The sequence below is a fragment of the Acinetobacter colistiniresistens genome, from assembly GCF_024582815.1.
Lineage (GTDB): Bacteria > Pseudomonadota > Gammaproteobacteria > Pseudomonadales > Moraxellaceae > Acinetobacter.
In genome coordinates, this window is the sequence record NZ_CP102099.1 from 2,133,236 (window position 1) to 2,190,906 (window position 57,671).

Consider the following 57,671-nt stretch of genomic DNA (forward strand, 5'->3'; position numbering starts at 1 on the left):
AAGAAAGCATCATTCTTATTCCTTATGGTAGTGGTAACAACGGTAAATCTACCATTTTTAAAAGTATTGCGCTGGCTTTGGGAGATTATGCCAAGGCGGCCAATGCTGATACTTTTCTTGGAGATAGCCGAAGTAATAGTGGTGGTGCGCGTGAAGACATTCTACGTTTACGCGGGTCCCGCTTTGTTTACTCTACTGAACCAGATGAGGGCAAGGAGCTTAAAGAGGGATTGATCAAAGCTATGACAGGTGGAGAATCGCTACCTGCACGGGGGTTGTATGCCCGCCATACCGTTGAAGTGCAGCCGACTTGGACGGTGGTTATGCCGACGAACCATAAGCCTATTATTAAAGGTGATGATTATGGTATCTGGCGTCGTATTATGCTGGTTCCTTTTACCCGTAACTACGATGATGACCCGACAATTAAAAAGGATGTAAATCGTCCTGCAAAACTTCTAAGGGAGTTGCCTGGTATTCTCCGCTGGATTATTGCAGGTGCTTTGGCCTATTTACAGGATGGTATAAACCCACCTAAAGGCGTGGTTCTGGCTAAAGAGGAATATCGCGATGAGATGGACTTAATCAGCGAGTGGTTAAATGGTTACTGTGTCCTTTCACTTAATCATGAAACCACGACAGAGGATCTGTTTCAAAGCTGGAAAGGGTATGCGGAAAGAAATGGTTGCTTGAGATTAATCCCATCTAAAAATCATCTTTCAAGACGTTTGGATTCGAGATTCAAGAAAAGAAATGTTGGAGAGCGGAAATTAAAGGGTTTTGTAGGGATAGGTCTAAAAAGCGATTTTGAGGAGGTTCGTGATGTTTAGCCGAAGTCCTACCGACCTTTTACTACTTAAATGCTGCCTAGCGATATTGCGTACGATTTTTTGCATATTGCGAACCGATGAACACTATTTATTTGCGATTTATTGCAAATTGGAAAAATATTTTATTTCTGTGCAAGGTATTGATTTTAAATATAAAGAGCGGATAAGAGCGGATAATGTTCATTTTTACAAACCTCCTTACGTGCGTGCGTATAGAGAGTTTGTGAAAAAACGGTTTTATCCGCTCTTATCCGCACAAATATTTGATTTTAAATATTATTTTATTTTTGTGAGCAACAGCTTCTGTTGGAAGGAGTGAGTATGCCTGTTTTAGCTTTCCTTCCTCAATTTATAGTCAAAGACAAAGTGAAAAGAAGTTCTTTACCTAAGGTTACGGAGGAGGATGTAAAGACAATCCGTGAATTGTATAAAGCAGGTTTGTCATATCGTCAGTTAGGCCACAAGTACGATATATCGCACGAAATGGTTAGAAGAATTTGTACGAAGTATTGTTATAAGGAAGTCATCTAATGGCACTAAGTAAAAGACAAAATTTATTTGCACTTGAATACATAATTGATCTAAACGCAACGCAAGCCGCGATTCGCGCTGGGTACTCAGAGAAAACAGCATATTCACATGGTCAAAGGCTGTTGAAAAATGTTGAGATTGAAAGACTGATTGAAGACGCTCAGCAGGAACGAATTAAGAGACTTAAGGTGGATGCAGATTATGTATTACATCGGCTTGTTGAAATTGATCAAATGGATGTGCTCGATATTATGAACAACGATCTTTCATTAAAACCTATCAGTGAGTGGCCTAAGATATGGAGACAATACGTATCTAGTATCGATAGCTTTGAAGAGTTTGATGGCCGTGGGGAAGATAAAACATTCATCGGCTTCTTACGTAAGATTAAGTGGCCAGATAAAGTTAGAAACTTAGAGCTATTGGGTAAACATATCACGATTGGTGCATTCAAAGATAAAGTTGAATTGGGGAATGATCCAGATAATCCTTTAACAGATATTAAATCTGCTGCCGTGAAATTATCTGCTTTAGCTAAGTTAAAAAAAGCAAAGGAGAAAATGAGTTAATTCTCGGTGGTAACAAGAATTTAGCTGTTGCCACCATCGCTATTTAGCTACTTAATCAGCATTAAAAAATCTTGCATTCTATAGGGTACTTATGAGGAGACATTCCTGAATCTAACCATCCCAAATAGGTAGCCTTAGCAATGCGTGTACCAGTATTTAATCAGCAGATTAATGAAGCCCAAACACCATCTGTACAAATTAATGGAGGACTTACTCCTGGACAAGCAGTAGGTGTAGTTTCAAATCAGTTGGATGGTTTGACAGAATTAGTTGGTACGGGAGCGCAGATATATAACCAATATCAAGATACGGCGAATAAAGCTCGTGTCTCTCAGGTGACAGCGGACTATCAGAATAGAGTTAATAATTATTTATACAATCCCAAAGACGGATTACTCACCATAAAAGGTGAAAATGCGCTTAATAGAGACTCCGGGAAAAACTTAGTTAATGAGGCATTTGAATGGTTCGATTCCAACGCTAGAGAGCAAGAAAGTAGCCTTTCAAATGGTACTCAGCGTCAAATGTTCAATAAAAATATGGCGACTTTGAAAGGGCAATTAGGACGCATTGCATCGCAGCATCTTTTTAATGAATCCCAGAAATTTCAGAAACAGGCCTTTGAGTCTGAGATCGATGCCAACATTAGTTCAGTCAGTATGAACTACTCCGATATTCCAACCACTACTATGTCATTGGAGAAGATACGTAATACTTCACAAGAGTATGGTAAGGATTTAGGCTGGAATGGACAACAAATAGAACAATACGCTAAAGGGCAGCAAGATAAAGCCGTTCTAGATGCTATTAATCTCATGCAATCAAATGGCGATGGATCAAAGATTCCTGCCTATTTTGCTCTGACAAAAGATTTTCTTTCCGCAAAGAATCAGGCACGTGTCGGTAAGCTTATACAAGACAATAATGCAGATACGTTTATTTCTGAGATCCTTAAGTACAAAGATGATCCAGATGAGTTAGATAAATACATTGGTGCATTAGCAGATTCTGAAAGTCCATTCGCTAAACAAATAGGCGCACATAACATTCCTAATGTGTTAGGTCGAGCTATTAGTTATAGAGATAGATATGATCGAAATGTCCAAGCTGCTGCAAATAAAAGAGAGAAAGATGCTACTGCAGCTTTAAATGATTTTAAAGCAGATGTGAAAAGGGGACTGTTCTAAATTTTGTGTAAGTACTTAATTTTCATTTATCCTTCAGAGGATAATTACAAAAGGTACTTCACATGGATGAAGCAACAATCAAAAGTATGGCTGCCGAATTGGCTAAAGGTCTAAAAACACCAGAAGACTTAAACCAAATGACAGCAGTCTTTAAAAAATTCATGATTGAAACTGCACTCAATACTGAACTTTCAGACCATCTCGGTTATGAAAAGCATCAGTCCAGGAAAGGCTCAAATAGCCGTAATGGGTTTAGTTCTAAAACCATTACAACTCAAGATGGACAACTGGCTTTAGATATTCCCCGTGATCGAGAAGGTTCATTTGAGCCACAAATTATCAAAAAGCACCAAACACGCATCACCAGTATGGATGACCAAATCCTCTCACTGTATGCAAAAGGAATGACTAATAGGGAAATTGTAGCCTTCTTCAAAGAAATGTACGATGCCGATGTCTCAGCATCTCTCATCAGCAAAGTTACCGATGCTGTGATTGAGCAAGTGACTGAGTGGCAAAATAGAGCCTTAGATAGCCTTTATCCTGTTGTCTATCTTGACTGTATTGTTGTCAAAGTCCGTCAGCACTCCAATGTGATTAACAAGTCCGTATACCTTGCTTTAGGCATCAATATGGATGGACAAAAAGAATTACTGGGTATGTGGATTGCTCAGACAGAAGGTGCCAAATTCTGGCTGTCAGTCATGACAGAGCTAAAAATCGAGGAGTACAGGATATTCTTGTTGCCTGTGTAGATGGATTAAAAGGCTTTCCTGACGCGATAGCCTCCGTTTACCCTCATACTGATATTCAACTGTGTATCGTGCATGTTGTACGCAATAGCCTGAGATTTGTAAGCTGGAAAGACTACAAGGCTGTTACCTCGGGTCTGAAAGCGATTTATCAGGCAAGTACAGAGGAAAATGCTTTAAAGTCCCTAGACATCTTCTGTGATCAATGGAATCACCAGTATCCCAAAATTGGAGAATCCTGGCGGGCCAATTGGGAAAATATCCGAACGATCTTTAGCTATCCAGCCGAAATACGTCATGCAATTTATACAACAAATGCGATTGAGTCGTTGAATAGCGTAATACGCCATTCAACGAAGAAGAGGAAAATCTTTTCATCTGATGACTCAGTAAAGAAGGTCATTTACTTAGCAACATCAAATGCTGCGAAGAAATGGACGATGCCAATTCAAAATTGGCGTTTAGCAATGAATTGGTTTACGATTCAGTTCGATGATCGATTAAAAGATCATTTATAAAAAATGGAACTTACACAAAATAATTTACAGGCTCATGAAAAGTGGCATCCCATTTACATCACAACGCTTCAATGAGTTATCTGCCAAAGTTGTTGGCTCTACTTCCGAAGCTGAATTTCAACGGCTTAATAACAATCTCCCATTATTTCAGAAATTGTACTCAATGCCTCCTGACGCACGTGAATCATTAATTAATGCTTATGAGGCAAATGTCAAAACACAAGGTGTAGATAAGCCTCAAGAAACAAAGCTGATTGTGGATCAGATGCAATCAATCCATACGGTGATGCTGGATAAAGAAAAGAACGATCCATCATTTGCTTATTCGCTAAAAACGGGGAGTTTATTACCGCAGGTGCCAACGACTTTAATTATTCAAGGCCAACCAGATGCTTTGAAAGCGATAAGTGAAAATATCAAAAATATGGAGTCTGTGAATGCAGCGAGCGGTTCTTTAACAGGAGCCACGAATCCTTTATCTAAACAAAATATTGATGAGATGGTCAGTATCTGGAAGAGTGCATCCCCTGTAAACAGGCTTCAGATTGTGACTAATTTATTTAAAGCGGCTAAAGATAGTCCTAATGCAGCAAGAGATATGATCCAAGCCGTTGCTGGTAAGAACAATTCATATCGTTGGGCTGCCTCATTAAATAACCGAGGGTTGACTGATATTGCAGGTCAAATTGCCACGGGGCAAGATTTGTTGGATAAAGGGGATGTGAAAGTCAGTGATTTTGCCCTTAACCTGAAAACAGGTGAATATCTTAAGGGGATTGTTTCTGTTGGTAGTCCAGCTTACAGCGTTTACTTTGATTCTATTCGAGCGAACTATGCTTACTTGGCTCAAAAATCTGAAAAGCTACTCGACAAAACTGGGAAAGTTGATAATAAGAACATTGATGTAGAACTTTTTGATAAAGCAGCTTTGAACGTCACTGGTGGTAGATTTACAACGGGCGGAATGTTTGGTGCTAAACAGGCTGTTTTAAGACCTCATACTGAACCGTACCGGGTTTGTCGGAGACTCAATATTCTGAGAGACTATTCCGATGAAAAAACCAAACTATACCCCCGAAATTAGAGAAAGAGCGGTTCAATTACTAATTGAATCTGAAAAAGATTATCCATCGAATTGGGCAGCAGTTTCCGCAATTGCTCCTAAAATTGGCTGTACTCCTGAAACACTTCGTGTTTGGTATCAAAAATACTTAGATCAACAAAATCCCGCCAAAGTACAACAGGTATCTGACCAAGAAAAAATGAAGCAAATGGAACGTGAAATTAAAGAATTAAAACGTGCCAATGAAATTCTACGTAAAGCAGCCGCTTTTTTCGCCCAGGCGGAGCTCGACCGCCCACACAAATAATGGTGGATTTTATCCATAACAATAAGGCGTTATATGGTGTTGAAGCGATTTGTAGAATTTTACCGATTGCAGCTTCGACCTATTATCGGGCTTTAGATTTCGTTGATAACCCAGAACATCGAGCGAAACGTGCTCTGCATGATTTACATCATGCAGAGCAAATCAAACGTATTTGGAAAGAAAGTTCAGGTCGATATGGTGTACGTAAAGTTTGGCAAAAATTGAAACGTGAGGGTTATGTTATTGCACGTTGTACAGTTGCTCGATTGATGCAAAAGCTAGGTATACAAGGTGTTTGGCGTGGTAAGAATAAACAAACCACCCGTAGCCGAGATGATCAAAAACGAGCAGATGATTTAGTGAAACGGAATTTTAGTGCTGATCGACCTGACCAATTATGGGTCAGTGACTTTACGTATATTCAAACACATTCAGGCTGGGTCTATACCGCCTTTATTATTGATGTGTTCTCACGAGCAATTGTTGGATGGAAAGTATCTACACGGATGAATACAGATATGGTGCTCGATGCATTGGAGCAAGCATTGCACGATCGAGGCATGCCAAAGAATGTGATTCATCATTCCGATAGAGGTGTTCAATATCTTTCTATTCGCTATACCAATCGTTTAGATGCTGCAAATTTACGAGCATCAGTCGGTACGACAGGTGATTCATACGATAATGCTCTGGCTGAAACGGTGAATGGCTTATACAAAACAGAGGTGATTGAATATTTAAAAGCAGATTGGCAAGGTTTAGCAGATGTACAACTTGCGACACTAAACTGGGTAGATTGGTTCAATAAAAAGCGTGTACACAGTGCACTGGGTTATGTATCGCCTTTTGAGTTTGAAGCAATGTACTATGATAAGATTAACCCGTTAGGTCAGGTGGCCTAACTTAAATAAAAAAGTCTCCGACAAACCCGGTACGGTTCATTTTAAAAGAACGGAGGAATTCTCGGCGGAGGAATTGAGTTTATGAAGTCCTCTTGATCATTTACGATCAAGTAATTCAATAACCGGAAAAATCCAATGACTAACGAAGTAAATTTTGTTCTTTCCTACGTTAGTAGATATTACTAAGGAAAAAATAGCTTATTGGAAAAGCAGATCCCAATCAACAAATAATTTGTTTATGAAGGTACGATACAATGGGTTGGTTCTAGTTTTTGATAAAATTGTAAATAATAAATTTGATATTCAGCAATTATATTCATATATAGATTTACTTATTGAAATAAGTAAAGTGGAAGAAAATAAGTGGCTTTATTCAATAAAATATGCTTTAAGAGCTTTTGAATTATCTAAGAAATACAAATCTAAGTCTCATATTAGTATTAGTATTCAAAATTTAATTGATCTTGAGAATAAGATTGTTGATTTTAATTATGCAGCATCTTGGGGGTTTTGTTTTGAAGAACTTATTTTAAGGAAAGAGTCAAATTTGACTGAATCACAGAAAGAAGAAATAATTACCAGTTTTACCGATAGATATAGTACTTATTTTGATAAAGTCATAGAACATTATTCATTAGAAGGTTTTTTAAATCTTCTACTAAAATATTATCGATCTATTGATGATTTTGCGAAGGTTAATGAACTTTTAATAAATTATTCAGAAAAAATGATAGAAAATGTATCGCAAAAAGGCCAATTGTTGCTGTAGCAGATTTGAAGTCGCTTCATGAACTTTTAATCGAGAATCAAATGCATCAAAAGGCTGAAGAAATATTAGTCTTAATAAAAAGTTACTCAACTAAAATTATTGGTGATTTAACAATGTCTGAAACAAGTTATCAAATCACAAATGAACAGTTGAAATTAATGATTGATGAAAATACGGAAGGAGATTTCGAACCTACGCTTTTAAGGCTTATTCTTAAAAATGTTATATCTAAAAGATTTGTTTTAGATGAAAGAGCAAAGCTTATAAGTCAGTTTCCATTAACGGCAATTTTTGGATCTACAATAGTTGATACTAGTGGCAGACCAACAGCAAAAATTGAAAATGATGATGAAGAAGGAATTGCTTTTACTGAAATGAAAAAAATTATAATTTTGGGTAGTGGTCTTTTTGATTTGTTTTTAAAGGAACTTTTAAGGAAAAATAATAAATCTAGCCAAGACGTTGTTGATTACATACATAAATCTCCTTTGTTTATTCCTGAAAATAAAGAAATTTTATTTAAAGGAATAGATGCTTATTTAAAAGAAGATCATATAACTTCTGTACATTTACTTGTGCCGCAAATAGAGTCTGCTTTCAGAAATGCAGTTGAATATTCTGGCGGAAATGTTTTGCGCGAAAATAGATTTGATGGCTTTAACTACCAAACACTAGATGGTCTAATAAATAATGATAATATAAAGGAATTATTTCATGATGATTCTGAAACTATATTTTATTTTCGCTCGGTATTATCAGAGCCGAGAGGTTTAAATATTAGGAATGATGTTTGTCATGGGATTTTACGAGCAGATGATATAAATTTTTCACATTCTTTACTTGTTGTACACGTAATTCTATTGTTGGCTCAAATAAAATATTAATTTCTGTTATTATTTCTAAATTAAGATTTTGAAAAATAAAAGATTAAGAATCTTCTTAATCTTTTATTTCAATGAAATTCATTTACCCATTTCTTTTAAATATGCAAACAGCAAAAACTCTTTCTTTTTTATACCCCCTGTAAGGCTAACGCCATCATCTCCAAATCCTTGAAACTTTCCTCATGTTGAGCAATCAGCAGCTAAGCGCTAAAAAATTCTAGCCATTCGCCTTAGCGGTCACAGCGATAAGTGATAGGAACGACATGAGCATTACAGCGTAAATGGTGGTAAAGAGTAGGTATGGACTCATACCGTAAGTTTGAATAATTTGTACACCTACTTGTACACTTTTATTTTAAATAAAATATAAATTTATATAAATCAATAAATTATAATTTAATTTGGTATTGGATATACCTACCAAGATTTTTAAGTTTATAGCTTCGAATGAAGTGAAGAAAACTCCAAAGCCCTGAGTCGAAAAGATTTGGGGCTTTTTTTATTATAGCCTAATCTTTAGAGAATAATGCTACTTGACCCAACCCACTGTTGGTGCTAATTTAAACAATAAGGAAGTCATATACTATTTGGGATTTAAGAGAAATCTTGCCTAAATGAACAAAGATATGATGACCTGAATACACAGCTAACAACGAACGAAACGGTTTAAATCGTTTTTAAAAATGTTCAAGGTTGTAGAAAAGCCCGTTAATCGGGCTTTTTTAATGCCGATTATTCTTGGATAAAATTAAGCTATAGTGTGAAATAAAGATTGGGTCACAATAGGGGATAGTGATGCTGATGTTTATTCTTTTAGTTATTTTGATTGGTCTCGTTTTATTGTTTTTCTTTGCAAAGAACACTGGCACTACACCAGATTCTTCTGATTATAACCATTGAACCGTACCGGGTTTGTCGGAGACTTTTTTATTTAAGTTAGGCCACCTGACCTAACGGGTTAATCTTATCATAGTACATTGCTTCAAACTCAAAAGGCGATACATAACCCAGTGCACTGTGTACACGCTTTTTATTGAACCAATCTACCCAGTTTAGTGTCGCAAGTTGTACATCTGCTAAACCTTGCCAATCTGCTTTTAAATATTCAATCACCTCTGTTTTGTATAAGCCATTCACCGTTTCAGCCAGAGCATTATCGTATGAATCACCTGTCGTACCGACTGATGCTCGTAAATTTGCAGCATCTAAACGATTGGTATAGCGAATAGAAAGATATTGAACACCTCTATCGGAATGATGAATCACATTCTTTGGCATGCCTCGATCGTGCAATGCTTGCTCCAATGCATCGAGCACCATATCTGTATTCATCCGTGTAGATACTTTCCATCCAACAATTGCTCGTGAGAACACATCAATAATAAAGGCGGTATAGACCCAGCCTGAATGTGTTTGAATATACGTAAAGTCACTGACCCATAATTGGTCAGGTCGATCAGCACTAAAATTCCGTTTCACTAAATCATCTGCTCGTTTTTGATCATCTCGGCTACGGGTGGTTTGTTTATTCTTACCACGCCAAACACCTTGTATACCTAGCTTTTGCATCAATCGAGCAACTGTACAACGTGCAATAACATAACCCTCACGTTTCAATTTTTGCCAAACTTTACGTACACCATATCGACCTGAACTTTCTTTCCAAATACGTTTGATTTGCTCTGCATGATGTAAATCATGCAGAGCACGTTTCGCTCGATGTTCTGGGTTATCAACGAAATCTAAAGCCCGATAATAGGTCGAAGCTGCAATCGGTAAAATTCTACAAATCGCTTCAACACCATATAACGCCTTATTGTTATGGATAAAATCCACCATTATTTGTGTGGGCGGTCGAGCTCCGCCTGGGCGAAAAAAGCGGCTGCTTTACGTAGAATTTCATTGGCACGTTTTAATTCTTTAATTTCACGTTCCATTTGCTTCATTTTTTCTTGGTCAGATACCTGTTGTACTTTGGCGGGATTTTGTTGATCTAAGTATTTTTGATACCAAACACGAAGTGTTTCAGGAGTACAGCCAATTTTAGGAGCAATTGCGGAAACTGCTGCCCAATTCGATGGATAATCTTTTTCAGATTCAATTAGTAATTGAACCGCTCTTTCTCTAATTTCGGGGGTATAGTTTGGTTTTTTCATCGGAATAGTCTCTCAGAATATTGAGTCTCCGACAAACCCGGTACGGTTCACATTCATATTCTTCGACCACATCTAGCGGCGACTCATTTTAAGATAATGATGATAGACGCATGGATAATTGTAGTTTTAATACTGAATCAAATTCAGATTCAAACAGTTGTGATAGTAGTAATGATTAAAAAGCTTGTACCCCTTGAGGTTAAGAGGTACAAGTTAAACCGAGTTTAAGGAAGGTCAAACCAAATCATTTGACTGTCTTGCAATGCAGTAATGGTTGCAGTCTCATGAGCCTGTAAATTATTTTGTGTAAGTTCCATTTTTTATAAATGATCTTTTAATCGATCATCGAACTGAATCGTAAACCAATTCATTGCTAAACGCCAATTTTGAATTGGCATCGTCCATTTCTTCGCAGCATTTGATGTTGCTAAGTAAATGACCTTCTTTACTGAGTCATCAGATGAAAAGATTTTCCTCTTCTTCGTTGAATGGCGTATTACGCTATTCAACGACTCAATCGCATTTGTTGTATAAATTGCATGACGTATTTCGGCTGGATAGCTAAAGATCGTTCGGATATTTTCCCAATTGGCCCGCCAGGATTCTCCAATTTTGGGATACTGGTGATTCCATTGATCACAGAAGATGTCTAGGGACTTTAAAGCATTTTCCTCTGTACTTGCCTGATAAATCGCTTTCAGACCCGAGGTAACAGCCTTGTAGTCTTTCCAGCTTACAAATCTCAGGCTATTGCGTACAACATGCACGATACACAGTTGAATATCAGTATGAGGGTAAACGGAGGCTATCGCGTCAGGAAAGCCTTTTAATCCATCTACACAGGCAACAAGAATATCCTGTACTCCTCGATTTTTTAGCTCTGTCATGACTGACAGCCAGAATTTGGCACCTTCTGTCTGAGCAATCCACATACCCAGTAATTCTTTTTGTCCATCCATATTGATGCCTAAAGCAAGGTATACGGACTTGTTAATCACATTGGAGTGCTGACGGACTTTGACAACAATACAGTCAAGATAGACAACAGGATAAAGGCTATCTAAGGCTCTATTTTGCCACTCAGTCACTTGCTCAATCACAGCATCGGTAACTTTGCTGATGAGAGATGCTGAGACATCGGCATCGTACATTTCTTTGAAGAAGGCTACAATTTCCTATTAGTCATTCCTTTTGCATACAGTGAGAGGATTTGGTCATCCATACTGGTGATGCGTGTTTGGTGCTTTTTGATAATTTGTGGCTCAAATGAACCTTCTCGATCACGGGGAATATCTAAAGCCAGTTGTCCATCTTGAGTTGTAATGGTTTTAGAACTAAACCCATTACGGCTATTTGAGCCTTTCCTGGACTGATGCTTTTCATAACCGAGATGGTCTGAAAGTTCAGTATTGAGTGCAGTTTCAATCATGAATTTTTTAAAGACTGCTGTCATTTGGTTTAAGTCTTCTGGTGTTTTTAGACCTTTAGCCAATTCGGCAGCCATACTTTTGATTGTTGCTTCATCCATGTGAAGTACCTTTTGTAATTATCCTCTGAAGGATAAATGAAAATTAAGTACTTACACAAAATTTAGAACAGTCCCCAGTCTCATCAAACAATAATGCATCACCTGCTTTTACCAAATGATCGGCAATCATCACTTCACCTGAAATCACATGCACATAGTTGACTTTTTTCCGTGCTGTAATCTCTAAATGCAGATCTTTCTCAATCACTGCAGTTTTCACTTCAGCATTTTGGCGAATCGACATCGGTGCAGATTCATCACCTGCGATCAAGTGCCATTGGTTTGGATGATCTTTCGGATTGAGTTGAATTTGCTGATAGGTTGGTTCGGCATCTTGCACATTGGGTTGAATCCAAATTTGTAACAGATGCACCGCTTTATCATGCTTGTTCATTTCACTGTGGGTGACCCCAGTTCCAGCGCTCATCAACTGCCATTCACCGGCATTGATCTGGCCTTCATTGCCCATGCTGTCTTTATGTGAAATGGTGCCATCAAGTACACAGGTCAAGATTTCCATATTGTCATGGGGATGGGTACCGAAACCATTATGTGCAGCAACCGTATCATCGTTGATCACACGTAGCGCACTGACACCCATATATTTCGGGTTGTACCAGCTACCAAATGAAAAGCTATGATAGGTATCTAACCAACCTGCTTTGACATGACCACGGTTTTCACTACGATGTAGATAAGCATGCATCTTTCATCTCCCAAATTATTATGTATTGCTTAATGCTTATATTATCGATTCATAATAGGGATAAATAGTCTTTTAATGCGACGTATTGTTCTATAAATGCGATGATTCAATCATCTCTATTTTCTTTGATAAAATAAAAAGGCTGAATAAAAATATTCAGCCTTTTCAAAATAGTAAACAAATTTACTAATCTTTTATTTTGATTTGTTTTCGAGCTGTGGAATTGCAGAACCTTGGCCAATTGCAAGCAAACCTGTTTCAGTATAGATACCGAGTTTTGCACGGGTATCAGTAATGTCGAGGTTACGCATAGTTAACTGACCGATACGATCCATTGGCGTAAACATCGAGTCACCTTTCTCCATGGTTAAACGCTCAGCTTCATACGTGAGGTTAGGAGATTCAGTATTCATGATGGTGTAGTCATTACCACGACGTAATTCTAAAGTCACAGTACCTGTAATCGCTTTAGCAACCCAACGTTGTGACGTTTCACGAAGCATGAGCGCTTGTGAGTCGAACCAGCGGCCTTGGTAAAGTAGGCGACCTAAACGTAAACCGTTAATGCGATATTGTTCAATGGTATCTTCGTTATGAATACCCGTCACCAAACGCTCATAAGCGATATGTAACAAAGCCATACCCGGTGCTTCATAGATACCACGAGATTTCGCTTCGATGATACGGTTTTCAATTTGGTCAGACATCCCTAGACCATGACGCCCACCAATACGGTTCGCTTCAAGAATGAATTCAACAGGATCTTCGATACGTTGGCCATTCAGCGCAACTGGCATACCTTGTTCAAAAGTAATGCTCACTTCTTCTGGTTGGATTTCAACGTCATCTTTCCAGAATGCAACACCCATGATTGGGTCTACGATTTTAATACCAGCATTTAAGTATTCTAAATCTTTGGCTTCGTGCGTTGCACCCAACATATTTGAGTCAGTTGAATACGCCTTTTCTTTTGACATTTTATAGTCAAAACCATTGTCGATTAAGAATTGCGACATTTCGGCACGGCCGCCTAACTCATCAATAAAGGTTTGGTCTAACCAAGGCTTATAGATTTTAAGCGCAGGATTAGTCAATAAACCGTAACGATAGAAACGTTCAATATCGTTGCCTTTATAAGTTGAACCGTCGCCCCAAATGTTGACGTCATCTTCTTTCATCGCGGTAACAAGCATGGTACCTGTTACTGCACGACCTAAAGGTGTGGTATTGAAGTAAGGTACACCACCAGTGCTGATATGGAATGCACCACATTGAATTGCAGCAATCCCTTCAAGTGCAAGTTGTAAACGACAATCGATTAATCGAGCTTTGACTGCGCCGTACTGTTCAGCTTTCTTTGGAATAGCATCATAGTCATCTTCATCAGGCTGGCCCAGATTTGCAGTATATGCATAAGGCTCTGCGCCTTTCTGTTTCATCCATAATAAAGCTGCTGAAGTGTCTAAACCACCAGAGAAGGCAATCCCAACTTTTTTACCTACTGGTACATGCTGCAAGATCGTTGCATTATCAGTCATTGCTAGTCCTAACTATTTCGAAATAGGCACCCTAATACATCGGTGACCAAAGAGAATTTATACGCTCAGTACTATATCACTTTTCAAATCAATTTTTTTCTGTTGGGAAAGGAATTCTTTTTTTCATTTGAAAAATAGATTAACATCAGAAAAATATAAAGTTTTACGATAAGATGATAGAAAAGGGTAAATAAAAATATGGTGGTTGATCAAAATCAAACTCTTTCAACGTTACATAAAATGGTGGCAATTGCCGTAATCGCGCTTCTCATCTATAAAGTTGTTTATCGTTTTTATGAGAATATTCCTCAATATTCGATTGGGAGTTTCTTGGGGGTATTTGCTTTAGTTTTTGTTCATTTTGTATGTGCAAGAAGTGTGAAAACTGGGAGTACAAGCAGCCAGTTTGGATCAATCTTTATGACCGTATTTATGCTCAATAACTTTCCAGTAGGAACCGTTCTTGGGGTGCTGATGTTATATTTCTCTATATTTAAGTGGGAGAAACAGCCTATATTTAAAGTCCCTGTGATTGATTAGCATTGTTCATTTTGTAAAGCCGAACTTGTATCAAAGTGAATCATTTAAGCCAATAAACTGCTTCTCAATCGGGGTAAACACATGATCATGGCGTGTAATCAGATAGAGCCCGATATCCCGATACTGCTCAGGCGTTTCCCGATAATATTGAATGTTATATTTTTCGATCAATGATTTGGCAATCATCGAGATGCCCATACCCAATTGGGTAAAATGAATTAAGGCTTCATGATCATAAATATGAGTGAGTTCACCTTTTTTAAGCTTATAGTCTGTGTAGATACTCTCTAAGGTTGTGGCATAGCAGCATTGTTCAGACGCCAGCAAGATATTTTGATGATTCAGACATTCCTCCATACTATCATGGTTGATCATGTTTTTACCGATAATGACCAGTTGATCTTCTGCCTTTTGAATATATTGTAGATTTCTATGTTTAGGATGTCCCAGGGCATAGGCAATATCCAGATTGCCCGCTAAAATCTCATCTTCAATATAACCTGTTGGACCTGTCTTCATGGTAATCGAAAGGTCAGGATAGGCTTCATAGAGCTGGCTAAAAGAGGGGTAAAAACGCATACCGCCTAGACTGGTATTGGTGCCAAAGCGCAGTACATTTTCTTGTTGATAGATTTTATTTTCAGTTTCTTCCCACGTAAAAATCATTTTTTTGTATTGAGCATACAAATTCATGCCTGATTCAGTCAGTTCTACACCTTTGGGTTTGCGAATGAATAATTGGCGTTTATAGTGATTTTCAATCTTTTTTATTTTGGCAGTCATATTAGACTGTAAATAATTGAGCTTATTTGCCGCAGCGGTAATGCTTTTTAGTTCGGCCACAGTCACAAAAGATCGGATATCGCTAATATCAATATTCACGGCAAGTCCTCAATATCTCAGCCATTCAAGAAAAGCATACAAAACCAGATAGGCATCAAAAAAAATGATGTATCTATTAAAACATAACATTATTCATGATGTCATTTGTTTTATACACTAAGCAGACTTTCTAGCGGTTGAGTACCAGATGTGAATATTCGAGTCGTCAGTGCAATTGCATTACTGTGTTTGGTCTGGGGTTCGTTATGGGGCTTGGTCAAGCATAGTTTACAAGTTTTCCCAGCATTCTTATTTATCTCTACGCGATTGATTTTAGCGGCATTGACCCTGATGCTAATACAACGGATTTTAAAAAAATCTATTTTGCCACAGCCCGCTGAGTGGAAGCCTTTGATCATTTTAAGCCTGTTAATCTGTTTTGGTTTCTATGCCACCCAGACTTTTGCCATGCAATTTGTAGATTCAGGTTTATCTGCAGTACTGGTCTTTACCATGCCAATTTTTATTGGGGTATTGGCACATTACTTCTTAAATGAACGGTTGAATCAGCAGAAAGTTATTGGACTGGTTCTTGGAGCATTGGGATTGATCGCAATTCTCTGGCCGCAACTGCATCATGTGCATCTGAATATGTCATTGCTAGGACAAGTATTATTGATTGGTTCAGGGTTCTTTTGGGCATTATCGACCGTTTTTATCAAAAAGAATTTTGCGAGTTATGACAAAATCAAGTTGACCATTTGGCAGCTTTTGCTGGGTGGTAGTCTCATGTTCATGATGGCTTTATGCTTTGAACCTGTTGATGCTCAAGTTTGGTTGAATCCTTTAAATGAATCAGCACTGTTTTATATTGCAGTGATTGGAACTGGTTTTGCATTTGTGCTTTGGAACTGGATTGTCAGTCAGGTGGATACCTTTGTGGCTTCGATCTCAATTATGTGTATTCCAATTTTGAGTCTGTTTTTTGGCTCTTTGATCTGGCATGAGCCTTTAAGCTTAAACATCTTGATCGGTGCGGTGTTGATCTGTTTGGGAATCGTGATGAGTTCTTTAAAAATGAAAGTACAAAAAGATCCTCTTGCTTATTCAGGTCATCAGCAGCATTGATTTGCTTTTATATTAGTATTTGATTGGAGAAATAGTCATTTTATTCCTTAAGTGAGACTGGAATGATTTAAGTTTGCACCTCAAAGCAGCCATAGCAATATGGCTGCTTTTTTATGTTTGGTTTTATTAGATTGCAATGCTTAATAGACAGCATGAAGATGCTTGTTGTCGCTGTTGAAGCTGAATTGACACTTTCAACCATTAAATTTTTATCTAGGGTCATCCCAAATCAACAAAAAAGTATTAAAGTACTATGCAACAAGTTGCAAAGCCAAAATTAAGAAGGAATATCATGACTAGCTATGCAAATATCTTAAAACCATTACATTTAGGTTTTACCACCATTAAAAACCGCGTGGTAATGGGTTCAATGCACTCAGGTTTAGAAGATCGTTTCTTTAACTATCCAAAGCTCGCTGCTTATTTTGGTGAACGGGCGAAGGGCGGGGTTGGCTTAATTATTACTGGAGGTATTTCTCCAAATCGTCAAGGTTGGTTACTCCCTGCTGGCGGAACCATGAATAGCTTGGCAGATATTCCTCATCATCGTCTTGTGACTCACGCAGTGCATAAGCATGGTGCAAAAATCTTGATGCAAATCCTGCATTCTGGCCGCTATGGTTATCATCCATTTTCAGTGTCATCATCCCCAATTCAGGCGCCGATCAACCCCTTTAAACCGCGTCAGATGTCGGATTCTCAAATTTTGGCAACCGTTGAGGATTATGCCCGTTGTGCAAGCTTGGCAAAAAAAGCAGGCTACGATGGCGTAGAAATCATGGGTTCAGAAGGTTATTTAATTAACCAGTTCCTCAGCAGCCATGTCAACAAACGTACTGACCGTTGGGGTGGCGATATTGAAAATCGTATGCGCTTCCCTGTAGAGATTGTCAAAGCGATCCGGGCCAAAGTCGGTGAAAAATTCATTATCGCATTCCGTCTCTCTTTGCTTGATCTGGTGCATGACGGCAATACCATGCAAGAAGTGATCGTGGTAGCTAAAGCATTAGAGAAAGCAGGGATTACGTTGCTTAATACAGGGATTGGCTGGCATGAAGCCCGTGTCCCTACGATTGTGACTTCAGTGCCACGTGCCGCATTCGTCGACTATACCGCAGCGGTAAAACAGCATGTATCAGTTCCTGTGATTGCATCCAACCGTATCAATATGCCTGATGTGGCAGAAGAGATTATTGCTTCTGGCAAGGCAGATATGGTGCAAATGGCACGTCCATTCTTGGCGGATGCTTATTGGGTGAATAAGACGGCTACCAATCGTGTGGATGAAATCAATACCTGTATCGCATGTAACCAAGCCTGTCTGGATCATGCATTTAAGAATGAACGTGTCAGCTGTTTGGTCAATCCACAGGCTTGTCATGAAACAGAACTGGTTTATATCAAAACTAAAAAACCAAAACGTATTGCCGTTGTCGGCGGTGGTGTCGCCGGGATGTCAGCTGCAACTGTGGCTGCAAGCCGTGGTCACGCCGTAACGCTGTTTGAAGCCAATCATGATGTCGGCGGTCAGTTTAATTTAGCCAAGGTCGTTCCAGGGAAAGAAGAATTCCATGAAACGATTCGTTATTTTAAAGTACAGTTGAAACAGACAGGTGTAGATGTCCGTTTAAATACGCGTGTAAGTCGCGAGCAGTTAGAACGTGAAGGCTTTGACGAAGTGGTTGTTGCAACAGGTGTTGTACCGCGCGCATTAAAAATTCAAGGTAGTGCCGCACCTCAAGTGTTGTCATATGCAGAAGTATTACGTGGTGCAGAAGTAGGGCATAAGGTTGCTGTGATCGGTGCAGGCGGGATTGGCTTTGACGTATCAGAGTTCCTGTTAAAACCACCACATCAACCTCAGCCACAACCTTTAGCTGAATGGCAACGTGAGTGGGGGGTTGATCCAGATCCTAACTATATCTCTGAAGGTGGGATGCAGCGTCCAGAAGTTGAAATTCCAGTGCGTCAGATCTATTTATTGCAGCGTAAAACCACACCACTTGGGATTGGTCTGGGTAAGACCTCGGGTTGGGTACACCGTGCGCAGTTGAAAAAACATGCGGTGCGTATGCTGCGTGGCGTGCAGTATAAAGCCGTGACCGATGAGGGTTTATGGGTTGAACATAATGGTCATGATCAATTATTGCGTGTAGATACCATTGTTGTATGTGCAGGGCAAGAGTCGGTGAAAGATCTCATGCCTAAAGACGGTGAAAATACTTCAGCGAACTACCATATTATTGGTGGTGCTAAGCTCGCTGCTGAGCTCGACGCCAAGCGTGCGATCCGAGATGGTGCTGAATTAGCCGCAAAACTCTAAAATTGATGAAACATTATGCATTTGAATACATTGCAGTTAAATTTCTCTTGTATAAAGAGGGCAAGCTTTGTATTCTTACGCACATGGAAGCGTGGCAGAGCGGTTTAATGCACCGGTCTTGAAAACCGACGAGGGTGTGAGTCCTCCGTGAGTTCGAATCTCACCGCTTCCGCCAAATTCAAGTTTCTGACACTGTTTAACACGATATAAGTTTATGATTTATAAGGTTAAAGTTGGAAATTTACAATATGACAAGCCGTGACGCACTACGCCAATCGGGTGTTATAAAGTAGTAAAAAATGCAGTAAGATTATATCTTACTGCATTTTTTTATTTCTGAACTATGGCAACTCGTGGAATCAATAAGCTTAGTGCTTTACAAGTTAAAAAAGCTAAACCTGATCCTGACAAGATGTATAAGCTGTCAGATGGTGGAAATCTTTATCTACGTATTGATCAAAGTGGTAGCAAGTACTGGATATTCAATTACACACGTCCGTTCCTAGGCAAGCGTAATGATTTATCTTTAGGTACTTACCCTGAAGTTTCCTTGGATGATGCCCGTACGATTCGTGATGAATATAAAAAACTCATCAAGCAGGGTATTGATCCAGCAATGGAGCGGATTGAAACCAAGTCTCAGAAACAGAAAGAAGCAGAAAACACCTTTCGTATCGTCGCTGAAGCATGGTTGTATAAACGTGAGCTAGAGCAAAAACAGGATGAAGAGACGATCCGTCGTTTAAAGCATGATGCTTATCCCTACATTGGTGATTTAACCTTTCCACAGCTTACCTTAGAAATTCTTGAGATTAAGGTATTTAAGCGCATTATCGAGCGTGGTGCATTGTCTGTTGCCAAACGCCTTAAGTCGGACCTCAATCAGATATTTAAATCAGCACGTAAGAAAAAGCTGATCCAGTATAATCCCATTGAAGATATTGAACTGCCAAAACCACAGGGTGGAAACTTTGCAGCCGTGACAGAAGAGCAAGACCTAGCTCCAATGTTAAATAAAATTTGGAACTACTCCAAACTTTATACACGCTGTTTGCTGACCACGCAGGTGGCGTTAAAAATCTCTGTGCTGACATTTCAGCGACCTGGGGAGATCCGCAAGCTGAAAAAAGAGTATTTCTATCGTGATGAGAGATGCTTTAAATTTACAGCCAGTAAAACTAAGCAACTTCATATTGTGCCATTGTCAGATCAAGCCTTTGGCTTGATAGAGTCAATTATTGATCTGCATCCATACAGCGAATACATCTTTGTGGGGCGGGATGGTAAAACCTTTATTTCTGACAATACCATCAACTCCGCTTTAAAACGCTTGGGTTATGGTGGTGAACAAACAGCACATGGCTTTAGGGCAACTGCACGTACCATGTTGGATGAGATTCTAGAGCAGCGTGTGGACTTTATTGAACACCAGTTAGCCCATAAGGTAAAAGACAATAATGGTACAGCTTACAACCGAACCAAGTTTTTGAATAAACGCCAAGAGATGATGCAAGAATGGGCTGATTATTTAGATTCTTTAATCAACTGTAAATAAGAGGTATATGTGAGCTTTTCTTTAAAAAAATTAAACGAAGAAATGTATTCGAAGTGCCTATGTCGTGGGGATTATATTATTGGTTGTATATGCCTTATTTCATAGGCTGATTTATTCGGAAATACTTCTTTTACTTGGGGTTCTAGTTATTGAGGTCGGTTTTGTTTCATGGGCTGTTCAGTTTTATGTAAACAAAATAAAAGGTAAGCCTTTTATACTTTTTCTTTTGGTATTGTAAATCTTTTTATTCTATGGTTTTCAAATGTTTATGCACATGAGTTGATTGTAAAGAGCTTGGGCTTACCAGCAGAGGATTTTACTCTTACACTTCATTTATTAGTGCTTATTTGTTATATCCCATCAGCAATAGTTTTTACAATTCTAGCATTTTTCTTGGTTTACTTTTTAATTGCAATATTACTAATGTTTAAAATGTTAATTGAGCTATTGAATAGCTTCATTCATCCTTTTTAGTAATATTTGGCTTGAAGGAAGTTAATTTTATTGCAAAGAAAGATCATAAGCTTATTTTACATTTTTTTGCTTGGGGAATTACTAGTTTATTCTTGATTGGAATATTTGAATTTATTGTTAAAAATCAATCATTAACTTATCCTATTATTAGATATATTGCTTATCTAGCAGATTATCAACAGCTTCATAATTATCCTCAAGTTGATAAAGATATGAAAATTAAATTACATGAAAATGGCTTTGTTTCAACTATGGAAGGAAGTGGTCAGAATCTTAAAGTTATTGTAAAAAAATGGATGATTAAGAGCCTTATAAAAGTATTATTGTGAATAAAAAATAGCCTGTTATGAGACAAGCTATTTCAATTTATGCAGCTTTAGATATTTTCTGTTCAAGCCAAGCATTGATCTGGTTTTCCGTCCACGTTGGCATACTGGCGGTTAAGTATGTCGGTTCAGGAAAATCACCACGACGAATCATCTTCCAGAAAGTCGATTCCGCAACATTGAGTAAGCCTTTGGTTGCAGGCTTATGAGACAGCCGACGTCTGCGACCACTACGATCCACATAGTCCTTTGCTGGACGTTCAGGATAGTTGACCAAATCTCTAACACGATAACGATGCTCTAGCATAGTATATGATTCCAGTAATAAATTGACATTTAAGTTATGAATCTAATTGGCTAGATCCTTTCTAACTTGCTATGCCGCAATCATATCGATCCATGTCCATGATTTTAATAATTCTAGTTAAGTAAAGATTTACTGTACTATAGTGATATAAAATATATATGATAAATAAAGAATAATTGAAATGGAGGTTTTATGGCTTATGTAAATAGAAATGAATTATTTGTATTTGTTTTTGAGGTATACCAAGGGTTTCTTAACTACTGTACGAAATCTACATATGAGCATGATGTCGAAGCACCTAACAGAGATGATTTGAATCTAGCTTATTTGCAAGATATCCGGAGAAATTTTAACGAAGAAGAATCACAACGAATTGTTGAGCTTATGGAACAGCCTATTTCTGTCAAAAGAAATGGTAAAATGTATTCAAGTCACGACTTCCTAGAAGTTTTAAGGCTCATTTTAGAACTGATAGAACAGTTTGATGAGCTCTCAGATAAAGAGATAAAAAAAGCGTATAAAGAAATAATTAGTCAGTATGCTGAGATGGATGTAGATATTCTTTTTAGCAAGAAAATTCATACTAGAATAAGAGGAGTGCGTGGAGCAAATAAACGGTATCAAAAGAGCCTATATAAAAAGCATCAAGTGATTTTTGACTTTATGCTGAATAAAGCTCAAACCCAAGGCAAATGGGATAATCTGAATACAGCTGTAGACAGTGTCTTACCAGAATTAGACCTTGTACTTAAGCAATTTGATAAAAAATGGATAGAAACCCAATTAGAAGAAAAAATGAAATTGTTAGCAGAACTTCAACGAGAGTTCGAAAAGTATAAGGTAAATCCACCAAGCAATAAAATAGGCTCAGGTATCATAATCACAGCGACTCGAGAGCAGACCTTTATCAATAAAATTAGAGAACTTCAGGTTACATGTCGAGAGCTTCAAAATGCCTTGCAGATGGATGACCCATCAATTTTGCTGAAGAAGAAACTTCCATTTAATACAGCTTATCAGCCAGAAGTCATCAAAAACCTATTACGAAGGCATGAAGATTTGCTCTCTCAAATCATTGGGCCAGAGTAAAAAATTGAATAAATTTCATTTTAAAGTAGAGAAATTGGGCTCTGATAGGGGACAAAAATGCACATATTTGTGCATTTTTTTGTGTTTTTAAGAAGAAAAATCGGTGCAAAATAAAGTTTTATTAAGTGATTTTTACTGTATATTATGATATTTTTATAAATACAATAGGTGATTAATGTGAAATTATAAAATTTAGAATTATATTTCTATGTATTGCTATATAAAGATCTAAGCAGAGTTTAGTATGAATTTACCTTTCGAAATTTCGAATGAAGATTTTTTAAATTACTAAAACATAAAGTTCACAGCTCATATTCAATGCGCTATGTAGATGGGTTGGCTGAGAAAGTAGCTTTTAAAGAAACAATTGATACTTTGAAGCGGATAGATAATTTTGCACAAGAAGTCAGCGATGATATCTGGGATGCCGAAGTACTTATTTCGAAGTTCAGCAATAAAAAGGATCAGAATCAGCTTGAGGAGTTCTGTAATTTTTTTAATGGAATACGTTTGCAAAAAGGTTTAATTCCACATCCTGAAATGTTTGTTCATCTCTTTTTTAGGAGTGTGTATGAGACATTTAAGCTGCTTGACCAAAACTTAGGATTTGAAATAAGGGCGAAAGATGGTAATAGTGTGTACTTACCATTCCCTAAAGAGAAAAATGATGAATATGCTAAAAATGCATTCATTCTTGATAGTCACCAACAATTAACGCAATGGAGAATCGGAGGAATCCCTTATCAGCGCATAGCTCAACTGATAACTCAAGTCCGAGATCAGATTGATCGTGGTATAAATGAACATCGTAAGCAGGAAATAAATACATTTGATAAGTTAAATCAACAAGCTAAAGGGTTTGATCATTTACTACAAATTCACTCCACCATTTATGTATTCGCAATAGATATTCAGATACAAGATTTTTTAAAACCACGTTCTGACTTATTGGCTCAAGTTGGAATTATTCCAGTCAGCCCATTGGCTGATATTAATCTTATATTAGCTAGTTTCCCACATCTTCTCAGTGCAATCACCAAGGTTGAAACTTATAGTACTAAAGATGATTTAAACTTACATTGTATTTTGACGTTGAAACCATCTAAAAACTTTTCTGAGAAAAACTCAATTTCCATGCTACAACAACAAATTCAGAAAGCAGTGGGGGATATATACCATGTTAGGATTCGCAATTGGAATGAGGTCATTAGAAGAAATTACTCAAAGATTGCTGTAGGTTTAATTAAAAGTTCACAACCTAAAAATATTGAAGCATTTAAATATTGGATACTTAGCTTTTTCTTTAGGCTAGATTTATATATCCAGCCTGTTTTATCAAATCTTTTTAAAACTAATTTAAGTGTAAATCACAATTTAAGTGGAGAAATAGCCCGGGTAAGAAGCAATCCGCCAGAGGCTTTTAATAATTATGATGGCTATGTTAAAGATTCTAATTCTATGGAAAAAGTGCTAGAGGCAGCAAATAAAGCATGTCAGCCCTTTTTGTGTGAAAAGGAGCTTAAATCGGTTTGGACGATGCGTAACCTTCCTAAAACTAGCCAAGCCTACATTGAAGCGGTGATACATTATTTTCGTGAGATTGAATCTGATCCCAAAAAAGTTCAATCCATGATGCATATTGAAATATTTATTGAAACATTAATTACAACAAAATTAAATGCATTTGAGCTCAGTGTATCGGGTGATCACGAACTGCTGTCAAGGTCGATTTTACGTAAGGCAGTTACAAGCCTTGGCCGACAATTTATTTTGTTAGGTGAAAGTGAATTAGAGAATCAAGCCATACGAACAATACAAGATTTCCAATTACATGAGAATGGGCTATTTGAAAAAAGCAAAGAGACGTCAAAAATGCTCACAAGTTTATTTACCTCTAAAACATCGATTATGCATATTAATCGCTATATTTTTGCTTTACGGAATATATTCACTGAAATACCTCTTGGTAATAACGGTAAATCAATTAAAGAGATTAGAATAAATGCTTATAGAAAATATAAAAAACGTTTAGAAGTAGCTACTAATTTATTTCAATATTTGTTGAAACAGGATTGTTTAGTATTTAGACTAACTGTTGAGTTGATTCCAAAGTTTGGCTCTATACCTCAAGAAAAACTAGCAGTTTTATGGACTGCATTTTTACATCAGGCACAAAGGGCAAAACCTTTATCATGGAAAACAGGTTACTTTGGATTATGGAGTCAAAATGAAGAAGGGCATTTCTATGCCGATGTCTTTATTACATTTGACCATCGAGTATTCACTGATCCAACATCTATAATTCAATTGTTAAATATGAGATGGCGTAAATTTGTAAAAGAAAAAGCACTGTCAGAGTTGGAACTGGTTGATTTATCTGAGCTTAAAAGTTTTAAAATACAGGGAAAACCAATAATGCAGTCTGATGAAGAATATTCATTAGATCGATTGGTTATTGAGTCAACCAATAAACATAGGAAATCTGATTTTTACAAAAAATTATTCCAACATTCTTAAGTCACAGTATTTTTATAGAAAATTCGATTAAGAGAAGAAGATTTGAATATCAGAACCCCGATGCTAAGTTGCTGATTAAAAGTAGCATTGCTGTTGTTGGAAGAAAGAAAGTTGTGCCAAAGAAGCTAAATAAGAAGAAAATCTCCAGTTCACCATTAGCTGCTCATAAGGATGCAGATGAACCATAACGTAACTTAAGCTTGTAAGATTTATTATAGACTTCTGTGATATGTGGGAATGCATATAGTTTAAGTGCCCGTGTATTACAGTCTTTTAATTTATAAGGGTTACTGGGTTATTAATATAATAAATACATCTTTTTAATAAATATATTTATTAAATCTATTTAATAATTAATATATCTTTAATATCTTAAGTAGTATTGCTCTATCTATATCAATTCATAATTATCTATATCTAAGTAACTCATTACAGAGACTTTGAACAAAGCTTGTGACCATACGCAAAGAAAGACGAAATAAAGATTTGATCATTAAAAAGTATTGTATGGCTGCGTCTGAATAAGTTTGATTTCGATCATGTTTACCTTTAGGGTAAGCGTACCATTGAGTCTCAGAATCAAACCAAATTGTTAAATTGCCAAGATTGATCAAAGCTCGATAGTAGGATGACGAATTCGTTGTACGATAGATTTTGAGCGTAGGCTTATTCATTTGGAAATTATATTGCTGAATAAGCCGTAATGAAAAGGTTTGTGCAAAAAAGCCTATTTATGATATTTACTCTTCGTTTAACTATATCCGAAAAGTTAGGTGAATAACTAACCAATTTGAATATGCGTATTGGGGTGCTTTATACGACTCTTTTTGGGGGTCGCAATGAGATACGCAATTGTTAAAGCACCTAAACGACCTGCAAACATCAATAGTATTAGAACTAGCAAACTTCCTTCATGCAATGAACCTGTTGTGTTTCGAGATAGACCTACAGTACTAATTGCTGATATAGCTTCGAACATCAAATCCAAGAAATTTAATTTTGGTTCTGAGATAAGTAAAATAAAAAAACTCAGGATTACAAAAAGTCCTGTAATCAGACTAACTGCTAGAGCTTTGAAAATATTATCTTGAGAAACGGAATAGTTAAATATCGTTACTTCATCATTCCTCCGTAGAAATGAAATAACACTGAGAATTAATATTATAAATGTGCCTATTTTTATACCGCTAGCTGTACTCAATGATCCACCACCAATAAACATTAAGATCATAATTATCAGGGTGGTAGAATCTTTAAGAGAGGCCGTATCTAGTGTATTGAAACCAGCTGTTCTAGGAGTTGTGGCTTGAAACCATGCATTTAAAAGTTGATCACTTGTTTGCATAGGGGAAAGAGTTAGGGGATTGTTAGCTTCAAGTAGCCAAATTAAAACAAAGGCTATGATATTGAGATACATAGTAGTTAAAATAACAATTTTACTATTAGCTGTTAGTTTTTTCCATTTTCTATTTTTTTTATATCCATCAATACTATAAACCCTAAACCACCCAATATATATAAGAAACTAATTGAAATACAAATAAGATAATTGCTTTGAAAACTCATTAAGCTATCAGGAAATATAGAAAATCCTGCATTGTTAAATGCGGAAATACTAAAAAAATAGAAGTATAAATACCTTTTACGATTCCAAATTCGGGTATAAAACAAAAAGATAGTATAATAGCACCAATCAATTCAAAAATTATTGAATAAATGACAACGCCTTTAGCAACAAATGTTACTTTAGATAAGCTAGTTTGATCTAAGCTATCTTGGGCCATAATTTGTTGTTTAAGTCCTATTTTTGGCGAGAGACTTAATGCTGCTAGAATAGCAAAAGTCATAAATCCAAGACCACCTAATTGAATTAGACAAAGAATAATAAATTGTCCAAAATGACTGAAAGCAGTACCTGTATCAATAACTGAAAGCCCAGTTACTGTCACAGCAGACGTAGCTGTAAATAATGCTTGAAGCCATGTTATTTCAATGTTGTGAGCCACTGGTAATTTTAATAAGAAAGTTCCAAAAACAATAAAACTTAGAAAGCCAAGAGCCAAAATAGTAGGAGGATTTAAGTGAATAGGTTTGATTTTGTTTATTTTTTTCATGTTAAGTCACTTTAAATCATTAATTCACAAATTATTTTAAGTTTAGCGAGTGGCCCTTCTAGAATAAGAGTGTCTCCCTCAGCTAATGGGAAGTCTCGATCTATAGTATAGAATACATCTTTAAATCGTTTAACTAATAAAATTTTAACTTCTGGAAATCTATAAATGTTTTTAATTATATTATCTTGAAAAAGTTTTCTTGAATAGGAATTTGAACAATAAAGTGATCATCACTCAAAGACATATATCGACTTACCATAGGATAATTTAAAGATTGTGCGATTCGAATCCCCATATCTTCTTCTGGGTGGATAATTTTTTCGATATTTAAATGAGATAGAATTGTATGGTGAGATTTTGTCTTAGCTTTAGCCCAAATTTTTGTAACACCTAAGTTTTTTAAATTCAAAACACATAAAATACTCGCTTCGATATCTTCACCTATAGCTACAATTACAGCTTCACAATTTTGAATATTTAATTCTTCTAGCACGTGTTCATCAGTTGCATCAGCTATCACAGCATGTGTAATCTTATTTGAAATATTCTCAACATATTTTTTTCTGTATCTATACCAATCACATCATGATCTAGCCTCATCAATTCTGTAGCTATGGTAGTACCGAAACTTCCTAATCCAATAATTGCAAATAAGGCCATTTCTTCAAGTCTTAATTGTTTTGATTGCCAAAGTCTACAGTACAATCTGGCAAGGTTAAAAGTTCATTACATTAAATTTAGTCTTTTGATTAATTTTTTACAGAAAATTTACGCTGTTTGCCATTTTAGATATAGAGAATTTACGCAGTCATTTTCCATACTAGTACTGACTTATTTTTTTAAATGGCATGTGCTATGTGGGAATTTATTTCCGTATTTATCCTTGCATTGGTTTTAGCTTATCCATTAGGACGCTATCTTGCAGATGTGATGCAAGCTCAACCAATGAAAAGCGATCGTTTCTTTAAATGGATCGAACAACCAATTTACGCTATTTTGAATGTGAAACAAGTAGGTATGAATTGGCGTCAATATTTTGGGGCTTTTGTGCTCAGTAATATCTTACTGGTGGTGGCGAGTGTTGCCGTCTTTATGACTCAAGCGTGGTTGCCATTCAATCCTGACAACATTCCAAACATGAAATGGGACTTGGCTGTGCATACAGCGATTTCTTTCTTAACCAATACCAATCAGCAGCATTATTCAGGGCAAGCACAACTGTCTTATTTTGCACAAATGACAGCCATTGTGGGATTGCAATATTTGTCGCCAATTATTGGGCTGGCATTGCTTGCTGCGATGTTAAGGGCTTTATTCCTGCAATCAGGCAGAGAAGAAGGTGCAGATAAGAAAGATTGGAATACGATTAATCTAGGTAATTATTGGATGGATATTATCCGACCATTATTTAGATTTTTTATTCCATTAAGTTTAATTTTTTCTTTACTGCTTACATTTCAAGGTGTCCCTGCAACACTCTCGGCGGGTCCAACAGCACAAGTCTTGGATCAAAGCACGGAAGTCAAAACTCAACATATTCCATTGGGTCCAGTTGCACCGATGGTGGCGATCAAGCAATTAGGCAGTAATGGCGGTGGTTGGTATGGTCCAAACAGTAGTGTGCCTTTAGAAAATCCAACGCCATTATCCAATGTGCTGGAGATGCTTGCGATCTTACTAATCCCAATGTCGGTTGTATTTATGCTTGGTCGCTTTGTCCAACGCAAAAAATTAATGTGGATGATTTTGGGTACGATGTTGTTGATGTCATTGGCTTCCACTGTATTCACATTATGGACTGAAAAATCTTCATTGGTTCCAAATACGGCGCTAATGGAAGGTAAAGAAGTTCGTTTTGGAGCTGAAGCCTCTGCATTATGGGGAAGTTTAACTACACAGGTGAATAATGGTTCGGTCAATATGATGCATGACTCAGCTTCGCCATTAACGGGTTTGGTTGAGTTATGCAATATGCTAATCAATGCCATTTGGGGTGGGATTGGTTGTGGTCTATTACAATTTTTTATCTATCTATTTTTAGCCGTATTTATCGCGGGTTTGATGACAGGTCGTACGCCTGAGTTATTTGGACGAAAAATTGAAGTCACTGAAATTAAGTTATTGGCACTCGTCATTCTCTTACAACCAGTGGTGATTCTTGGTTTGACGGCGATCGCCATCGCTTTCCCATCTTTAACAGGAAATTCAAATCCTGCATCGCATGGTATTAGCCAAGTGTTTTATGAATATGTGTCTGCGTTTGCCAATAATGGTTCTGGTTTTGAAGGCTTAGCCGACAACACTATATGGTGGAATCTCAGTGCCAGTGTGGCCTTATTGGCAGGTCGTTATAGCGTCCTCATCATTCCAGTTTTAATCGCAGTGAGTTTGGCAACCAAACCACAAGCAGCGGAAACTAAAGGCTCTTTACATATCGAGTCCCCAACCTTTGCGTTGACCTTGATTGGGATCGTGTTGATTTTGACCTTATTGCAATTCATGCCAGTGTTGGTCATTGGACCAATTGCCGATTATTTATCTGTGCTATCTGTGAAAGTTTAAGCGTGGAGCGACAACAATGAAACATTCAAATGCGACACAACAAATGGATATTTTGAATAAAGAAATTATTCAGCAAACTTTCCATAAATTATTGCCACAGTACGCTTTTAAAAATCCAGTCATGGCATGTGTTTGGATTGGAACGGTGTTAACCATCGCGGCAACTGTGATGGGGAGCACCAGTTTTGGATTTGGTATTTTACTCAGCTTGATCTTATTGGTAACCGTTTTGTTTGCCAATTATGCAGAAGCAGTAGCAGAAGCCAAAGGACGTGGACAGGCATCTTCTTTACGCCAAGCTCGTGAAAACTTAACGGCAAATAAAATTGCTGATCTAAATGCTACTCCAATGGTGATTTCTGCAAATTTATTAAAAAAAGATGATTTGGTGATCATCAAAGCTGGTGAAATCGTGCCTGCAGATGGTGAAATCATTCAAGGTTTTGCCACCATTAATGAGTCGGCGGTGACAGGTGAGTCTGCACCTGTATTACGTGAAGCCAATACGGATCGGTCAGGTGTGATTGGGGGTACCAAAGTTTTATCAGATCAAATTATTGTTCGTGTCAGTAATGAGGCAGGCAATAGTTTTTTAGATCGCATGATTGCTTTGGTTGAGGGTGCAAATCGTCAAAAAACACCGAATGAAATTGCGCTGAGTATTTTACTGAACATCATGACCATTACTTTTATTGTTGTGGTTGCAACATTACCGTTTATTGGTTCTATGGTTGGGATCAAAATCAGTCTGGTAATGTTGATTGCGTTATTGGTCTGTCTCATTCCAACAACAATTGGTGGTTTGTTGCCTGCGATTGGGATTGCAGGGATGAACAGAGCCTTAAAAGCCAATGTATTGGCGAAGTCAGGTAAGGCAGTTGAGGTTGCTGGTGATATTGATGTATTGCTGTTGGATAAAACAGGCACAATAACCTATGGTGATCGCCAAGCAACCGCTTTTTACCCATTGGCTGGTGTGAGTCCAAGTGAATTACGCCAAGCAGCAATGCTCACGTCTTTTGCTGACCCAACGCCTGAAGGTAAATCTGTCGTGAGTTTAGGTAAAGAAATGGGTGAAAGTATCCGTGAACCTAAAGACGCAGAATTTATTCAGTTTAGTGCTTCAACACGGTTATCTGGGGTTGATTTAGCGACAGGGCAAAAAATTCGCAAAGGCGCAGTGGATGCGATTCTAAAATTTACCCAGCAAGAGATTAAAGACAATATTGAGCTGAAAGCCCGTGTAGAACAAGTCGCGTCTAAAGGCGCAACACCATTGGTTGTTGCATCGAATCATACAATTTTAGGTGTGATTGAACTTTCAGATGTGATTAAGCAAGGGATTAAAGAGCGCTTTGCATTGTTGAGAGAGATGGGGATTAAAACCATCATGGTAACAGGGGATAATCCTTTGACCGCAGCCGCAATTGCCGCTGAAGCAGGCGTGGATGATTATATTGCTGAAGCTCGACCTGAAGATAAATTAGCTTGTATTCGTAAAGAGCAAGCCGCAGGGAAATTGGTCGCAATGGTTGGCGATGGAACCAATGATGCACCCGCTTTGGCACAAGCAGATATTGGTTTGGCAATGAACTCTGGCACGCAAGCTGCAAAAGAAGCGGGAAATATGGTTGATCTAGATTCTGATCCAACCAAACTGCTTGATGTGGTAGAAATTGGCAAGCAGCAATTGATTACCCGCGGTGCATTGACCACATTTTCTTTAGCCAACGATGTGTCTAAATACTTTGTGATTTTGCCTGCACTGTTCGCCGTTGCGATTCCTCAGCTTGATGTCTTGAATATTTTGCAGTTGGGTAGTCCAAGCAGTGCGGTGATTTCTGCATTGATTTTTAATGCACTGATCATTCCGATGTTGATTCCTTTAGCGCTTAAAGGAGTGCAATTTAAACCTGCCAGTGCGTTGCAATTGTTACGTCGTAATATGCTGATCTATGGCGTAGGGGGTGTGGTTTTTCCGTTTATTGCCATCAAATTGATTGACCTTGTTGTGTCGTTGTGGATTTAGGAGTACATCATGAATACATTAGAAAATTTCCCGCTATCTTCTGAGCCACAATCACTCTTTCGGTCTAGCCTAGGTTTAGTGTTGGTTGGGTTCTTGATTGCAGGCGTATTGTATTGCAGTGTGAGTGTATCTTTGGCTCAATTGTTATTTCCAAAACAGGCTAATGGTAGTGTTATCGAGTTAAATGGAAAAATTGTCGGGTCAAGCTTGGTTGGACAGGACTTTGCGAGTGATCAATACTTTCATGCTCGTCCAAGTGCCATCGCGTATGATGCGGATGCGGTTGGGGGGAGTAACTTGGCAGTGTCTAATCCTGAATTGCAAAAGGAAATTAAAGAAAGAACCTTGCAGTTTGCTCAAAACAATCAAATCCTTGAGCAACAAGTACCACCAGAGATGATCACTGCATCGGGTAGCGGGATTGATCCAGATATTTCACCTGAAAGTGCACTATTACAGGTGAAACGTGTGGCACAACAACGTGCTATATCCGAGCAGAAAGTCAGAGATTTAGTGCAACAACAGATTCAACCTGTTCAATTGGGCTTGTATGGGCAGGCACGAGTCAATGTGCTTCAGCTCAACATCGCTTTAGATCAATTATCATCAACCTCACGTTGATAGAGCTTAACCTATGCAGATCGACCGAAATAACAAAGCAGATGCATGGTTGGCACATAGCCAACGTGAACAATCTGGACGTTTAACCATTTTCTTGGGGGCGGCACCTGGCGTGGGCAAAACCTTTGCCATGTTGTCGAGAGCACATGAGTTGATGCGACAAGGTCATCATGTGCTGGTGGGCGTGGTCGAAACGCATGGTCGAGCTGATACAGAAGCTTTGATTCAAGGGCTGAATGTTGTTCCTAAAAGGACTGTTGAATATCAAGATCGATTTTTAGATGAAATGGATCTTGATCAAATTCTGAAGTTAAAACCTGAAATAGTTTTGGTCGATGAACTCGCACATCGAAATGTGCCCAATAGCCGTCATGAGTATCGTTGGCAAGATGTGAATGAGTTACTAGATGCAGGTATTGATGTGTATAGCACATTGAATATTCAGCATCTTGAAAGTCTGAATGATGTGGTCTATCAAATTACGGGCATTCGGGTGACAGAAACCGTGCCTGATGCATTATTAAAAAGATTAAAAGATATTCGGCTGGTCGATCTTCCTGTACCTGAACTATTAGAGCGTATGAATCATGGCAAAATTTATTTAGCGGATGTCGCTCCACATGCCTTGCAAGGCTTTTTTAAGCCAGCCAATCTCACAGCTTTACGAGACCTTGCAATTCAAACAGTTGCAGGACAGGTGGATATTGATTATCGGGAGAAATTTGTAGCTCAAGGACAAATTATTCCGATTCAAAATCATGTGATGTTAGCCATTGATGGAACTGAGTTTTCAGAGGATTTAGTAAGACGAGCACATCGGATTGCCGAAAGGAGAAATGCGACTTGGAGTGTGATTTCAATTCAAAAAAGCAAGATTGAAAACACGCAAACCTTTGCTGTCACTAAAGCTTTTAATTTGGCACGTAAGTTAGGTGCAGATACTTATTTATTATATAGCAATCAAATTGCAGCAACGATTTTACAGGCTGCTTATGATTATGGCGCATCTAATATTTTATTGGGCAAGAGCCCTAAAAAGTCACTCTGGCAACGTTTGTTTTCAGATCACATTGCTGATCAACTGTTAGAAAAACAGCATCCATTTGAAATCACCTTTGTTCAGCCATTAGCATCAAAACATGGCGATCATAAAGCAATGATCTATCTCTCTCATCATGCTTGGCTAGAACAGGGCTTAGCATTCAATCAACGAGAAATCATTGAAAGCATTGTGATTGTTCTGCTCGGTCTTATGGTGGCGGCAATCAGCGATCGGTTTATTGGTTATAGTGATTTAGCCTTAATTTTCATTGTGACGGTGCTGCTGGTCGCAATGCGGGCACGCATGCTGATTACGATTATGAGCGTTTTTATTTGTTTTTTACTCTATAACTACTTTTTTATCGAACCACGATTTACCTTTATGATTAGTGCTGAACGTGGTGTCATTACTATTATCACATTTATCGTTTCAGCTTTATTGGTCGGGCGTTTAGCCAATCAATTACGTGCTCAGGTGCTTAGCCTACGTGCTGCAAATTCTATTGCGCTACAATTACAAGAATTAGAGCGTAAACTTTCCAGTTGTGTGGATATTGAACAGGTCATGACAGTTGCAAAGCAACATTTGGAAAGTGCTTTAAATGCAGCCGTTTGGCTTAGAATTGGAACATTTGAATTAGGCGATGCCACTTTATTTAATGAAAAAGATCAGATCGCTGCAAATTGGACTCAGAAAAATGTGCAATCATGTGGACGTTTTACTAAAACATTAACCCAATCTGAATGGTGGTTTAATTCACTGAATCTAGTGGGTGGGTATGGTGTCATTGCCATTCGATTTAATCAAAATCCTGAAAGAATTGATTTTGAACAACAACGCCTAGTTGAGTTGATGATTGATGACATTGCTCAAACTGCTTCACGTGTACAGTTATCATTGCAGTTAGAAAACTCTCGTGTGGTGGCTGAAACGGAGAAGCTGCGTTCAGCCTTACTTTCATCCGTTTCACATGATTTGCGTTCACCGTTGGCTGCAATGATTGGCTCAGCGGACAGTTTAAAATATTATGGCGAACAGATGCTTGAAAGTGATCGCCATGAATTATTAGACACCATTCACATTGAAGGGGAACGGCTTGATCGTTATATTCAAAATCTACTTGATATGACTCGCTTAGGGCATCAGGGACTTACTTTGGCTCGAGACTGGATTGGTGTGGATGAGCTGATTGGCTCTGCAACGCAACGGCTTAAACGTTATCAGCCGAATGTCAAAATCAACGTGACTTTAGCAGATGATTTGCCTCAGCTTTATGTGCATCCTGCCTTGATTGAGCAAGCTATTTTTAATGTCTTAGAAAATGCAGCCAAATTTTCTCCAGAAAATGTGCCTATAGAAGTGAATATTCAGCAGATCGAAACCTATTTACAGATCGAGATTGAAGATCAAGGTGTTGGTATTCCTGAAGATGAACGTGAGCAGATTTTTGACATGTTCTATACCATGCAACGCGGTGATCGAGGTAAAACGGGGACAGGTTTAGGACTGGCGATTGTCAAAGCGATTATCGGGGCACACATGGGGAGTATAGAGGCTTTGGCTGGGACACATGGTCAAGGTACTTTAATTAAGATACGATTACCACTTCATCAGGATTAAAATCATCGTTTATGCTACAAACATTAAACCATCAAGTATCAATTCTTATTATTGACGATGAACCGCAAATTCGGAGATTTTTGGACATCGCCTTACGTGCACAAGGTTATCAGGTGCATGTTGCTGAAAATGGCTTAAAAGGCTTAGAAATTTTGGTGACACAGCGTATTGGCTTATTGATCTTAGATTTAGGTTTACCTGATATGGATGGGCTGGAAGTTTTAACTGAGTTGAGACAATGGTCAGATATTCCTGTGATTGTGTTATCAGCACGTCCTGATGAAAATCAAAAAATTAAATTGCTCGATGCCGGTGCTAATGACTATGTGACCAAACCCTTTAGTATTCAGGAATTATCTGCACGAGTTAGGGTGATGTTTCGGACTAAGCCGCAACAGACAGAACAAGCCGAAATTTTTGATGATGGAACATTATTTGTTGATGTGATAGAGCATGTCGTAAAATTGGCTGGGCAAGAAATTGCTTTAAGTAAAAAAGAATTCCAGCTTTTAGCGTTATTAATAAGCCATCAAGGTAAAGTGGTTACACAAAAGCAAATTTTGACAGAATTGTGGGGAAGTACCCATGAAGAAGATACTCATTATCTACGCATCTTGGTGAAAAAACTGAGAGCGAAAATAGGGGATTCTGCTGTTACGCCAAAATATATTGCAACTATAGCAGGTATAGGGTTGCGGTTTTGTACGTCATGACATTTTAAACTTTTCTTTTTAAATACTTTATAAAATTTACGATCTTTTTACGTTACATTAAGCTTGCTCTAATTTATCGTATTTATACCAAAGTTAGTAAGGTTTAAAATTATGAGTACTGCACTCATGTTAAAAAATAAAGAGAAAAGTATTAAAATTGAAATGCCATTTAATACTCAATCTTTAAATAATGTAGAAAGTGCTTTGTTTTTAGAAGAGGTGAAAAATTATCTTTGCTCTTATCCAAACACTAAACATATTGATATTTGTTTGCATGATATTAATGGTCATATACGAGGAAAGCGTATAGACATAAGTTGTTTAAATAAATTAGCTGATGGTTGTTATTTCCCATTATCTGTTTATGCAATGAGTCTGGATGGTAAAGTAATAGAAGAAACTGGTTTGGGTAAGTTTATTGGAGAGCCAGATTTTTTATGTAAGCCAATACTAGGTAGTTTAAAACCTTGTCCAACAGACCCTGAACACAATGCACAATTGTTCCTAACAATGAAAGATAATGAGTGTGATTGTCAATTTGAACCTAGAAATCTATTAAAGGGTATATTGAGCAAATTACATGAGAAAAATTATTACCCTTGTATGGCTGCTGAACTAGAATTTTACCTTTTCAATAATAATGGCTCAGAGAGTGAGATTGCGACTAATAGCCAGTGTTTTGATATCAATACACCAAGTGGTTATCAAGATGTCCTTGACGAAGTCGAACGTATAGCAGTTTTACAAGGTATTAATATTACAGGGGTGGTTGCTGAGTCATCCTCTGGGCAATATGAAATTAATATACGGCATAGTGATGATGTGCTGGAATTATGTGATCAAGTGATGTTGTTGAAACGAACAGTAAAACAGGTCGCATTAAAGCATGGCTTGAGTGCAAGTTTTTTAGCAAAACCTGATATGCATAAAGCTGGTAGTGGTATGCATTTTCATATGAGTATTTTAGATCAGAATCAACAGAATATTTTTAGCACAGAAGTAAAAGATTTATTATCACCCCAGTTGTTAAAAGTAATTAGTGGACTTATTCTATTGTTACCTTCTTCAATGGCAGTCAATGCACCCAATGTAAATTCATTTAGACGATTTAGAATTGGCAATCATGTTCCTTTAGAAGCAAATTGGGGCGTCAATAATCGTAATGTTGCGATTCGGATACCATGTTCAGATACTGCTAACCAACGCTTAGAGTATCGTGTTGCTGGAGCTGATTGTAACCCTTACTTAACAGTCGCAATGATTCTAATGGGGACATTACATGGTTTAACTCAAAACTTAGAAGTTCCTAAGCAAGCTAATCAGTTAAAACGTAAAGAAGAACATATTTTTTTAACGACAAATCAGTTAGAAGCTTTAGCACTTTTAAGGAAATAATATTATAAAAGAATATCTTGGAAAAGATTTTATTGATTTATGGTGTACGGTTAAATATGCTGAATATCAGAATATTTATAATCAAATTACAGCGATTGAACAAAATTGGGATATCTAGGAGTTTACGATGTACCATAGTCTAAGTTCCTCTAAGGATATGATTGAAAATCAGGAACTCACAAAAGATCTGTTTGCGAAGTACGATTTACAAATGATTGATACAGAAAAACTAGCACAGAAGTATTCAACGGCTTCAAAAAAGATGCAGAAATTAATTTTTGCAATTTTGAAAGAGAGAGGTTTTGATCGAAGTGAAATTGAAAGTTTGTTGAAATCTAATCAAAAAACTAATTTAAAGGTTAGAAGCCTACTTGTATTTATATGCAAATAGGCATCTAGCAAAATTTTTAATTATCTGAAACTATATTAGTGGGCTCTAAAAATATTTTGTTAAAGTAAATACAGCAGCATTTTTAACACCTTTTTATTAGTTTCTGTAAATCCACTAGTATCTATATTTGTACCAATAATGGCTAACTCTGCACTTAAATTCATTGGTTTGTAGTTGTAAGTTGTTCCAACTTTCCAATCATAAAAATTATTCTCTGATTTTCCGCCATAAATTTCTTTATTCGCTTTTGAGTAGCCTAAGTTTGCAATTGCGCCAAAGTTAGATTGAGCAAAAGGGGTCGTATATAAAATGTTAAAGTACCAATTATTTATATCCTCACCGAGATTTTTGCTCATTGCTTCCCCACCATATTTGTTTGTGTAGCTTATACTAGGAATGAAATTGTCATTTTCGCTTAATAAATTTGTAAGAAAAACTTTGATATAGTATTCATTATAATTTAAATCACTTTTGCCAACATAATTGTATCTAAGCATGCCTACATCTAGTGTTGGTTGTTTTTTACCCATATTAAATGAGGTGCTATAACCTATAAAAGGGTCTAGCTCTAGATGTGCTTCATCGCCAAAATCTACATTTGATGCAAATGCTGAAATATAGAATCCAGATGAGTGGTTTAAGAGAAAGTTTCCTTGGAAAGCAGTATCATTTTTTGTTTGCGTTTGACCACGCCAGCGATATTCACTTGCGAGTGAAGCATTCCCAGATAATTTAAAGTTTATATTTTCAGAGTTTTCTGATGCTAATGTATAACTAGATGGTAGGGCTGAGATCAAAACTAATAATTTATGAGAATTTCTCATAATATCCTCTATGAAATAATAGAAATTTGAGTGATGTATATTAAATTTTCACTCATTTATTTGTAATAAAGTTATCGTAAAATTTGCGTAAATAAAGTATAAATTATAACAAGGTTATTATTTTTAATAATTAAAGGTATTTTAATACATAAACACGTCATATTGGGTGGTCGTTCATATTTTCCATGAAATAAATTAAAAAGTATTGAAGAGCTCGTTTTTTGATTCTATGATTTGATCTAGATACTCTGAAGAGCTTGTGAGTGCTGTATCAATACTCATTTGCTTGGATTACTTAAACAATGATCAAGTTGTAGTTAAATAGATTTGCTGAAAAATTTTTGGAGGGAATGATATATTGCACTATATAGCATCCTATCTTTTGAAGACAATATTAGAATTTGAATATGATTTAATGCAGATTAGCTTCTTTGTCCCGCGTGAGAGTATTATACACAATGTGGGTGATGGTTTGGCACCTTGGCGTGAGCATTTGTTTATTTCAATGCTGCGTAATACGCCCAGTCAGTGATTTCTATCAGATCCCGTCCAATCGTGTAGCGGAGTTAGGTAGTCAGATCGAAATTTAATAAAATTACATGCTAAGATTTTTCTTCTTAAGTGGAGGCTATTTACCTCCACTTATTTATTTTGTGAGTAGTTTACCTCTAATGCCTTTAGATAAATAATAATTCTTTGGGAATCTAAAATTTTATGCAAATAATCTCAACATTTAATATTTATATAGCAATATGCATCCCAGTCAGCCATCAACCCTTTACGTATTCAAGAATGTTAGCAGCTTCAACTTCATTTGGTAGTTTATGAGTAAGTACATTTTCATAGAGTTCACTTGAGTAGTCAGTTAGTGTACCTAAAGCTATATCTGAAAATTATTGCGCTTAATGTACAATCAATAAATCATTGAAGAAAATTGAGTTCACTTAATAAAATAGCAGCAAATAATGAATTGAATTTTTGTAGTAAAAATCGTAGTAAAAAATTAAATATAAATTATTTTATATATACTTATCAATAGTATATGTTTTTAATTTGACGGCCACCGCTTCCGCCAAATATTTAAATAAGCCCTTGTTTTTACAAGGGCTTGTTTTTTATCTATGATTTTACCCCTCAACCTACCCCTCATCAAACATTGGATTAGGTGATATCTAAAGAGACATCTTTTTACTTATTTGGACATCATATTAGTTGAAAGAAAATTTCTAGTAGAATTCCAAACTGATTTTAAGGTGGGGAATTTTGCAAATATCCACTTTGGTCTTATGCTTGAATGGTCTGTTGTATTTGGTTTTTACTGTTGCTTATCTTTACTTTCATCTTGGATGAGTTTTCTTGATCTTATACATTCTGTTTATGAGATTTTATCGATTCATAATTATGGGCAGACTGTAAAAAATAAATCTACCCATATTCTTTAGATGCTTGTAAGTGATGTTAAACCCATAAATTTGATGATACTGGTATATCATACGGACTGTTAAGTTGTCTGCATCCTTACAGATTGATGATCTCATATAAATTTTCTGGTGATAAATTTTTCACCATATCATTTAGACCTTTACTTAGACTTGCTTTACTAAATGTATGTTCATAAAGTATGTCCCTCATACCACAAGTGATAAATATTGTTGCTTTTTTAGGCTTTATGGTTTTTATATCTTTATCATTTTCAAGTAATTCATAAAGCGTTTGGAACAAATCGGAAAAATAATCCATGCCTGTATGATTGATTGAGTTGCGACGATCTTGATTGATAGCATTCTCAATTATAGTTTGGTTTGCAGAGCCGTGAATGGCTATGGAAAAGGCAAGAATGAGACAACTCAACAAGGTGTCTTAAAAGCAGCTTTTGATGGTAAACATGGTTGGTTCTGGCGTAACCGTACAGAAAATCCAGTGACTGTAACTCTACTTGTAGAAGGACAGTTTAGTGAAATGAAGAAAGTCTTTTAAGCTTTAATCAATCTCCTTGGAATAGTCTTCCAAGGAGATTTAATCGTTATAGATGTCAGATTCTAAAAAGGAATCCATAAAATGCTAGAAGTACTAAAAAATACCACATATCGGCATTTGTTCTTGGCCCAAGTGATTGCACTCATTGGAACAGGGTTAATCACGATCGCCCTAGCTTTACAGGCATACGATATTGCCAAGGGAGAAGCTGCTCAAGTTCTTGGTATTGCTTTGGCAATTAAGATGATTGCTTATATCGGTGTAGCACCTATAGCATCAGCATTTGCAGAGCGCTTACCAAGAAAACAGGTATTGGTTGGATTAGATATTATCCGAGCATTAACAGCTTTGTGCCTACCATTTGTGACACAAATCTGGCAAATCTATATTCTCATTTTTATTCTGCAATCTGCATCTGCTGCATTTACGCCAACATTTCAGGCAATGATTCCAGATGTTCTGCCTGAAGAAAAAGACTATACCAATGCTTTGTCATTGTCTCGACTAGCCTATGATTTAGAAAACATTATCAGCCCAATGTTGGCAGGTTTCTTACTCACTGTCATGAGCTACCATAATCTGTTTTTAGGAACAGTATTAGGTTTTATCGGTTCTGCTTTGTTTGTGGTAAGTGCAAAATTACCAGTCGCCAAAGTGCCTGAGTTTAGAGGTGTTTATAGCCGTATAAAGCAGGGAGCTAAAATTTATTTTAATACGCCGAGACTTAAGGCGTTGCTTGCTTTAAATTTAGCTATTGCTTCGGCGAGTGCTGTTGTGATTGTAAATACTGTTGTATTGGTTCAATCGACATTTAAACTTACCGAAAATGCAACGACATGGGCATTTGGTCTTTTTGGACTTGGGTCAATGTTATCTGCTTTTGTTTTACCAAAGATATTGGATAAATTTCCTGATAGATCAGTCATGTTGACGGGAACAACAATTCTTGTCATTGGACTATTCAGTGGTTCTTTGATTGCATCTTATAATGGTTTGTTAGCACTTTGGTTTGTCCTTGGTATTGGATATTCAGTTTCACAAACACCTACAGGTCGCTTGATTCGTAAGTCTGCATCAAGTGAGAATAGAACATCATTGTTTGCCGCCCAATTTGCTTTCTCTCATGCTTGTTGGCTGATCACTTATCCATTGGTTGGATGGTTGAGTACGAATATAGGCACATTACAGACTTTTATTCCGATGGCTGTTATTGCGATTATTGCTCTCATTCTTGCATTATGCTTATGGACAACTAAAGATGAAGATTTTCTAGCACATAGCCATGATGATTTACCCGCAGACCACGAACATGTGATTCAGCATCAAATTAATGGTGTACATGTGCATGAGTATGTGATTGATGACCATCATCAAAAATGGCCTAAATAATTCTTTTCGACTAATGGCTTAGAAGTAAATCGTTTGTTTGTTGTACAATTTCAAACTTGTTTTATCGTTCAATAAAAAGGGAAACAATATGAAAAAACTAATCTTGGTATGTTTAATGGGGCTTGCGGTAACAAATGCTTTTGCTCATTCAGGTGGTACTGATTCTTCAGGATGCCACACGAATAGTAAAACAGGGGATCGTCACTGCCACTAATGGTATAAAAAAAGGAAGCTAAGCTTCCTTTTTTATTAAAAATTATAAGTTTACGCACCAATGTACAAAATCAAACCACAGAATGCCGAAGCTAAAATGACATACATGACTTTGACTTCAAAATGGAACAAGGCGATGAATGCTGCAATCGCAATAACCATTGCTTCATAGTTGAATGGATGATCGAATCCATTTGGCCATAAAACGTGGTAACTGAAGAAAAGTGCAAGATTTAAAATTACACCAACAACAGCGGCAGTGATTGCCGTCAAAGGTGCAGTAAATTTTAATTCATTGTGGGTTGATTCAATCACTGGAGCACCAGCTAGAATAAAAATGAAAGAAAACAGGAAAGTAAACCAAGTCACAATCACAGCACCCAACGCACCTGCCAAGAACAGATGATCATTGCCTAACAGAGCATGATTAAAGCCACCTAAGAATCCTACAAACGCAACAACCATGATCAGAGGACCTGGGGTGCTTTCTCCAAGGGCTAAACCATCGATCATTTGTGTTGGACTCAACCAACCATAAAAATTAACAGCACCTTGATAAACATAAGGTAATACTGCATAAGCACCACCAAATGTGAGCAAAGCAGCTTTTGTAAAGAACCAAGCCATTTGAGTATAAGCATGATCCCAACCAAGCGTTAAAACCAAACTGAAAATTGGGGCAAGCCATAGGATTGCTCCAATCAAAAGTATCTTAGCTAAATGTTTCCAACTAAATATGGCATGTTCTGGGGTAGGTGTATCATCATCAATTAATGCGGGACCATAATCTTTTTTACCTTGCTGATGTGAACCTCCGCCTGTAAAAACGCTTGGATATTTTTTACTTGCTAAATATCCAATGATCGCAGCCGTTAGAACGATTAAGGGGAATGGCAAGTTAAAGAAAAATATAGAGATGAATGCAAGCGCAGCGATTGCCCATAAAAACTTATTTTTCAACGATCGGCTACCAATCCGATATGTCGCATGAAAAACGATAGCAACAACAGCTGGTTTAATCCCATAAAAAAGACCTGCAATAATAGGAACATCACCAAATTTTACATAGACCCATGACAGACCAATCAGGATAAATAGAGAGGGTAATACAAAAAGGATTCCTGCAACTAATCCACCAACGGTTCTATGCATCAACCAACCGATATAGGTTGCTAATTGTTGTGCTTCAGGCCCAGGCAGTAACATGCAGTAGTTGAGAGCATGTAAAAAACGCTTTTCAGAAATCCAACGTTTTTGTTCAACGAGTTCTTGGTGCATAACAGCGATTTGCCCCGCTGGTCCACCAAAACTAATAAACCCCAATTTAAGCCAAAATAAGAAAGCTTGCCAAAAATGAACTGGCTGTGCTGGTTCTTCATGTACAGCGGCTTGTTCTTGTTCCATGATTATTCTCTTTATAGGTTGGCATATAAGCCATCGAAAATGTGATTTGATAAGGCAAATAGGTGGTCATCGTCACTTATCTGGCTTCTAATTCCTTGAATAACCTTTTCAATACCGATTGCTTCGGGAGGCTCAATTCCACCGACATCTAAGTAATGAACAATTTCAGCAATTTTCTTTAATGCAGGTGTTTCTAAATTAAAACTATGTAAAAGAACTTCGAAGGTCACCCAATGATTGACATGACTGAAAGTTGCACCATCAAAATCGAATCCTAATGCTGCTTCTGGGCAGTCACTTGGCATTTCTAACCAAATGAATGTTGGTGAGGTATCAATAAATGTCTTTATTAGCCATGCAGAGGCTAGACGATCAATCCAAGGTCTTTTACGTGTTGCCCAAATTCTGTTTTGATAACTAGCTTTATCTAGAAGTTGAATATGAGCTTGTATCGCTTTGAACCGTACCGGGTTTGTCGGAGACTCAATATTCTGAGAGACTATTCCGATGAAAAAACCAAACTATACCCCCGAAATTAGAGAAAGAGCGGTTCAATTACTAATTGAATCTGAAAAAGATTATCCATCGAATTGGGCAGCAGTTTCCGCAATTGCTCCTAAAATTGGCTGTACTCCTGAAACACTTCGTGTTTGGTATCAAAAATACTTAGATCAACAAAATCCCGCCAAAGTACAACAGGTATCTGACCAAGAAAAAATGAAGCAAATGGAACGTGAAATTAAAGAATTAAAACGTGCCAATGAAATTCTACGTAAAGCAGCCGCTTTTTTCGCCCAGGCGGAGCTCGACCGCCCACACAAATAATGGTGGATTTTATCCATAACAATAAGGCGTTATATGGTGTTGAAGCGATTTGTAGAATTTTACCGATTGCAGCTTCGACCTATTATCGGGCTTTAGATTTCGTTGATAACCCAGAACATCGAGCGAAACGTGCTCTGCATGATTTACATCATGCAGAGCAAATCAAACGTATTTGGAAAGAAAGTTCAGGTCGATATGGTGTACGTAAAGTTTGGCAAAAATTGAAACGTGAGGGTTATGTTATTGCACGTTGTACAGTTGCTCGATTGATGCAAAAGCTAGGTATACAAGGTGTTTGGCGTGGTAAGAATAAACAAACCACCCGTAGCCGAGATGATCAAAAACGAGCAGATGATTTAGTGAAACGGAATTTTAGTGCTGATCGACCTGACCAATTATGGGTCAGTGACTTTACGTATATTCAAACACATTCAGGCTGGGTCTATACCGCCTTTATTATTGATGTGTTCTCACGAGCAATTGTTGGATGGAAAGTATCTACACGGATGAATACAGATATGGTGCTCGATGCATTGGAGCAAGCATTGCACGATCGAGGCATGCCAAAGAATGTGATTCATCATTCCGATAGAGGTGTTCAATATCTTTCTATTCGCTATACCAATCGTTTAGATGCTGCAAATTTACGAGCATCAGTCGGTACGACAGGTGATTCATACGATAATGCTCTGGCTGAAACGGTGAATGGCTTATACAAAACAGAGGTGATTGAATATTTAAAAGCAGATTGGCAAGGTTTAGCAGATGTACAACTTGCGACACTAAACTGGGTAGATTGGTTCAATAAAAAGCGTGTACACAGTGCACTGGGTTATGTATCGCCTTTTGAGTTTGAAGCAATGTACTATGATAAGATTAACCCGTTAGGTCAGGTGGCCTAACTTAAATAAAAAAGTCTCCGACAAACCCGGTACGGTTCAGTATAACCGTAGCAAGCAAAGCAATACTTTTAGCCACATTCTCCAGATGTGGCTTTTTTTATAGAATTCATCATTGGGTACTTATTAAAAAGATCAAGCCAACAATACTTAGCTGTTAAGATGTACTAGTTTTTATACAACTGGTCATATAGTTTACGGTGATGTCTGGCGCTAACCAGAAATATTTGCCGATTGGACTATAATGTAGACCAATCGTATTCATCTGCGTTAAACCTGCAAGTTCTGAAAAGCTGCTAAGCTCATTCGGTTTAATATATCTATTAAAGTTATGCGTGCCTTTGGGCATTAATTTAAAAAGATATTCACCACCAACAATCGTGTATAAAAAAGACTTTGGGTTTCTGTTGATTGTTGAAAAAAATACTAGTCCATGAGGTTTTAATAATTGTGCACAAGACTGGATAATTGCAGCAGGGTTAGGAACATGTTCTAGAAGTTCCATACAGGTAATAATATCGTATTGTTGTGGGCTTATTTTTGCCAGTTCCTCTACAGCAACAGTGCGATACTCAAGGTTATGAATATTCTCCATAATCGCGTGATTACGGGCAACCTGAATACTTTGCTCCCCAAGGTCAAATTAGGAATAACAACACGTCACCTCTCTCGTATTTTTTCTAAGGAATTTGGGATTTCACCCGCGAAATGGCTAGAGAATATTCGTTTGGAACATGCTAAAAAGCTACTGAGAGAAGATCAATTGGCAACCAAACAAGTCGTCATGGAGTGTGGTTTGAGCAATGAACAAGTGTTAAGGCAATTATTTGTCAGAAATTTGGGAATAAGCCCAGTTGAATATAAAAAGTTATATCAATATAGGCTTTAAAAAAAAGACGATGCTAATGAGAGCAAAATTGTGTTTTTTGCGCATAGGGGATTTTACACATGAGGTTAAGTATTGAAAATGATTTAAAATTTCGAATGCATAACTCTCGTCTATTTCATCAAGGGATAGATCTCATACTCAAATTTTATAACAATCAAGTTCGTTGTATAGGCCAAGTAAATATTTAGCAGATCAGCAGCAGTCTATACTCACCCTCTTTTTCAGCAGGTGCTCTATGCACGCAGGGCAAGGCTTGTTGTGTGGGATGGTCTACCGCCAAACGCCAAAGATATCCTGAGCCTAAATTCACAGGTTGGGCATCCGGTTTGGGTTGATAATGTAGATCAAAGAAATAATCTTCCAAGAAATGTTCAAATTCTGCTTCTGGTCCGTCATACAGGTTTTTGAGTTTGTTTCTGATGTCTGGAATCAGAATCTTTTGTTCAACCTGATCATTCGGCAAAATATCGCTTGCTACGCCGTAATAGGTACATAAAAAAGTATCCGTTGCGATGGGAGAACGATCAATATGGTAAGAATAGACGTCTGTTGAGATGAAATCGAATTCTTGGTCACGTTCGTAACTTTCAAGAAGATTCAGAGAAGGTGACGCCCCGAAATCAGAGAGAAGTTGCATATCGCTTAAGATTATTTCTCTTGCCAGATTGCCTTTTTCTGAAAGTTTCAGTGCTATAAGATCCTCAATGGAAACTTCGGTAATCTTCTCTTTTAATTCAAGTTTAGTCACAATTTCTTTAAAGTCACCCATCAAATTTCTAGACCAGCAAATGGCATTCATCTCTCCTTGAAAATGAGTATTTACCAGTTCAGAAAAACTAGAAACTACTTTAATTTGATCACTGTCAGAAAATGTCTTGCTCATATAGAAATTAAATAAATCATTTACTCTGGTTAATAATATACACCCAGTTCCTATAGAAATATTGCTTTTCAAGCGATTCGATAGATTTAATCGGCTTTGATGGGCAATTTACATTCAGCGCAGTAAATCAGTATTTTCTTGGTTATTCACCTCTGTTTAGCATGGTGATTTGTTATACATATATGTTTGTTTTTGTGATGCATTGTTGAATTTTTCGTGTGTGTATGAAGAATATGCAAGGTTATTGGTTAATGATAGCTTTCTCCAATTGTAGATTGATAGCAAAATCGCATCTGCCTTTCCAAAGGAAAGATGCTTTGGAGCAGCTTTAATATTTAAAAATCATTTTAATGAGACAAAATGATGGTGAGGATAAGAGAACGAATGAAGAATTTAATTTTAACTAGTGTGTTTGCAGTAGCGGCGGTATTTTCAACACAAACGATGGCCAACGATTTTGTCGAAGGCAAAGATTATAAAGTTGTCTCAAATCCAGTAAAAACCTCAGCACCGGCCAATCAAATTGAAGTACGGGAATTCTTTTGGTACGGGTGTACTTATTGTTTTAAATTAGAGCCTTATATGCAGGCCTGGCTAAAGAAAATTCCAAGTGATGTGTATTTCCTTCGTACTCCGGCAGCAATGAATCCGATGTGGGAGCAGGGAGCGCGTGCCTACTACGTGAGTGAAGCTTTGGGTGTACGTAAGCGTACTCATTTACCGCTATTTCATATTAATAATGTAGGAAATCAAAAAGTTCTGCAGAAGGATGCCTTTGCCAAATTCTTTGTGAAGTATGGTGTTCCTGAAGCAAAATTTAATAGTATGTATGATTCTTTTGCAATCACCGCAAAAATTTCAGAATCAAACCAGTTGGCACAAAAATATCAATTGACTGGTGTTCCTGCTGTTGTTGTAAATGGAAAATATATTGTGCAAGGGGGAGATGATAAGGTGGTTAAAGTGGTCGAATATCTTGTCAATAAAGAGCGTAAAGCGAAGTAAATTTTTAAAATTACAATTGCTTGTCATTGAGTTAGCTGAATACCTTGTTGAACCCTTCTGAATTTCCTGATTTGGTATCTGTCAGAAAAATTGAAGGGTTCTTTCTTTTTCTATCAAATCAATTTGATTATTCTACACAAAACCAAATATTAAAATGTGATTTAGTTCAAATATTCATGCTTATATCGTATTTTCTGTTTGGTTTGCTTTTTTGATATTAGTTTTAATTGCTAAATAGATTTTATCTTTACTGAATTGTTTTGTTTTGAAATTTAGCTATGTTTTCAGGTCTTTTAAAATGAATAAAATGCATGTTGCAGTATCTGTCATTATTGGTTTAATTGTTGGTGGCGTCCTAGGTTCTCTCGGCTATTCGAAGACAGCAGCACGTTACGATGCGATCACGACAGCTTGTGTTATGGTCAATCAAGGGGTTGAACATGACATCTTGAAACCAGAACAGCTCAAACAATTAGGTGAGTTAACTGGGCAAAGCCTTAAGAAAGATTATAGCTCTGTTGCATCTAAATTTAAGTTTGCTGATAATCAATTGGACAATGCATCTGAAGCTTCGAATTGTAGCCAGTTTATTGTTGGAGTGAATGCTGCTCAATAAGAATTAAAAGGCCCTTGTTATCCAAGGGCTTTTTTGGGGCTACCGTTCTGATTCATGTTGAATTCGATATCATGCAACTAATAATTTCATAAATCTAAGCATGCTGATTTAACCTAATTTGTCTTCAGTCCGTGTCTCGAAATCACTTGCATCATGACGTTCATGCAATTGGGTTGCTAAGTCGCCGAAGGTGCGATTGACCATGCGTCCACGCTGCACCGCAGGGCGTGCCAGAATCGTATCCGCCCAACGTTGTACATGTTGATATTGATCTACACCTAAGAATTCATTGGCATTGTAAACCCAGCCTTTGACAATGCTGCCATACCAAGGGAAAGCTGCAATATCGGCAATCGAATATTCGCTACCAGCCAAATATTCATGTTGTGCTAAATGTTGATCCAAAACATCCAGTAGGCGTTTGGTTTCCATGGCAAAGCGGTTGATTGCATATTCAATTTTCACAGGTGCATAAGCATAAAAATGCCCCAAACCTCCACCGATGTAAGGTGCGCTGCCCATTTGCCAAAACAACCAGTTTAAACATTCGGTACGTGCTGCAATATCGTTCGGAATAAAGGCTTTAAACTTTTCAGCCAAATAAAGCAAAATTGAACCTGACTCAAAAATCCTTAAAGGTGGAGTTTGGCTATGATCGACCAACGCGGGAATTTTAGAGTTTGGATTGATATCGACAAAGCCACTGCTGAATTGTTGTCCTTCGCCAATCTTAATGAGCCAAGCATCGTATTCGGCATCTTGATGCCCTAATGCGAGCAGTTCTTCCAGTAAAATCGTGACTTTTTGTCCATTAGGCGTTGCCAAGGAATAGAGCTGAAGGGGATGTTTCCCAATGGGTAAAGTATGCTGATAACGGCTGCCTGCTGTCGGCTGATTTAAATCTGTTTTTTCTCCAGTCCATTGCCAAATTCGGGGTGGGATATAGTTTGAATCGTTCATTATTATGTGCCAGTTGATCGTGAGATCTATCCAGTCTAGGCGAGCTGATCTAAAATTGGGTAGCTTTTTTGTGGCAGCGTTTTATCTTTTTTTCTACGTATATTATTCCTGTATTTTATTTATTTCAGGCCTAATATTTTGAAAGTGCTGACGAATGATGTCAAGCCAAGCCTGAACAGCGGGTGAGATGGGAAGGCTTTTTTTCCATGCCATCGCTAAATGCCACTGAATATTTGGTTTTTCAAGCGGAATGGCTGCAAATAAATTGGAATCCAACATATCGGTATAATATTTTGGCAGTAGGGCTATTCCCATACGTTGTAACACCATATCCGCCAGAAGATTCCACTGGCTGGTACGGCAGGCAATACTTGGATAAAAGCCATGCTGCTGGCATGCATCCAGAATAATACGGTTTAAGGAAAAATTTTCAGGAAACATCAAGAAGGATTGGTGTCGTAACTCTTCTAAAGTGATTTTTTTCCGTGACGCCCAAATTGCATCTCGTCGTAACACAACCATTAAAGGGTAATTGCACAATTCAATGCTATCAAAAATCTGTGGATCGAAAGGTTGTAACAATACACCTACATCCAATTCATTGTTATGCAAAGCGAGTTCAATCGCTCTGGAGCCGACTTCAAGAAAAGAGAGTTCAATTTTAGGCCATTGTTGGTGATAATCAAAAAGCGCGGTGGTAAGGAGTTGAGCACCTAATGGCGGAACACCAAGTTTGAGCGTACCTGTTTTTAATTGTTGATAATTTTCAATTTCTAGAAAAATATTTTGCTCAGCTTGTAGCAGTTCTACAGCGTGTTGATAGATACGTTTGCCAATTTCAGTCAGTTCAAGTTGTCTTTTACGACCATGTTCGGGTTTCACGAGCAGTTGTACTTGCAGCTGTTGTTCGAGCTGCTGCAAAATTTTACTAATGGTTGGCTGAGTGAGGCATAACACTTCTGCCGTCCGAGTAAAACTTTTCGTTTTTACTAAGGTGACAAAGCATTGTAATGATTTGAAGGAAAGCATAACAAATTTTTGATTATTCCATTTTTGAATAATTTTAACATGAATAATTCATATCATCACGCTGCTGGCTGGATAAGATAATAATTATGTAGTTCACCATTTGATTTCATAAAATGCGTACCGAAGCTGTTTCTGGAATATCCACACAAAACTCATTTTTGCAATTGCTTAAACAAATTTTAATTCTGGCTGCATTTTGGAGTGCAGGTTATGTCCTGCATCAAAAGTTAGGTATACCAATCTCTGCGGGAATTTTAGGTATGTTCTTGCTGCTCTTCAGCCTGTTTTTAAAATTCATCAACATTGATCAAGTGGCAACAGGAGCAGCATTTATTTTAGGTGAGTTATTACTGTTTTTTATCCCTGTGGTTGTTGCAATCGTTCAATACAAAAACTTATTTATGACAGAAGGTTGGCAAATTGTATTGAGTATTGCACTGGGTACTATTCTGGTCATGTTAAGTACTTCGCTTACCATTCACTATTACCATCGCATGAAAAATTATTTGCTTGTAATACGTAAGCATTTCCAGCACAAGCATATTTAAAGGCAGTCAAGATGAATATTTGGTCAATTCTTTGTTTGATCTGGACTTTGCTGGCCTATGTAATTGCAAAGCGCCTCTATCAAAAGTATCCGAAATTATGGCTATCGCCAGCGCTGAGTGTGCCAGTACTCACGATTCTTTTAATGATGATTTTCGGGATTTCATATCAGACTTATGCTGAAGATACTCAGTGGATTGTCAATTTACTTGGCCCTGCAACGGTTGCATTCGCCGTGCCGATTTATCGTTATCGCGAGACAATTCGTAAAAATTTGGGGGTTTTATCCGTTGCCATTGTTGTGGGAATGAGCGTTGGTGTGATGTCGGCTTATGAGATGGCACAATTATTTGATTTTAGCCCTGAAGTCACTAATAGTTTGATGGCACGTTCTATCTCAACACCTTTTGCCATGATTTTGGCAGAAGATATTCATGGTTCAGCGGCATTGGTGTCTTTATTTACCGTTATTACTGGTTTAGTAGGAATGATTTGTGGAGACGCGATTTTAGCAATCACCAGAATCCGTTCTCATGTGGCAAATGGTGCTGCATTTGGTAATGCAGCGCATGGTTTTGGTACGGTGAGAGCGCAACAACGCAATACTGAGGAAGGGGTGATTGCAAGTTTAACCATGGTTATTGCTGGTATTTTAATGGTTTTGCTTGGTCCAGCAGCGATTCATGTATGGTTAGTGCTCTAAGCGCCTTTTAGTAATAGTCAGATATTATCCTTAAAGTGATTTAGTTTGAGCTTGTGCAGTGGGCTACATAGTTCATTTTAGTGATGTAGTTATTATTCATTTTTGATAAACATTTAATTTAGTTTTTTGAAACCAAAGGGTGTTTAACGTGAGAGCTTGATAGATCATTTTAAGATGGTGGTGTATATATTGGTAAAGGATATTTTTATCAATAACTGTTACACTCCTTAATTAATGGGGCTTGGCAAAGTAGAAATAATAAAAAATGGAGAAAGGGACTGTTACATCGATAAAAACATTTTTTATAACCTGCTGTAAAATTGAGCAGATGTAAGCTATATTGCCCAAAAACTGCAGTTAGATCGTTTTTAAATTTATAGTGCTTTGTTTTTGTATTATTTTTTTATTTGATGTAGGTAATTTACATTGTATTACTCTGACATGTTGTTCATTTTTATATCTGGATTAGCATAAATTTTATTATAAAAGACTGAACTGAGTGAAGATATAAAATATCTCCATTTATTATTAAAGCTTAGGTGATCTGGTCTTTTACCTTGCAGCTTAATATAATAAAATGTAATCTCTTCGGCGTGTTGTTATCTATTTTCTATGGGTGAAATTCAAAAACTAACAATTCTTTTCTCTAATAAGTAATTTTAAATAACCATCATGACTGAATTAGTTATTTGCTAAATCATAATTTTAACGAGCGTATCAACTGAATGAATCAAATTGTGATAAACGAAAAAAATATTATTCGTGGTAAGCACCACCCAGAGTTTTTGCAGGAAGAAGTTTTAACCGATATTTTTGTCCAGACTGCGCAACGCCTCCCTCAAAAGACTGCCCTGATCGAAGCAGAGCAACAGATCAGTTATGCCGAGTTATATCAGCAAGCACTGGTCATGGCACAGCACTTAACCTTGAAGGGGGTTAAAGCGGGAGATATTGTTGGCTTGTGGTTACCGCGAGGAATTGAATTATTAAAATCCCAATTGGCGATCTGCCTTAGTGGCGCTGCATGGTTGCCTTTTGATATGGATACCCCGGCAGACCGGATTGCAGTGTGTCTTGACGATGCTGCGGCAGTCGGCATGATCACCACCGATGAGTGGTATGAACATTTGGCTGAAGTCCCACAAAGCAAGTGGACCAATACCGAATTACAACGCCCACTCGATCAGGCGGTTGAACTCGCCAGAACCACACCTGAGCAACCCGCCTATATTATTTATACCTCAGGTTCGACAGGTAAACCGAAAGGGATTGTCATTACCCAGAAGAATATTTGCCATTTCCTGCGTAGTGAAAACAGTATCCTGGGCATTCAGGAGCAAGACAAGGTCTATCAAGGCTTCTCAGTGGCTTTTGACATGTCTTTTGAGGAAATCTGGCTGTCTTATCTGGTCGGTGCAACATTGTGGATAGCACCTAAATCACTGGTCAGTGATCCAGAACGCCTGTGTAAAACCTTGCAACAGCAACAGATCACGGTTCTACATGCGGTGCCAACATTATTGGCTTTATTCCCGGAAGATGTACCGAATCTGCGCATCATCAATCTGGGTGGAGAAATGTGCCCGGATTCACTGGTCGATCGCTGGGCCTTAGCTCACCACCAAATGTTTAACACCTATGGGCCAACTGAAACCACGGTCTCTGCCAGTCTGGAACTGTTGCAGCGTGGCAAACCAGTGACCATTGGCAAGCCTTTACCCAACTATGGCATGCTGGTCATCAATGCGGAGCGCGAATTGTTGCCGCAAGGAGAAACAGGGGAACTATGTATCTTTGGACCAAGTGTGGCCCCTGGCTATCTCGGACGTCCTGATCTGACCGCAGATAAATTTATTCAGAATCCATGGGCCAGTAACCCTGATGAAGAAAACCTGTATCGCACTGGGGATCTGGCCAAAATCGATGAATTTGGTCAGGTACATTGCTTAGGCCGTGCCGACGATCAGGTTAAAATCCGCGGCTTCCGGGTTGAACTCGGTGAGATTGAAGCTGCGTTATGTGATCTGGATGGCATTGGCACCGCAGCCGTAATTCTACGTGCTGAAGACGGTATTGATCAGTTGATTGCCTTCATTGCTCCTGAAATTGATGCCCAACAGGCCATTGAAATTAAACAGCTGCGTCATCACTCAGTCAGCGCTTGCCACCTTATATGGTGCCGAACCGCTTTGAAGTGATTGAAGAAGTACCACGCTTATTGTCAGGAAAAATTGACCGTAAGGCACTGAAAGCACGTCCATTAACCAGTGTGGTCGATCGGAGCGAATCAGATCAGCCGCAGAATCAGGCCGAAGAAATCTTATTTGGCATACTCAATCGTTTATTTCCAAATATCCCGATTAAATTAGATGCAGACTTCTTTGACGATCTCGGTGGACATTCACTGCTGGCTGCTGTACTGATTTCCAACCTACGCGAGCACCCTGAATACAGTCACCTAACCATTCAAAGCCTGTATCAGGCTCGCAGAGTGGGTGCCATTGCCGCACTGATGCTGGAACAACCTGAAGCATCATTATTCGATAGCCAGCTTGGGCAGGATAATCCACGGAATACCCGCTATAAATGGCTGTGTGGTCTGGCACAATTGGTGACGATTCCAGTGCTGATTTCGATCAACATCTTACAATGGCTGGCTCCGTTCTTTACCTACCATTATTTTACCGGCGGTACCCGAGACACCATTCCATCGGCGATTCTATTGTCATTACTGGTCTATATAACGGTGATTCTTGCCAGCTTTGCGCTGTCGATTACCGTAAAACGGGTGTTATTACTCGGGATACCAGCAGGGCGTTACCCACTCTGGGGAATGACCTATTTCCGTTGGTGGCTGGCGGACCGAATCAGCAGCATTTCACCTGTATATCTCTTATCGGGTTCCACCTTGCTGAATCTCTACCTCAAGGCACTGGGCGCAAAGATTGGCCATGATGTCAACATCAGTTCCGTACATATCCGGATGCCATCTTTATTGACCATTGAAGATGGGGTCAGTATTGGTTCCAATGTCAATCTAGAGAATGCCAAAGTTGAACATGGTCATCTGGTATTGGGCTCAATCCAGCTCAAACAAGACAGTTATGTTGGTTCCTATGCCGTTCTGGAAGAAAATACCGTATTAGAACCCCGTGCTCATGTAAATGCCTTAACTGCGATTGAATATGACACCACAGTGCCAGCAGGGGAAATCTGGGACGGTACACCTGCGAAGAAAATTGGCCATGTTGACAGCCTGGAGCCATTGGCTGCACGCCCAAAACTGTCGTTTATCCGCAAAATCTCAGAATATGCCTACTATGCAATCAGTGCCTTATTCATTGCCTGTATCTTTTTTATCCCGATCTTTCCAAGCTTCCTGTTGGTGGACTGGTTAGATGTCAATATTTTTAATATTGATTCGAACAACCACTTACAGATTGCATTGTACTATTTCATTCTGGCGATTCCAGCCAGTGCGATGATGATGGTAATTACCGCACTGATCTCTTCGGTCTTACGCAAAGTGGCTTTGCCGCGTTTAGAGACTGGCAGCTATGCCATTCATGGTGGTACTTATTACCGTAAATGGTTTGCATCACAGATTCTGGAAACCAGTTTACAAACCCTGCATGGTTTATTCGCCACCATTTACGCACCGACCTGGTTCCGTTTGTTGGGTGCCAAAGTCGGTAAGAACACTGAAATCTCAACAGCAAATGGAGTAATTCCTGAAATGCTGACCTTGGGAGAGGAAAGCTTTATTGCCGATGCCGTGATGTTGGGGGATGAGGAAATCAAGGGTGGCTGGATGACCTTAAAATCGACCCAGATTGGTAACCGCAGCTTTGTGGGGAATAGTGCCTATATCGCGGATGGGACGGTATTACCGGACAATGTGTTGATTGGGGTGCAATCCAAAACACCAGATAACCGAGAAATGTATTCAGGTCAAACCTGGTTTGGTTCTCCACCTTTACTGCTGCCTGCACGTGAAGCCGCAGAACAATATCCAGATCACCTGACCTTTCAGCCGAGTTTCAAACGACGTCTGATGCGTGGTTTGATTGAAGGTCTACGGATCGTATTACCGGCAGCGCTGGCGATTGGTGTGGGTTATATGATCGTATTGGAAATTATCGATGTGATTAATAACTACAATATCGCGACAGGGCTATTGGCCTTGACTTTGGCGGGGTTACTCTATGGAGTGGGCTGCTTTGTGATCGTGGCGTTATTGAAGTGGATTCTAATTGGACGTTACCAACCACGTTCAGCACCGATGTGGACCATGTTTGTCTGGTTAAGTGAAGGGGTGACCAGTTTATATGAAGCGGTTGCCATCCCGAACTTCCTGAACTATCTCAGAGGCACACCAATGTTACCGTTCTTCCTGCGCCTGTTAGGGGTACGTATAGGTAAGGATGTGTATATGGATAGTGCAGATATCACTGAGTTTGACTGTGTTGAGATTGGAGATCGAGCGGAGTTTAACAGTTTCTCTGGTCCACAGACGCACTTATTTGAAGACCGAATCATGAAAATTGGTCAGGTGAAAGTGGGCAATGATGTGGTGGTGAATGCGCGCAGTATTATTTTATATAATGCCAATGTGAGTCATCATGCGGTATTGGGTCCACTGACCCTGGTGATGAAGGGTGAGAACATTCCAGCTAAATCGGCTTGGATTGGTTCACCTGCTGTGCCTTGGAAATATAAGTAATCTATGTTGAAAAAATGATGTTTCTAGACAAGATGAGCTAGGCTAAAGAGATAAGAGGATGAATTCTTCTTATCTCTTTTTATTAAAATGGATTTGAGAAAATTTCTATACGATAAAAATCAATGCAAGGTCTTATAGTTAAAGTCTGGCAGTAAAAATCCTATTAATGATTTTAGGTGGTGGATTATGAATTTATTTCATCGGATTATTCAGGCGTTTAACTGGCACTCACGCCTTGAAGCTGTTCCAGAACGGATGACAGAAAAAGCAATTATTTCAGGTATTCCCAATGCACGCGTTTGGTTTGACCATGATCTGACACCTTTTATTGAAGCGATACTTCGAAATAGTCAGCGCGAGTTAGAATCGCTCAGGCATGTATCTGAAAAATTACCTCCATTATATGCCTTGGCAATCTCGGGCGGAGGTGAAAATGGGGCTTTTGCCGCAGGTGTATTATGTGGACTGACGGCAAGTGGTAAACGGCATGACTTTAAGGTTGTTACAGGGGTAAGTGCGGGTGCATTGATTGCGCCATTTGCTTTTTTAGGCCCAGAATATGATGATATTTTGAGTACAGTCGCGACCTCCGCTGGACCGAATACGATATTTCGATATCGTAATATTGTCATGGGTTTAGTCAAAGATGGTATGGCCAGTAGCGAGCCACTTACCCAGATTGTTGAAAAATACATAACACCTGAAGTTTTAGCTTTGATTGCACAAGAGCATGCCAAAGGTCGGATCTTACAAATTGGAACAACCGATATTGATGCAGGACGTCAATCGATTTGGAATATGGGAGAAATTGCATCGAGCAATGCACCGAATGCAATAGAATTATTTCGTAAAATTATTATTGCATCTACCAGTATTCCTGGAGTGGTTTCACCCGTGATGATTGATGTGGAAGTGGGTGGGAAAAAATATCAGGAAATGCATGTCGATGGTGGGGTGGTCAATCAGGTCTTTTTATAT

At 38.0% G+C, this 57,671-nt stretch carries 41 protein-coding genes, 1 tRNA gene, 12 pseudogenes and 3 other annotated features (2 of these 57 running past the window's edge); of the genes and pseudogenes, 36 read left to right on the forward strand and 18 right to left on the reverse strand.

Annotated elements, in window-relative coordinates; all coding sequences use genetic code 11:
- The 9 genes and pseudogenes from NQU59_RS10125 to NQU59_RS10160 all read left to right on the forward strand — a co-directional run.
- Positions 1 to 830 carry the 3' portion of a phage/plasmid primase, P4 family gene (locus NQU59_RS10125; protein WP_257063317.1) on the forward strand. It extends 1,852 nt beyond the left edge of the window, so only the last 830 of its 2,682 coding nucleotides appear in the window; its start codon lies beyond the left edge, outside the window; the stop codon is at positions 828 to 830.
- A gap of 321 nt (positions 831 to 1,151) precedes the next feature.
- The gene (locus tag NQU59_RS18760) at positions 1,152 to 1,361 is read left to right on the forward strand and encodes a hypothetical protein (protein WP_306436568.1); all 210 of its coding nucleotides are present in this window, start codon (positions 1,152 to 1,154) and stop codon (positions 1,359 to 1,361) included.
- Complete coding sequence (locus tag NQU59_RS10130) at positions 1,361 to 1,930, forward strand: terminase small subunit (RefSeq protein ID WP_257063318.1); 570 nt, start codon at positions 1,361 to 1,363, stop codon at positions 1,928 to 1,930. The genes NQU59_RS18760 and NQU59_RS10130 overlap by 1 nt, the downstream gene beginning before the upstream one ends.
- 140 nt (positions 1,931 to 2,070) lie before the next feature.
- Positions 2,071 to 3,117 (forward strand): hypothetical protein, encoded by a 1,047-nt coding sequence (locus tag NQU59_RS10135; protein ID WP_257063319.1) that lies wholly within the window; start codon positions 2,071 to 2,073, stop codon positions 3,115 to 3,117.
- Between the two features lie 62 nt (positions 3,118 to 3,179).
- Positions 3,180 to 4,387 (forward strand): annotated as a pseudogene (locus NQU59_RS10140) (IS256-like element ISAba26 family transposase).
- A 34-nt stretch (positions 4,388 to 4,421) separates the two neighbouring features.
- Positions 4,422 to 5,471, forward strand: coding sequence for a hypothetical protein (locus tag NQU59_RS10145; protein WP_257063320.1), 1,050 nt, complete (start codon positions 4,422 to 4,424; stop codon positions 5,469 to 5,471).
- Positions 5,440 to 6,659 (forward strand): IS3 family transposase gene (locus tag NQU59_RS10150; protein ID WP_107114716.1). Its coding sequence is split into 2 segments (ribosomal slippage): positions 5,440 to 5,716 and positions 5,716 to 6,659, totalling 1,221 coding nucleotides; the frame shifts between segments, so codons are not numbered across the junction. Before NQU59_RS10145 ends, NQU59_RS10150 begins: the two co-directional genes overlap by 32 nt.
- Positions 5,715 to 5,831: a sequence feature (AL1L pseudoknot), on the forward strand. It overlaps the preceding gene by 117 nt.
- A gap of 154 nt (positions 6,660 to 6,813) precedes the next feature.
- Entirely contained in the window at positions 6,814 to 7,428 is a 615-nt protein-coding gene (locus NQU59_RS10155) for a hypothetical protein (RefSeq protein WP_257063322.1), read from the forward strand.
- A 41-nt stretch (positions 7,429 to 7,469) separates the two neighbouring features.
- Complete coding sequence (locus tag NQU59_RS10160; RefSeq protein ID WP_257063323.1) at positions 7,470 to 8,312, forward strand: DUF4209 domain-containing protein; 843 nt, start codon at positions 7,470 to 7,472, stop codon at positions 8,310 to 8,312.
- 936 nt (positions 8,313 to 9,248) lie between these two features.
- On the opposite strand, the gene NQU59_RS10165 is transcribed toward NQU59_RS10160, so the two are convergent.
- From NQU59_RS10165 to argG, 4 genes and pseudogenes are all read right to left on the reverse strand, one after another.
- A protein-coding gene (locus NQU59_RS10165) for an IS3 family transposase (RefSeq protein WP_107114716.1) occupies positions 9,249 to 10,468 on the reverse strand; the annotation gives its coding sequence in 2 pieces (ribosomal slippage) (positions 9,249 to 10,192 and positions 10,192 to 10,468; 1,221 coding nt in all).
- Positions 10,077 to 10,193 (reverse strand) — a sequence feature (AL1L pseudoknot). It overlaps the preceding gene by 117 nt.
- 320 nt (positions 10,469 to 10,788) lie before the next feature.
- Positions 10,789 to 11,996: pseudogene (locus NQU59_RS10170) on the reverse strand (IS256-like element ISAba26 family transposase).
- Positions 11,997 to 12,039: 43 nt separating this feature from the next.
- Complete coding sequence (locus NQU59_RS10175) at positions 12,040 to 12,702, reverse strand: pirin family protein (RefSeq protein WP_257063324.1); 663 nt, start codon at positions 12,700 to 12,702, stop codon at positions 12,040 to 12,042.
- Between the two features lie 194 nt (positions 12,703 to 12,896).
- Positions 12,897 to 14,240, reverse strand: a complete 1,344-nt coding sequence (gene argG, locus NQU59_RS10180) for an argininosuccinate synthase (RefSeq protein ID WP_257063326.1) — start codon at positions 14,238 to 14,240, stop codon at positions 12,897 to 12,899.
- A gap of 198 nt (positions 14,241 to 14,438) precedes the next feature.
- On the opposite strand from argG, the gene NQU59_RS10185 reads away from it, so the two are divergent.
- Positions 14,439 to 14,780: a hypothetical protein gene (locus NQU59_RS10185; protein WP_043973956.1), complete on the forward strand. Its 342-nt coding sequence runs from the start codon at positions 14,439 to 14,441 to the stop codon at positions 14,778 to 14,780.
- A 30-nt stretch (positions 14,781 to 14,810) separates the two neighbouring features.
- On the opposite strand, the gene NQU59_RS10190 is transcribed toward NQU59_RS10185, so the two are convergent.
- The gene (locus tag NQU59_RS10190; RefSeq protein ID WP_257063328.1) at positions 14,811 to 15,662 is read right to left on the reverse strand and encodes a LysR family transcriptional regulator; all 852 of its coding nucleotides are present in this window, start codon (positions 15,660 to 15,662) and stop codon (positions 14,811 to 14,813) included.
- A 150-nt stretch (positions 15,663 to 15,812) separates the two neighbouring features.
- Between NQU59_RS10190 and NQU59_RS10195 the strand changes: the two genes are divergently transcribed.
- The 5 genes from NQU59_RS10195 (at position 15,813) to NQU59_RS10215 (ending at position 21,411) form a co-directional block, all read left to right on the forward strand.
- Positions 15,813 to 16,730 carry a DMT family transporter gene (locus tag NQU59_RS10195; RefSeq protein WP_257063329.1) on the forward strand — a complete coding sequence of 306 codons (918 nt, stop codon included), beginning with the start codon at positions 15,813 to 15,815 and terminating at the stop codon, positions 16,728 to 16,730.
- A 292-nt stretch (positions 16,731 to 17,022) separates the two neighbouring features.
- The gene (locus NQU59_RS10200; RefSeq protein WP_257063330.1) at positions 17,023 to 19,053 is read left to right on the forward strand and encodes an NADPH-dependent 2,4-dienoyl-CoA reductase; all 2,031 of its coding nucleotides are present in this window, start codon (positions 17,023 to 17,025) and stop codon (positions 19,051 to 19,053) included.
- An 85-nt stretch (positions 19,054 to 19,138) separates the two neighbouring features.
- Positions 19,139 to 19,228: transfer RNA gene (locus NQU59_RS10205), tRNA-Ser, on the forward strand.
- 168 nt (positions 19,229 to 19,396) lie between these two features.
- The gene (locus NQU59_RS10210; RefSeq protein WP_005089480.1) at positions 19,397 to 20,608 is read left to right on the forward strand and encodes a tyrosine-type recombinase/integrase; all 1,212 of its coding nucleotides are present in this window, start codon (positions 19,397 to 19,399) and stop codon (positions 20,606 to 20,608) included.
- 485 nt (positions 20,609 to 21,093) lie between these two features.
- On the forward strand, positions 21,094 to 21,411 hold the full coding sequence (locus NQU59_RS10215) for a hypothetical protein (RefSeq protein WP_257063332.1): 318 nt from the start codon (positions 21,094 to 21,096) through the stop codon (positions 21,409 to 21,411).
- A 37-nt stretch (positions 21,412 to 21,448) separates the two neighbouring features.
- On the opposite strand, the gene NQU59_RS10220 is transcribed toward NQU59_RS10215, so the two are convergent.
- Entirely contained in the window at positions 21,449 to 21,715 is a 267-nt protein-coding gene (locus NQU59_RS10220) for a helix-turn-helix transcriptional regulator (RefSeq protein WP_005089483.1), read from the reverse strand.
- A 192-nt stretch (positions 21,716 to 21,907) separates the two neighbouring features.
- Between NQU59_RS10220 and NQU59_RS10225 the strand changes: the two genes are divergently transcribed.
- Both NQU59_RS10225 and NQU59_RS10230 read left to right on the forward strand, forming a co-directional pair.
- Complete coding sequence (locus NQU59_RS10225; protein ID WP_005089484.1) at positions 21,908 to 22,804, forward strand: hypothetical protein; 897 nt, start codon at positions 21,908 to 21,910, stop codon at positions 22,802 to 22,804.
- Positions 22,805 to 23,122: 318 nt separating this feature from the next.
- A complete protein-coding gene (locus NQU59_RS10230) occupies positions 23,123 to 25,321 on the forward strand; it encodes a hypothetical protein (protein ID WP_257063333.1) in 2,199 nt (732 codons plus the stop codon).
- Between the two features lie 434 nt (positions 25,322 to 25,755).
- On the opposite strand, the pseudogene NQU59_RS10235 reads toward NQU59_RS10230, so the two are convergent.
- The 3 pseudogenes from NQU59_RS10235 to NQU59_RS10245 all read right to left on the reverse strand — a co-directional run.
- Positions 25,756 to 25,995 (reverse strand): annotated as a pseudogene (locus NQU59_RS10235) (transposase); the annotation flags it as partial.
- Between the two features lie 107 nt (positions 25,996 to 26,102).
- Positions 26,103 to 27,435, reverse strand: a pseudogene (locus NQU59_RS10240) (TrkH family potassium uptake protein).
- A gap of 175 nt (positions 27,436 to 27,610) precedes the next feature.
- A pseudogene (locus tag NQU59_RS10245) lies at positions 27,611 to 28,095 on the reverse strand (potassium channel family protein).
- Between the two features lie 195 nt (positions 28,096 to 28,290).
- Here NQU59_RS10245 and kdpA point away from each other — a divergent pair.
- The 7 genes and pseudogenes from kdpA to NQU59_RS10280 all read left to right on the forward strand — a co-directional run bounded on the left by kdpA (position 28,291) and on the right by NQU59_RS10280 (position 37,808).
- The gene (gene kdpA / locus NQU59_RS10250) at positions 28,291 to 29,997 is read left to right on the forward strand and encodes a potassium-transporting ATPase subunit KdpA (RefSeq protein ID WP_005089520.1); all 1,707 of its coding nucleotides are present in this window, start codon (positions 28,291 to 28,293) and stop codon (positions 29,995 to 29,997) included.
- 16 nt (positions 29,998 to 30,013) lie between these two features.
- Positions 30,014 to 32,026, forward strand: coding sequence for a potassium-transporting ATPase subunit KdpB (gene kdpB, locus NQU59_RS10255; RefSeq protein ID WP_005089522.1), 2,013 nt, complete (start codon positions 30,014 to 30,016; stop codon positions 32,024 to 32,026).
- Between the two features lie 9 nt (positions 32,027 to 32,035).
- Positions 32,036 to 32,647 carry a potassium-transporting ATPase subunit KdpC gene (gene kdpC, locus NQU59_RS10260; protein ID WP_005089524.1) on the forward strand — a complete coding sequence of 204 codons (612 nt, stop codon included), beginning with the start codon at positions 32,036 to 32,038 and terminating at the stop codon, positions 32,645 to 32,647.
- A gap of 13 nt (positions 32,648 to 32,660) precedes the next feature.
- Complete coding sequence (locus NQU59_RS10265; protein WP_005089525.1) at positions 32,661 to 35,309, forward strand: sensor histidine kinase; 2,649 nt, start codon at positions 32,661 to 32,663, stop codon at positions 35,307 to 35,309.
- A gap of 11 nt (positions 35,310 to 35,320) precedes the next feature.
- Positions 35,321 to 36,022 (forward strand): response regulator, encoded by a 702-nt coding sequence (locus NQU59_RS10270; RefSeq protein ID WP_005089527.1) that lies wholly within the window; start codon positions 35,321 to 35,323, stop codon positions 36,020 to 36,022.
- A gap of 111 nt (positions 36,023 to 36,133) precedes the next feature.
- Positions 36,134 to 37,535, forward strand: a pseudogene (locus NQU59_RS10275) (glutamine synthetase family protein).
- A 9-nt stretch (positions 37,536 to 37,544) separates the two neighbouring features.
- Positions 37,545 to 37,808 (forward strand): hypothetical protein, encoded by a 264-nt coding sequence (locus NQU59_RS10280; protein WP_257063337.1) that lies wholly within the window; start codon positions 37,545 to 37,547, stop codon positions 37,806 to 37,808.
- Between the two features lie 45 nt (positions 37,809 to 37,853).
- On the opposite strand, the pseudogene NQU59_RS10285 reads toward NQU59_RS10280, so the two are convergent.
- Positions 37,854 to 38,632, reverse strand: a pseudogene (locus NQU59_RS10285) (TorF family putative porin).
- Positions 38,633 to 39,026: 394 nt separating this feature from the next.
- Between NQU59_RS10285 and NQU59_RS10290 the strand changes: the two are divergent.
- Positions 39,027 to 39,222, forward strand: a pseudogene (locus tag NQU59_RS10290) (KUP/HAK/KT family potassium transporter); the annotation flags it as partial.
- A 136-nt stretch (positions 39,223 to 39,358) separates the two neighbouring features.
- Here the strand turns inward: NQU59_RS10290 and NQU59_RS10295 are convergent.
- Together NQU59_RS10295 and NQU59_RS10300 are read right to left on the reverse strand one after the other, a co-directional pair.
- Positions 39,359 to 39,498, reverse strand: a pseudogene (locus tag NQU59_RS10295) (integrase); the annotation flags it as partial.
- Between the two features lie 652 nt (positions 39,499 to 40,150).
- The gene (locus NQU59_RS10300) at positions 40,151 to 40,372 is read right to left on the reverse strand and encodes a hypothetical protein (RefSeq protein ID WP_004699691.1); all 222 of its coding nucleotides are present in this window, start codon (positions 40,370 to 40,372) and stop codon (positions 40,151 to 40,153) included.
- 75 nt (positions 40,373 to 40,447) lie between these two features.
- Between NQU59_RS10300 and NQU59_RS10305 the strand changes: the two are divergent.
- The 3 genes and pseudogenes from NQU59_RS10305 to NQU59_RS10315 all read left to right on the forward strand — a co-directional run.
- Positions 40,448 to 40,609: pseudogene (locus NQU59_RS10305) on the forward strand (transmembrane anchor protein); the annotation flags it as partial.
- 81 nt (positions 40,610 to 40,690) lie between these two features.
- The gene (locus tag NQU59_RS10310) at positions 40,691 to 41,998 is read left to right on the forward strand and encodes an MFS transporter (RefSeq protein ID WP_005058254.1); all 1,308 of its coding nucleotides are present in this window, start codon (positions 40,691 to 40,693) and stop codon (positions 41,996 to 41,998) included.
- Positions 41,999 to 42,086: 88 nt separating this feature from the next.
- The gene (locus tag NQU59_RS10315; protein WP_000733641.1) at positions 42,087 to 42,212 is read left to right on the forward strand and encodes a YHYH domain-containing protein; all 126 of its coding nucleotides are present in this window, start codon (positions 42,087 to 42,089) and stop codon (positions 42,210 to 42,212) included.
- A gap of 50 nt (positions 42,213 to 42,262) precedes the next feature.
- Here NQU59_RS10315 and chrA read toward each other — a convergent pair whose 3' ends face one another.
- Both chrA and NQU59_RS10325 read right to left on the reverse strand, forming a co-directional pair.
- Entirely contained in the window at positions 42,263 to 43,615 is a 1,353-nt protein-coding gene (gene chrA / locus NQU59_RS10320) for a chromate efflux transporter (RefSeq protein ID WP_005058256.1), read from the reverse strand.
- Between the two features lie 11 nt (positions 43,616 to 43,626).
- Positions 43,627 to 44,073: pseudogene (locus tag NQU59_RS10325) on the reverse strand (chromate resistance protein ChrB domain-containing protein); the annotation flags it as partial.
- Positions 44,074 to 44,122: 49 nt separating this feature from the next.
- On the opposite strand from NQU59_RS10325, the gene NQU59_RS10330 reads away from it, so the two are divergent.
- Positions 44,123 to 45,342, forward strand: a protein-coding gene (locus tag NQU59_RS10330; protein WP_107114716.1) for an IS3 family transposase whose coding sequence is annotated in 2 segments (ribosomal slippage) — positions 44,123 to 44,399 and positions 44,399 to 45,342 — 1,221 coding nt in all. Because the reading frame shifts where the segments join, the coding sequence is not laid out codon by codon here.
- Positions 44,398 to 44,514, forward strand: a sequence feature (AL1L pseudoknot). It overlaps the preceding gene by 117 nt.
- Before the next feature lie 154 nt (positions 45,343 to 45,496).
- Here the strand turns inward: NQU59_RS10330 and ubiG are convergent.
- Entirely contained in the window at positions 45,497 to 45,934 is a 438-nt protein-coding gene (gene ubiG / locus NQU59_RS10335) for a bifunctional 2-polyprenyl-6-hydroxyphenol methylase/3-demethylubiquinol 3-O-methyltransferase UbiG (protein WP_257063339.1), read from the reverse strand.
- On the opposite strand from ubiG, the gene NQU59_RS10340 reads away from it, so the two are divergent.
- Positions 45,920 to 46,228, forward strand: coding sequence for a helix-turn-helix domain-containing protein (locus NQU59_RS10340; protein ID WP_257063340.1), 309 nt, complete (start codon positions 45,920 to 45,922; stop codon positions 46,226 to 46,228). The two genes, ubiG and NQU59_RS10340, sit on opposite strands and share 15 nt — an antisense overlap.
- A 184-nt stretch (positions 46,229 to 46,412) precedes the next feature.
- Here the strand turns inward: NQU59_RS10340 and NQU59_RS10345 are convergent, their stop codons facing one another.
- Positions 46,413 to 47,111, reverse strand: coding sequence for a DUF1826 domain-containing protein (locus tag NQU59_RS10345; protein ID WP_257063341.1), 699 nt, complete (start codon positions 47,109 to 47,111; stop codon positions 46,413 to 46,415).
- Between the two features lie 384 nt (positions 47,112 to 47,495).
- Between NQU59_RS10345 and NQU59_RS10350 the strand changes: the two genes are divergently transcribed.
- Both NQU59_RS10350 and NQU59_RS10355 read left to right on the forward strand, forming a co-directional pair.
- Positions 47,496 to 48,116: a thiol:disulfide interchange protein DsbA/DsbL gene (locus NQU59_RS10350; protein ID WP_005242924.1), complete on the forward strand. Its 621-nt coding sequence runs from the start codon at positions 47,496 to 47,498 to the stop codon at positions 48,114 to 48,116.
- 298 nt (positions 48,117 to 48,414) lie between these two features.
- Positions 48,415 to 48,732, forward strand: coding sequence for a hypothetical protein (locus tag NQU59_RS10355; protein ID WP_257063343.1), 318 nt, complete (start codon positions 48,415 to 48,417; stop codon positions 48,730 to 48,732).
- Positions 48,733 to 48,840: 108 nt separating this feature from the next.
- Here NQU59_RS10355 and yghU read toward each other — a convergent pair whose 3' ends face one another.
- Both yghU and NQU59_RS10365 read right to left on the reverse strand, forming a co-directional pair.
- Positions 48,841 to 49,692, reverse strand: coding sequence for a glutathione-dependent disulfide-bond oxidoreductase (gene yghU / locus NQU59_RS10360; RefSeq protein ID WP_257063344.1), 852 nt, complete (start codon positions 49,690 to 49,692; stop codon positions 48,841 to 48,843).
- Between the two features lie 102 nt (positions 49,693 to 49,794).
- Positions 49,795 to 50,721, reverse strand: a complete 927-nt coding sequence (locus NQU59_RS10365; protein ID WP_257063345.1) for a LysR family transcriptional regulator — start codon at positions 50,719 to 50,721, stop codon at positions 49,795 to 49,797.
- Between the two features lie 113 nt (positions 50,722 to 50,834).
- Here NQU59_RS10365 and NQU59_RS10370 point away from each other — a divergent pair, with 113 nt between their 5' ends.
- The 4 genes and pseudogenes from NQU59_RS10370 to NQU59_RS10385 all read left to right on the forward strand — a co-directional run.
- Positions 50,835 to 51,269: a CidA/LrgA family protein gene (locus NQU59_RS10370; protein WP_257063346.1), complete on the forward strand. Its 435-nt coding sequence runs from the start codon at positions 50,835 to 50,837 to the stop codon at positions 51,267 to 51,269.
- A gap of 11 nt (positions 51,270 to 51,280) precedes the next feature.
- The gene (locus NQU59_RS10375; RefSeq protein ID WP_005242914.1) at positions 51,281 to 51,970 is read left to right on the forward strand and encodes an LrgB family protein; all 690 of its coding nucleotides are present in this window, start codon (positions 51,281 to 51,283) and stop codon (positions 51,968 to 51,970) included.
- A gap of 725 nt (positions 51,971 to 52,695) precedes the next feature.
- Positions 52,696 to 56,693, forward strand: a pseudogene (gene posA, locus NQU59_RS10380) (delta-poly-L-ornithine synthetase PosA).
- 186 nt (positions 56,694 to 56,879) lie between these two features.
- Positions 56,880 to 57,671: the 5' portion of a patatin-like phospholipase family protein gene (locus NQU59_RS10385; RefSeq protein ID WP_257063347.1), read on the forward strand. It continues 378 nt past the right edge of the window; 792 of the gene's 1,170 nt are visible here — the first part of the coding sequence; its start codon is at positions 56,880 to 56,882; its stop codon lies off the right edge, out of view.

Bases quoted from the DNA above. Each gene is read 5' to 3' on its own strand.
- NQU59_RS18760 (WP_306436568.1), top strand. From the start codon at position 1,152: ATGCCTGTTTTAGCTTTCCTTCCTCAATTTATAGTCAAAGACAAAGTG.
- NQU59_RS10130 (WP_257063318.1), top strand. From the start codon at position 1,361: ATGGCACTAAGTAAAAGACAAAATTTATTTGCACTTGAATACATAATT.
- NQU59_RS10135 (WP_257063319.1), top strand. From the start codon at position 2,071: ATGCGTGTACCAGTATTTAATCAGCAGATTAATGAAGCCCAAACACCA.
- NQU59_RS10145 (WP_257063320.1), top strand. From the start codon at position 4,422: ATGAAAAGTGGCATCCCATTTACATCACAACGCTTCAATGAGTTATCT.
- NQU59_RS10160 (WP_257063323.1), top strand. From the start codon at position 7,470: ATGCATCAAAAGGCTGAAGAAATATTAGTCTTAATAAAAAGTTACTCA.
- NQU59_RS10175 (WP_257063324.1), bottom strand. From the start codon at position 12,702: ATGCATGCTTATCTACATCGTAGTGAAAACCGTGGTCATGTCAAAGCA.
- argG (WP_257063326.1), bottom strand. From the start codon at position 14,240: ATGACTGATAATGCAACGATCTTGCAGCATGTACCAGTAGGTAAAAAA.
- NQU59_RS10185 (WP_043973956.1), top strand. From the start codon at position 14,439: ATGGTGGTTGATCAAAATCAAACTCTTTCAACGTTACATAAAATGGTG.
- NQU59_RS10200 (WP_257063330.1), top strand. From the start codon at position 17,023: ATGACTAGCTATGCAAATATCTTAAAACCATTACATTTAGGTTTTACC.
- NQU59_RS10210 (WP_005089480.1), top strand. From the start codon at position 19,397: ATGGCAACTCGTGGAATCAATAAGCTTAGTGCTTTACAAGTTAAAAAA.
- NQU59_RS10220 (WP_005089483.1), bottom strand. From the start codon at position 21,715: ATGCTAGAGCATCGTTATCGTGTTAGAGATTTGGTCAACTATCCTGAA.
- NQU59_RS10225 (WP_005089484.1), top strand. From the start codon at position 21,908: ATGGCTTATGTAAATAGAAATGAATTATTTGTATTTGTTTTTGAGGTA.
- NQU59_RS10230 (WP_257063333.1), top strand. From the start codon at position 23,123: ATGCGCTATGTAGATGGGTTGGCTGAGAAAGTAGCTTTTAAAGAAACA.
- kdpA (WP_005089520.1), top strand. From the start codon at position 28,291: ATGTGGGAATTTATTTCCGTATTTATCCTTGCATTGGTTTTAGCTTAT.
- kdpB (WP_005089522.1), top strand. From the start codon at position 30,014: ATGAAACATTCAAATGCGACACAACAAATGGATATTTTGAATAAAGAA.
- kdpC (WP_005089524.1), top strand. From the start codon at position 32,036: ATGAATACATTAGAAAATTTCCCGCTATCTTCTGAGCCACAATCACTC.
- NQU59_RS10265 (WP_005089525.1), top strand. From the start codon at position 32,661: ATGCAGATCGACCGAAATAACAAAGCAGATGCATGGTTGGCACATAGC.
- NQU59_RS10270 (WP_005089527.1), top strand. From the start codon at position 35,321: ATGCTACAAACATTAAACCATCAAGTATCAATTCTTATTATTGACGAT.
- NQU59_RS10280 (WP_257063337.1), top strand. From the start codon at position 37,545: ATGTACCATAGTCTAAGTTCCTCTAAGGATATGATTGAAAATCAGGAA.
- NQU59_RS10300 (WP_004699691.1), bottom strand. From the start codon at position 40,372: ATGGATTATTTTTCCGATTTGTTCCAAACGCTTTATGAATTACTTGAA.
- NQU59_RS10310 (WP_005058254.1), top strand. From the start codon at position 40,691: ATGCTAGAAGTACTAAAAAATACCACATATCGGCATTTGTTCTTGGCC.
- NQU59_RS10315 (WP_000733641.1), top strand. From the start codon at position 42,087: ATGAAAAAACTAATCTTGGTATGTTTAATGGGGCTTGCGGTAACAAAT.
- chrA (WP_005058256.1), bottom strand. From the start codon at position 43,615: ATGGAACAAGAACAAGCCGCTGTACATGAAGAACCAGCACAGCCAGTT.
- NQU59_RS10340 (WP_257063340.1), top strand. From the start codon at position 45,920: ATGAATATTCTCCATAATCGCGTGATTACGGGCAACCTGAATACTTTG.
- ubiG (WP_257063339.1), bottom strand. From the start codon at position 45,934: ATGGAGAATATTCATAACCTTGAGTATCGCACTGTTGCTGTAGAGGAA.
- NQU59_RS10345 (WP_257063341.1), bottom strand. From the start codon at position 47,111: ATGAGCAAGACATTTTCTGACAGTGATCAAATTAAAGTAGTTTCTAGT.
- NQU59_RS10350 (WP_005242924.1), top strand. From the start codon at position 47,496: ATGAAGAATTTAATTTTAACTAGTGTGTTTGCAGTAGCGGCGGTATTT.
- NQU59_RS10355 (WP_257063343.1), top strand. From the start codon at position 48,415: ATGAATAAAATGCATGTTGCAGTATCTGTCATTATTGGTTTAATTGTT.
- yghU (WP_257063344.1), bottom strand. From the start codon at position 49,692: ATGAACGATTCAAACTATATCCCACCCCGAATTTGGCAATGGACTGGA.
- NQU59_RS10365 (WP_257063345.1), bottom strand. From the start codon at position 50,721: ATGCTTTCCTTCAAATCATTACAATGCTTTGTCACCTTAGTAAAAACG.
- NQU59_RS10370 (WP_257063346.1), top strand. From the start codon at position 50,835: ATGCGTACCGAAGCTGTTTCTGGAATATCCACACAAAACTCATTTTTG.
- NQU59_RS10375 (WP_005242914.1), top strand. From the start codon at position 51,281: ATGAATATTTGGTCAATTCTTTGTTTGATCTGGACTTTGCTGGCCTAT.